This is a genomic window from Lysinibacillus sp. NPDC048646 (assembly GCF_050272295.1).
Taxonomy (GTDB): domain Bacteria; phylum Bacillota; class Bacilli; order Bacillales_A; family Planococcaceae; genus Lysinibacillus.
The window spans coordinates 1-54,420 of record NZ_JBNNLZ010000029.1; the positions used below are offsets into that span (position 1 = coordinate 1).

The 54,420-nt window shown below is 39.5% G+C and carries 52 protein-coding genes, 1 pseudogene and 2 riboswitches; of the genes and pseudogenes, 42 read left to right on the top strand and 11 right to left on the bottom strand.

Translation table 11 applies throughout. The features are described 5' to 3' along the window. The first annotated feature begins 430 nt into the window (after positions 1-430). The 10 genes and pseudogenes from ACQKII_RS21280 (at position 431) to ACQKII_RS21325 (ending at position 9,270) form a co-directional block, all read left to right on the top strand. Positions 431-754, top strand: coding sequence for an ArsR/SmtB family transcription factor (locus tag ACQKII_RS21280; RefSeq protein ID WP_427462454.1), 324 nt, complete (start codon positions 431-433; stop codon positions 752-754). Positions 755-756: 2 nt separating this feature from the next. Next, positions 757-1,812, top strand: coding sequence for an ACR3 family arsenite efflux transporter (gene arsB, locus ACQKII_RS21285; protein WP_427462455.1), 1,056 nt, complete (start codon positions 757-759; stop codon positions 1,810-1,812). Next, a pseudogene (locus ACQKII_RS21290) lies at positions 1,733-2,093 on the top strand (arsenate reductase). The gene arsB and the pseudogene ACQKII_RS21290 overlap by 80 nt, the downstream one beginning before the upstream one ends. A gap of 373 nt (positions 2,094-2,466) precedes the next feature. Next, positions 2,467-3,819, top strand: a complete 1,353-nt coding sequence (locus ACQKII_RS21295; RefSeq protein WP_427462456.1) for an FAD-dependent oxidoreductase — start codon at positions 2,467-2,469, stop codon at positions 3,817-3,819. Between the two features lie 142 nt (positions 3,820-3,961). Next, on the top strand, positions 3,962-4,183 hold the full coding sequence (locus tag ACQKII_RS21300; protein WP_427462457.1) for a hypothetical protein: 222 nt from the start codon (positions 3,962-3,964) through the stop codon (positions 4,181-4,183). 445 nt (positions 4,184-4,628) lie between these two features. Next, complete coding sequence (locus ACQKII_RS21305) at positions 4,629-5,864, top strand: DNA polymerase IV (RefSeq protein ID WP_427462458.1); 1,236 nt, start codon at positions 4,629-4,631, stop codon at positions 5,862-5,864. A gap of 453 nt (positions 5,865-6,317) precedes the next feature. After that, the gene (locus ACQKII_RS21310) at positions 6,318-6,704 is read left to right on the top strand and encodes an Rrf2 family transcriptional regulator (RefSeq protein ID WP_427462459.1); all 387 of its coding nucleotides are present in this window, start codon (positions 6,318-6,320) and stop codon (positions 6,702-6,704) included. Positions 6,705-7,004: 300 nt separating this feature from the next. Next, positions 7,005-7,901: an NAD(P)/FAD-dependent oxidoreductase gene (locus tag ACQKII_RS21315; RefSeq protein WP_427462504.1), complete on the top strand. Its 897-nt coding sequence runs from the start codon at positions 7,005-7,007 to the stop codon at positions 7,899-7,901. A gap of 126 nt (positions 7,902-8,027) precedes the next feature. Beyond that, positions 8,028-8,345 (top strand): thioredoxin family protein, encoded by a 318-nt coding sequence (locus tag ACQKII_RS21320; RefSeq protein ID WP_427462460.1) that lies wholly within the window; start codon positions 8,028-8,030, stop codon positions 8,343-8,345. 28 nt (positions 8,346-8,373) lie between these two features. Continuing rightward, positions 8,374-9,270: an NAD(P)/FAD-dependent oxidoreductase gene (locus ACQKII_RS21325; RefSeq protein ID WP_427462461.1), complete on the top strand. Its 897-nt coding sequence runs from the start codon at positions 8,374-8,376 to the stop codon at positions 9,268-9,270. 195 nt (positions 9,271-9,465) lie between these two features. On the opposite strand, the gene ACQKII_RS21330 is transcribed toward ACQKII_RS21325, so the two are convergent. The 3 genes from ACQKII_RS21330 to ACQKII_RS21340 are packed head-to-tail and all read right to left on the bottom strand — an operon-like array spanning position 9,466 to position 11,982. Beyond that, positions 9,466-10,314, bottom strand: a complete 849-nt coding sequence (locus ACQKII_RS21330) for an SDR family oxidoreductase (protein ID WP_427462462.1) — start codon at positions 10,312-10,314, stop codon at positions 9,466-9,468. Next, positions 10,311-11,339: a polysaccharide biosynthesis protein gene (locus ACQKII_RS21335; protein ID WP_427462463.1), complete on the bottom strand. Its 1,029-nt coding sequence runs from the start codon at positions 11,337-11,339 to the stop codon at positions 10,311-10,313. The genes ACQKII_RS21330 and ACQKII_RS21335 overlap by 4 nt, the downstream gene beginning before the upstream one ends. 43 nt (positions 11,340-11,382) lie before the next feature. Further along, entirely contained in the window at positions 11,383-11,982 is a 600-nt protein-coding gene (locus tag ACQKII_RS21340) for a glycosyltransferase family 2 protein (RefSeq protein ID WP_427462464.1), read from the bottom strand. A gap of 312 nt (positions 11,983-12,294) precedes the next feature. Here ACQKII_RS21340 and ACQKII_RS21345 point away from each other — a divergent pair, with 312 nt between their 5' ends. Further along, positions 12,295-13,392: a glycosyltransferase family 4 protein gene (locus tag ACQKII_RS21345; RefSeq protein WP_427462465.1), complete on the top strand. Its 1,098-nt coding sequence runs from the start codon at positions 12,295-12,297 to the stop codon at positions 13,390-13,392. Positions 13,393-13,505: 113 nt separating this feature from the next. Continuing rightward, positions 13,506-13,946, top strand: coding sequence for an N-acetyltransferase family protein (locus tag ACQKII_RS21350; protein ID WP_427462466.1), 441 nt, complete (start codon positions 13,506-13,508; stop codon positions 13,944-13,946). A 644-nt stretch (positions 13,947-14,590) separates the two neighbouring features. Here ACQKII_RS21350 and ACQKII_RS21355 read toward each other — a convergent pair. The 5 genes from ACQKII_RS21355 to ACQKII_RS21375 form a co-directional block, all read right to left on the bottom strand. Beyond that, positions 14,591-18,103, bottom strand: a complete 3,513-nt coding sequence (locus ACQKII_RS21355; RefSeq protein ID WP_427462467.1) for a S8 family peptidase — start codon at positions 18,101-18,103, stop codon at positions 14,591-14,593. Between the two features lie 538 nt (positions 18,104-18,641). Next, a complete protein-coding gene (locus ACQKII_RS21360) occupies positions 18,642-19,478 on the bottom strand; it encodes an energy-coupling factor ABC transporter ATP-binding protein (protein ID WP_427462468.1) in 837 nt (278 codons plus the stop codon). Continuing rightward, the gene (cbiQ, locus tag ACQKII_RS21365; protein WP_427462469.1) at positions 19,475-20,248 is read right to left on the bottom strand and encodes a cobalt ECF transporter T component CbiQ; all 774 of its coding nucleotides are present in this window, start codon (positions 20,246-20,248) and stop codon (positions 19,475-19,477) included. The genes ACQKII_RS21360 and cbiQ overlap by 4 nt, the downstream gene beginning before the upstream one ends. Before the next feature lie 3 nt (positions 20,249-20,251). Then, positions 20,252-20,524 (bottom strand): energy-coupling factor ABC transporter substrate-binding protein, encoded by a 273-nt coding sequence (locus tag ACQKII_RS21370; RefSeq protein WP_143995178.1) that lies wholly within the window; start codon positions 20,522-20,524, stop codon positions 20,252-20,254. A 1-nt stretch (position 20,525) separates the two neighbouring features. After that, positions 20,526-21,272, bottom strand: coding sequence for an energy-coupling factor ABC transporter permease (locus tag ACQKII_RS21375; protein WP_427462470.1), 747 nt, complete (start codon positions 21,270-21,272; stop codon positions 20,526-20,528). Positions 21,273-21,413: 141 nt separating this feature from the next. Then, positions 21,414-21,597: riboswitch (cobalamin riboswitch) on the bottom strand. Between the two features lie 246 nt (positions 21,598-21,843). Further along, positions 21,844-22,026: riboswitch (cobalamin riboswitch) on the top strand. Positions 22,027-22,164: 138 nt separating this feature from the next. Between ACQKII_RS21375 and ACQKII_RS21380 the strand changes: the two genes are divergently transcribed. The 17 genes from ACQKII_RS21380 to ACQKII_RS21460 all read left to right on the top strand — a co-directional run bounded on the left by ACQKII_RS21380 (position 22,165) and on the right by ACQKII_RS21460 (position 38,198). Next, positions 22,165-22,536 (top strand): (2Fe-2S) ferredoxin domain-containing protein, encoded by a 372-nt coding sequence (locus tag ACQKII_RS21380; protein ID WP_427462471.1) that lies wholly within the window; start codon positions 22,165-22,167, stop codon positions 22,534-22,536. 4 nt (positions 22,537-22,540) lie between these two features. Next, positions 22,541-24,211 (top strand): precorrin-3B C(17)-methyltransferase, encoded by a 1,671-nt coding sequence (gene cobJ / locus ACQKII_RS21385; protein ID WP_427462472.1) that lies wholly within the window; start codon positions 22,541-22,543, stop codon positions 24,209-24,211. A 14-nt stretch (positions 24,212-24,225) separates the two neighbouring features. Continuing rightward, positions 24,226-25,140 (top strand): sirohydrochlorin chelatase, encoded by a 915-nt coding sequence (locus tag ACQKII_RS21390; protein WP_427462473.1) that lies wholly within the window; start codon positions 24,226-24,228, stop codon positions 25,138-25,140. Then, positions 25,137-25,898 (top strand): precorrin-6A reductase, encoded by a 762-nt coding sequence (cobK, locus tag ACQKII_RS21395; protein WP_427462474.1) that lies wholly within the window; start codon positions 25,137-25,139, stop codon positions 25,896-25,898. The genes ACQKII_RS21390 and cobK overlap by 4 nt, the downstream gene beginning before the upstream one ends. A 12-nt stretch (positions 25,899-25,910) precedes the next feature. Further along, a complete protein-coding gene (locus tag ACQKII_RS21400) occupies positions 25,911-26,570 on the top strand; it encodes a precorrin-8X methylmutase (RefSeq protein ID WP_427462475.1) in 660 nt (219 codons plus the stop codon). Further along, positions 26,570-27,703 (top strand): cobalt-precorrin-5B (C(1))-methyltransferase, encoded by a 1,134-nt coding sequence (locus ACQKII_RS21405; protein WP_427462476.1) that lies wholly within the window; start codon positions 26,570-26,572, stop codon positions 27,701-27,703. Before ACQKII_RS21400 ends, ACQKII_RS21405 begins: the two co-directional genes overlap by 1 nt. Next, positions 27,660-28,880, top strand: coding sequence for a precorrin-6y C5,15-methyltransferase (decarboxylating) subunit CbiE (gene cbiE / locus ACQKII_RS21410; protein ID WP_427462477.1), 1,221 nt, complete (start codon positions 27,660-27,662; stop codon positions 28,878-28,880). The genes ACQKII_RS21405 and cbiE overlap by 44 nt, the downstream gene beginning before the upstream one ends. Continuing rightward, positions 28,873-29,580 carry a precorrin-2 C(20)-methyltransferase gene (gene cobI, locus ACQKII_RS21415; protein WP_427462478.1) on the top strand — a complete coding sequence of 236 codons (708 nt, stop codon included), beginning with the start codon at positions 28,873-28,875 and terminating at the stop codon, positions 29,578-29,580. The genes cbiE and cobI overlap by 8 nt, the downstream gene beginning before the upstream one ends. Further along, positions 29,580-30,365, top strand: a complete 786-nt coding sequence (gene cobM / locus ACQKII_RS21420; protein WP_427462479.1) for a precorrin-4 C(11)-methyltransferase — start codon at positions 29,580-29,582, stop codon at positions 30,363-30,365. Before cobI ends, cobM begins: the two co-directional genes overlap by 1 nt. After that, a complete protein-coding gene (locus ACQKII_RS21425) occupies positions 30,358-31,479 on the top strand; it encodes a cobalt-precorrin 5A hydrolase (protein ID WP_427462480.1) in 1,122 nt (373 codons plus the stop codon). The genes cobM and ACQKII_RS21425 overlap by 8 nt, the downstream gene beginning before the upstream one ends. Before the next feature lie 11 nt (positions 31,480-31,490). Next, entirely contained in the window at positions 31,491-32,858 is a 1,368-nt protein-coding gene (locus ACQKII_RS21430) for a cobyrinate a,c-diamide synthase (protein WP_427462481.1), read from the top strand. Continuing rightward, positions 32,851-33,486, top strand: a complete 636-nt coding sequence (locus ACQKII_RS21435) for a precorrin-2 dehydrogenase/sirohydrochlorin ferrochelatase family protein (RefSeq protein WP_427462482.1) — start codon at positions 32,851-32,853, stop codon at positions 33,484-33,486. Before ACQKII_RS21430 ends, ACQKII_RS21435 begins: the two co-directional genes overlap by 8 nt. Next, the gene (gene cobA / locus ACQKII_RS21440; protein ID WP_427462483.1) at positions 33,486-34,253 is read left to right on the top strand and encodes a uroporphyrinogen-III C-methyltransferase; all 768 of its coding nucleotides are present in this window, start codon (positions 33,486-33,488) and stop codon (positions 34,251-34,253) included. Before ACQKII_RS21435 ends, cobA begins: the two co-directional genes overlap by 1 nt. An 82-nt stretch (positions 34,254-34,335) precedes the next feature. Beyond that, entirely contained in the window at positions 34,336-34,896 is a 561-nt protein-coding gene (locus ACQKII_RS21445; protein WP_427462484.1) for a nitroreductase family protein, read from the top strand. Positions 34,897-34,910: 14 nt separating this feature from the next. After that, the gene (locus ACQKII_RS21450; RefSeq protein ID WP_427462485.1) at positions 34,911-35,447 is read left to right on the top strand and encodes a cob(I)yrinic acid a,c-diamide adenosyltransferase; all 537 of its coding nucleotides are present in this window, start codon (positions 34,911-34,913) and stop codon (positions 35,445-35,447) included. Between the two features lie 418 nt (positions 35,448-35,865). Beyond that, positions 35,866-37,365 (top strand): cobyric acid synthase, encoded by a 1,500-nt coding sequence (locus tag ACQKII_RS21455; RefSeq protein ID WP_427462486.1) that lies wholly within the window; start codon positions 35,866-35,868, stop codon positions 37,363-37,365. Then, the gene (locus ACQKII_RS21460; RefSeq protein WP_427462487.1) at positions 37,362-38,198 is read left to right on the top strand and encodes a class I SAM-dependent methyltransferase; all 837 of its coding nucleotides are present in this window, start codon (positions 37,362-37,364) and stop codon (positions 38,196-38,198) included. Before ACQKII_RS21455 ends, ACQKII_RS21460 begins: the two co-directional genes overlap by 4 nt. Before the next feature lie 29 nt (positions 38,199-38,227). On the opposite strand, the gene ACQKII_RS21465 is transcribed toward ACQKII_RS21460, so the two are convergent. After that, positions 38,228-38,398 carry a hypothetical protein gene (locus ACQKII_RS21465; protein ID WP_427462488.1) on the bottom strand — a complete coding sequence of 57 codons (171 nt, stop codon included), beginning with the start codon at positions 38,396-38,398 and terminating at the stop codon, positions 38,228-38,230. A gap of 252 nt (positions 38,399-38,650) precedes the next feature. Here ACQKII_RS21465 and rnz point away from each other — a divergent pair, with 252 nt between their 5' ends. The 8 genes from rnz (at position 38,651) to ACQKII_RS21505 (ending at position 46,359) form a co-directional block, all read left to right on the top strand. Further along, positions 38,651-39,583, top strand: coding sequence for a ribonuclease Z (gene rnz / locus ACQKII_RS21470; RefSeq protein WP_427462489.1), 933 nt, complete (start codon positions 38,651-38,653; stop codon positions 39,581-39,583). Between the two features lie 283 nt (positions 39,584-39,866). Beyond that, positions 39,867-41,858 carry a methyl-accepting chemotaxis protein gene (locus ACQKII_RS21475; protein WP_427462490.1) on the top strand — a complete coding sequence of 664 codons (1,992 nt, stop codon included), beginning with the start codon at positions 39,867-39,869 and terminating at the stop codon, positions 41,856-41,858. Between the two features lie 91 nt (positions 41,859-41,949). Next, on the top strand, positions 41,950-42,180 hold the full coding sequence (locus ACQKII_RS21480) for an acyl-phosphate glycerol 3-phosphate acyltransferase (protein ID WP_427462491.1): 231 nt from the start codon (positions 41,950-41,952) through the stop codon (positions 42,178-42,180). A gap of 375 nt (positions 42,181-42,555) precedes the next feature. Beyond that, entirely contained in the window at positions 42,556-43,176 is a 621-nt protein-coding gene (gene cdaS, locus ACQKII_RS21485; protein WP_427462492.1) for a sporulation-specific diadenylate cyclase CdaS, read from the top strand. Between the two features lie 94 nt (positions 43,177-43,270). After that, a complete protein-coding gene (locus ACQKII_RS21490; RefSeq protein WP_427462493.1) occupies positions 43,271-43,714 on the top strand; it encodes a MarR family winged helix-turn-helix transcriptional regulator in 444 nt (147 codons plus the stop codon). 54 nt (positions 43,715-43,768) lie between these two features. Beyond that, positions 43,769-44,710 (top strand): ring-cleaving dioxygenase, encoded by a 942-nt coding sequence (locus ACQKII_RS21495; protein WP_427462494.1) that lies wholly within the window; start codon positions 43,769-43,771, stop codon positions 44,708-44,710. A 14-nt stretch (positions 44,711-44,724) separates the two neighbouring features. Next, positions 44,725-45,780, top strand: coding sequence for an LLM class flavin-dependent oxidoreductase (locus ACQKII_RS21500; protein WP_427462495.1), 1,056 nt, complete (start codon positions 44,725-44,727; stop codon positions 45,778-45,780). Positions 45,781-45,792: 12 nt separating this feature from the next. Continuing rightward, complete coding sequence (locus ACQKII_RS21505) at positions 45,793-46,359, top strand: NADPH-dependent FMN reductase (RefSeq protein ID WP_427462496.1); 567 nt, start codon at positions 45,793-45,795, stop codon at positions 46,357-46,359. Positions 46,360-46,553: 194 nt separating this feature from the next. On the opposite strand, the gene namA is transcribed toward ACQKII_RS21505, so the two are convergent. Beyond that, complete coding sequence (namA, locus tag ACQKII_RS21510; RefSeq protein ID WP_427462497.1) at positions 46,554-47,564, bottom strand: NADPH dehydrogenase NamA; 1,011 nt, start codon at positions 47,562-47,564, stop codon at positions 46,554-46,556. A gap of 46 nt (positions 47,565-47,610) precedes the next feature. Continuing rightward, complete coding sequence (gene proC / locus ACQKII_RS21515) at positions 47,611-48,417, bottom strand: pyrroline-5-carboxylate reductase (RefSeq protein ID WP_427462498.1); 807 nt, start codon at positions 48,415-48,417, stop codon at positions 47,611-47,613. A 386-nt stretch (positions 48,418-48,803) separates the two neighbouring features. Between proC and ACQKII_RS21520 the strand changes: the two genes are divergently transcribed. The 5 genes from ACQKII_RS21520 to ACQKII_RS21540 all read left to right on the top strand — a co-directional run bounded on the left by ACQKII_RS21520 (position 48,804) and on the right by ACQKII_RS21540 (position 54,223). Then, positions 48,804-49,751 carry an MBL fold metallo-hydrolase gene (locus ACQKII_RS21520; protein WP_427462499.1) on the top strand — a complete coding sequence of 316 codons (948 nt, stop codon included), beginning with the start codon at positions 48,804-48,806 and terminating at the stop codon, positions 49,749-49,751. 8 nt (positions 49,752-49,759) lie between these two features. Continuing rightward, positions 49,760-50,515, top strand: a complete 756-nt coding sequence (locus ACQKII_RS21525; RefSeq protein ID WP_427462500.1) for an SDR family NAD(P)-dependent oxidoreductase — start codon at positions 49,760-49,762, stop codon at positions 50,513-50,515. A 305-nt stretch (positions 50,516-50,820) separates the two neighbouring features. Further along, entirely contained in the window at positions 50,821-52,014 is a 1,194-nt protein-coding gene (locus ACQKII_RS21530) for an argininosuccinate synthase (protein ID WP_427462501.1), read from the top strand. Positions 52,015-52,222: 208 nt separating this feature from the next. Continuing rightward, the gene (gene argH / locus ACQKII_RS21535; RefSeq protein WP_427462502.1) at positions 52,223-53,620 is read left to right on the top strand and encodes an argininosuccinate lyase; all 1,398 of its coding nucleotides are present in this window, start codon (positions 52,223-52,225) and stop codon (positions 53,618-53,620) included. 213 nt (positions 53,621-53,833) lie between these two features. Further along, positions 53,834-54,223 carry a carboxymuconolactone decarboxylase family protein gene (locus ACQKII_RS21540; protein WP_427462503.1) on the top strand — a complete coding sequence of 130 codons (390 nt, stop codon included), beginning with the start codon at positions 53,834-53,836 and terminating at the stop codon, positions 54,221-54,223. Positions 54,224-54,420: the final 197 nt, after the last annotated feature.

Here is a 54,420-nt window from a genome sequence, read left to right on the forward strand (position 1 = left end):
TTTTCTCTTCGGCAGTAAAGTTAGCCATAAAAAACACCCCTAAATCGTTAGATTTGGTGTCTAACAATTTAGGGGCAGTTCAAACTCGAAAAATTCAGTTTGTTTACAGTTTTTTTTCTTTTAAAATAGAAGTATCTATATGAACCCGTTGATTTCCGCTACGGCGGACGCTTTTCGCGGGGATGGCTTCAGTTTCCTCGTCGCTTACGCTCCTGTGGGGCCTTTTCGCTCATGCTATTCCCACAGGGAGCTTTGCTCTGTAGCGAAAGGCGAATGCCGTCAGCTACACTCGCCGCCTGCGCGCCAATCGGCTAGTGTACGTCTATAAATGATTGAGGTGATGATAAGTAACAAAATTTAATCCTCTTGCATTCATTAATACATAAGAGTATTCTTATATAAGTGAATGATTATATAAAGGAGCGATAATATGGAGTCCATTATAAAAATGGAAAAACAGTTAAAGGCTATTAGCGATATCAATCGATTAAAGCTTTTAGCGTGCTTAAAACAAGGAGAAGTTTGTGTCTGTGATTTAGTCGATGTTTTACAAGTTTCTCAGCCAGCAGTTAGTCAACAATTACGTAAGTTAAAAGAGGCTGGAATTATTTTAGAGAGAAAAAAGGGAACTTGGAAACATTACCGATTACACGAAGAACAGACTGTATATATTCAAGCTGTACTTGATGAATTAGAACCTATTTCATTTAAGCATTGTGGACCTTCTTGCTCTACAGAAGTAGGAGTTGATTGAACATGGAGAAATCTTTACCGAAGCAACTTTCTATTTTAGATCGTTATTTAACTGTTTGGATTTTTGTGGCGATGGGTATTGGCGTTGTGCTCAGTATTACACTGCCCAATATAGGTAAAGCATTGGAATCAATGTCTATAGGAACAACATCTATTCCTATAGCTTTAGGGTTAATTATCATGATGTATCCACCACTTGCAAAAGTTAAATATGAGGAAATGTGGAGAGTATTTAAGGATTGGAAGGTGCTCTTATTATCACTTTTTCAAAACTGGTTACTTGGTCCATTCTTAATGTTCTTTTTGGCTATTATCTTTTTACATGATTACCCAGAATATATGGCTGGGCTCATTATGATTGGATTGGCACGTTGTATTGCAATGGTTATCGTGTGGAATGATTTAGCAAGAGGTGATCGTGAATATGTAGCGGGTTTAGTTGCCTTTAACTCCATTTTTCAGATAGTAACGTATTCGATTTTTGCTTACTTTTTCTTAAATGTATTACCTGGTTGGTTTGGCTTAGAAAATTTTAATGTGTCAATCTCAATGTGGGAAATTACGAAAAGTGTCCTTATTTATTTAGGAATTCCATTTGCTACTGGCTTCTTCACACGCTGGATAGGCATCAGAACAAAAGGGAAACAATGGTACGAAGAAAAATTTTTACCGAAGATTTCGCCACTTACTTTAATTGCACTTCTTTTCACAATTGTGATGATGTTCGCTTTAAAGGGTGAGAAATTAGTGGAATTACCACTCGATGTAGTACGAATTGCCATTCCGTTATTTATTTACTTTGTTGTGATGTTTGCAGTCTCTTTCTTTTCATCTCGCAAAGCAGGAGCATCTTATCCTGTCACAGCAGCCCTTTCGTTTACAGCTGCTAGTAACAACTTTGAATTAGCTATTGCTGTTGCTGTGGGTGTTTTTGGACTTCATAGTGGGGTGGCTTTTGCCGCTGTTATAGGCCCACTGGTTGAAGTACCAGTACTCATTGGACTTGTATGGGTTGCCCTTCGTTGGCAAAAGAAATATTTTAAAACTATTAAAATATAGGGAGCATTTTTTTGTGGAAGAGGTAGGGATCGGTATTTCTGATCATACATCTGCCTTGATTGATGTTGAGATATTAAACAGTGCAACACGTTGTCACACTGTGCGGGGATGCAGCTGATAAATGTCTGATAACACCACTACATGTTCGTCGTGAGCATTGGGGATTTGAAGATCCAGCAAAAGCGTCAGGTACGGACGAAGAAAAATGGGCTGTTTTTCAAGACGTACGTGATGCTTTTGGAAAACGGATTGAACAATTCGTAGCTGAGGAGCTGAAATAAAAAAATTCAGATCTACGAGCGCGCAACGTGCTGTTCAACAAGTTAATCACTGTGACGTGGTAACAAAAGAATATTTCATCTCTTATTTGACTTTGAGTATGACTAGTAGAGAATATACAATAACTCAAGCTAATTCATTTGCTGTTGATTTTTTCGTTAAAGGAGATATTGAGCACTATGGAACTTCAACATGGTACCAATTCGACAAAGCTACAAAAGAAATTGAGAGACAAGTGGGGGAAGCTGAAGTATGTTAATTCCGTCACAATCGTCTGTTTTTATTAAATGCGTCTAGCTTAATGTTAGACGTAAAAAAATACATATTATATAAGTGAATGCTTATGTAAAATATAAAGAGAACAAGGGGTTATTTATGAAAACACTTAAAGTAAACAAACAAAACGATTCTTGTTGTACTACTGCTAAAGATATTGAGGTGCAAGAAACTTCAACTATAAATAAAAATTTACCAATTGTAATAATAGGTGCTGGTCCAATCGGGTTAGCTACAGCAGCTCATTTAGTGGAACAGAATCAGTCCTTTATTTTACTAGAGGCAGGTAAAGATATTGCTCATAATATTCGTACTTGGGGTCATGTTACACTATTTTCTCCATGGCGTTATAACATCAATAAAGCTGCTAAAGCTTTACTTGAGGGCACAGATTGGCAAGAGCCTGACTTAGAAACTATACCAACTGGGCATGAGTTAATTGATCTCTATTTAAAGCCTTTAGCAGCGGTATCACAAATAAAACCTTATATTCACCTTAATTCAAAAGTAGTCGGGATTTCACGCCAATTGAATGATAAAATGAAATCGAAAAATCGAGTAAATCAATCCTTTCAGATATATATTGAAATGGAGGACGACGTAAAGATCATTGAGGCGAAAACTGTTATTGATGCGACAGGGACATGGAGGAATCCAAACCCAGCAAACTCTACAGGTGTTTGGCTACAAACTGAAAAAGTATTAGCGGATTATATTGAGTATGGGATTCCAAATTTAAATATGAATCCTACAAGATATGCAAATAAGAAAATTGCTGTCATAGGCGGTGGTCATTCAGCAATTAATACTTTACTAGCTCTGGCTGAATTACAAAAAGAGAATACTTCAACGAAACTTGTTTGGATTATGCGTAAAAAATCTGTAGAAGAAGCATATGGTGGTGAAGAAAAAGATGCCTTGGCAGCACGTGGCGCACTAGGTATACGTATTCATGAATTAGTAGATACAGGTAAGATTGAAGTGGTGACGCCATTCTATATTTCAAAGGTGAAAAAAGATGAGAAAATAAATATTGTAGGTACTTTAAATGGAGAACAGCAAGTAATAACAGGATTCGATGAGCTCATTATAAATGCAGGAAATCGACCAGATTTTACGATTAACAACGAACTACGTCTTTCCATTGATCCAGCAACTGAGAGTGTGCAAGCATTAGCACCACTAATTGACCCTAATGAGCATAGTTGTGGAACAGTTCGTGCACATGGAGAAGAAATACTTCGGCAGCCAGAACAAGGTTTCTATATTGTAGGAGCAAAAAGCTATGGACGTGCACCAACATTTTTAATGGCAACAGGCTATGAACAAGTACGTTCAATAACTGCATATTTGTCAGGAGATGAAGAGGCTTCGCAACGGGTAGAATTAGCGTTACCACAAACAGGAGTATGCAGTATCAATGTTGTCAATCAATCAAACGCATGTAGTTAATTAATCGACTGTTAGCGAAAGCTAGCAGTCCTTTTTAAACATAACTAGGGGGAAAAGGATATGGACACATTTCTTATTCGTCAAGTGACAAAATGATTTAGCTGAGGTAGTAAAAATCTATAAAGAAGGAATTGAAACAGGGATGGCAACCTTTCAAACAGCGGTTCCAAGTGAATGTGTATGGGATGAAGGGCACCATGTAACTTTACGCTTCGTGGCAAAGATTGACAAGCGAGTGGTTGGTTGGATTGCAATTTCACCTGTCTCTGCTTGTGAGGTTTATAGTGGTTGGAGAAGTAAGTGTTTATATCTTGAACGATGGCAAAGGGAAAGGGGGTTGCCACTAAATTTTTTAGAGAATTGATTGAAGAAAGTGAAAAAGCTGGATTTTGGACGCTCCAATCATCTATATTTGCAATCAACACAGCAAGTATCAATCGCTAGGTTTTTGAGTTGTTGGAACAAGGGAAAGAATTGCTCAATTACATGGAAAATGGCATGATACAGTTATAATGGAGAGAAGTAATGGTCTTTTGTAACTTATGTTGTGTAATGTGCTCCAGTTGTTTGTAATGCTAAGCTGAAAACAGTAATTTTCACAAAATGATGAGATTTAGTCAATCAGTAATGTAAGAAAAATTTGGCCACTTTCTAATGATTATCTATTGTCTAGGTTATTGTTAAATTTTCTATTAACTAGCCGAAATATTTGAACATGAGAATTACAGACAATTAACATGCTGAAGAAATACAACACAAGAATAACTCGCAAGGTTAAAATTTTAGGTAGGTAAATGGGGTGATAGACTATGCATAAAGGAAGAATCATTTTACATATTGACCTTAATTGCTTTTATGCCTCTGTTGAACAAATTTATGATACTTCTTTAAAAGGAAAGCCAGTAGCAATCGCGGGTAATCCTAAAGAACGTAGAGGTATAATTATTACGTGTAGCTACGAAGCAAGGGCTAAAGGTGTTTATACAACGATGAATGTCGGAGAAGCACGGCGAAAATGTCCTGAGCTCATCGTAAGACCTCCTAATTTTGATCGTTATAGGACAGCTTCGAAGTCTTTTTTCAATTTATTAAAGGAATATAGCGAAATTCTCCAGCCGGTTTCAATTGATGAAGGATATTTGCAACTACCTATCATCGCGGGGCAAAATGTATTACAACATGTCCAAGATCTACAAGATAGAATATGGACCGAACTTCAATTGCCTTGTTCAATCGGCATTGCACCGAATAAATTCTTGGCGAAAATGGCAAGTGATATGAAAAAGCCGATGGGTATTACGATACTACGAAAGCGAGACGTGCCAGCAGTATTGTGGCCGATGCATGTAATTGAGATGCATGGAATTGGCAAAAGTACAGCAGAGAAGCTGAAAAAGTTAGGTATTCAAACAATTGGGGAACTTGCGGTTGCTGATGAATATGTATTAAAGCAAAATTTTGGCATCAATGGTCCACGTATGAAGCAAAAGGCGAATGGAGAAGATGACAGAGCTGTGGACCCAGAGGCAATATATGATACGAAAAGTGTAGGGAACTCAACAACGTTATCTCATGATGTGACGGACAGAGATGAATTATATGAAATAATTACGATGCTTTCTGAGAAGGTTGCTGGAAGATTAAAGGCAAAAAAACTTGCAGGCGTTACTGTAAGTGTTATGATTCGTACTGCTGATTGGGAGACCTATACACGAAGTAAGTCCATGAATAATGCCATTAATGCAAAAGAGGATATAGTTGAGCAAGCATGGAATTTATTTAATAAGCATTGGAATGAAGAGCCGGTTAGATTACTAGGTATTACCGTATCGAATGTCAGTGATATTAAAGAAACGACACAGCAGTTAACGTTCTTTAACTTTGAAGAACATGTAAAAGAGGAGCCAATCATTAAACTTGTTGATCAAATTGAGCAGAAGTTTGGAAAAGGAGCAATTATTCGTGGTTCAGATATAGCCAAGCCAGCAGGGAAACATCATGCGAATACGAGTTTTAGTAAGGATTTTTGGGATGAGCACATCTAATATGTTTGTCCCTTTAATGTAGTTTAAAGTAGAGAAAGTTTTGTGAAGAGGGAAGAATTGTTAGAAATTATTTATCCCGCATTAACGGTCAGTAAAACGCCATCTCAAGTGGAAAGATGAGAACGAGTACACTAGGTGGGCGATCAACTGACCGTAAAAGCCCGATTGGTTCAACTAACAATCAGTGGGGGATGAAGAAAACTCCCACTGATTGAAGTTTCACTTTATGAAGGAAACGAATCAGAAAATCTAGTTTCAAAGCGAAAATGTATCCAGCTAAAGGGACTCCCGACCTTATTAAAGATGTTTTAGCGATGGCTAACAGCTCGTGCAATACTAGAAAAAGAATTGATATTTATTCTTTTTTTTAGAACAAAGGCACAAATATTGAAATAACATAAATTTAATGCTATTGTAGATATGTAAAGTCTCTAATTGGAGTGAATAACAAATATGAAATATTCTAAAGCTACAAATTATGCACTACACACAATGCTTTTTCTTGCAAAGGTAACACTAAATAAACCAGTTGGTGTCCAACAATTAGCTGAAATGCAAAATGTTTCTCCTACGTATTTGTCTAAAATCTTAACTAAGTTAGTAAAAGAGGGAATGATCAACTCTGTATCGGGTGCCAATGGAGGATATACACTTAGTCAGAACTGGGAAGATATTTCATTTTTAGATATAATAAATGCAATTGAAGGCAAATCGTCTTTGTTTGATTGTTGTTTATACAATGATCCTAAGTGTGTAATAAAAGAAGTAATGCTATCTGCAGAAGAAAAACTAGAGAATGAGTTAAGAAACAAAAAAATATCGGATCTTGTGAAAAAATAGTAGTGGATTTATGGTCCACCATTATTTTTTAAGTAATTAGAGATATAAAAAGTCTTTTAAGTCTTCGAATAAATCTTAGTGACACTACGACTTTTTATACGCTGAACTTGGATTCTTCTTAATTTACTACTTCTACAAACTTCGAATGGCTATAGCTTAGAACCATTTTATTTTAAACCTTTAATTTGAGCTAGAAAGCATGTTGTCATCGTTTATAAGAAAATGTATTAGTTTTTTCATGGTGTATTTCTTATACGAAACAACATGTACACTAAACAATTTACAGAGGAGAGTTACATGATGGAATTATTTGATTGTGCCATTATAGGTGCAGGTGGTGCTGGACTAAATGCAAGTTTGATTTTAGGGAGATCTCGTAAAAAAGTCGCGTTATTTGATAATGGAACAAATCGCAATCGTGTGACACAGGAATCACATGGGTTTATTACACGTGATGGAATTAAACCAGCAGAGTTTAAAGAAATAGCTTTAAATGATGTAAAAAAATACCCATCAGTTCATTATCATCAAAACACGGTTATGAATATAACAAAACAATCTAACGGTTTGTTTAAAATTGAAACGTTAGAAGATGTAGAGTATGTTGCGGAGAGAATTATATTGGCAACAGGTGTTCAAGAGGAATTTCCATCAGTTCCAGATATTAGAAAGTATTATGGGAAAAGTTTATTCAGCTGCCCAACTTGTGATGGATGGGAATTAAGAGATCAACCGCTAATTATTATTTCAGAAAATGAAGAGCATACCCTTTTTAAAGGAAAGCTTATTTATAACTGGTCAGAGGATTTAGTGATCGCCACAAATGGTCATGAGCTTTCTGCTCCGACATTGAATGAATTTCAAAGAAAAGGTATAACCGTCATTACGGAGCCTATTAAAAATCTACATGGTGAGGATGGTTATTTAAACAAAATCAAGTTTAGTTCAGGACTTGAAATAGAAAGAGTTGGAGGTTTTGTAGTACCTAACTTTGTACGTCCAAATCAGTTTGCAGAGCAGCTTGGTTGTCAATTAAATGAAAATGGTAGCATTTTGGCAGATGAGGCAGGGCGTACGTCACAGGAAAATGTTTATGTAGCGGGGGAGACAGCTAAATTAGGCCAGTCTTCATTAATAGTTGCTGCTGCTGAAGGATATAAAGCCGCGATGGCAGTTGTTTTCGATAGTACCATTTAAAAAATTTTCGCTTAATTAGGGACATTAAAGCTCTTTAATGTTTATTGGAAGGGGGATAGTAAGGTCTAATAATAACTAAAAGCATATTATATCTTCAAGATTTTTATTTCCACGAAGGAGGAAAAAATGATGTCAATTACTCATATAACAACAAATCAAGAATTAGGAGAACACTTAAAAACTGAAAAGATTGTGTTAATAAATTTTTGGGCTGAGTGGTGTAGTCCTTGTAAAATGTTCGGAATGGTTCTTAATCAGCTCAATGAAGAATGCAGTGATAAGGTGAAAATTTTAAGGGTCAACGTTGACAATAGTCCAGAGCTTGCAGCGGAATACCAGGTACTTGGAATCCCTCATTCTCGTTTGATTATTCATAATAAATTACATGAACCAATTGTTGGATATATTCCTTTAGAAAACCTCAAACAAATTATTGGACTTTGATTCGGCATAAAAAACAGGAGGAAAAAAGATGAGAATTTATGATTGTGCAATTATTGGTGGAGGACCGGCAGGATTAAATGCAGCATTATTGTTAGGTAGAGCGAATCGATTAGTAGCATTGTTTGATACAAATAATGAGCACCTTGCATTTGAGCTTCAAGAAAGTATTTCAAGAAATGGAAATGCCGCTATTGAATTCATGCAAGCAGCAAAAGAAAAATTAAATCAATATCCTACTATTCATTCCATCGTTAATCACAATGTTAGGGTTATTAAACAATCAGACAATAAGCTTTTTAAAATTTATGCTGAAGATGGCGAGAATTTTCTTGCTGAAAAAATCCTTCTGACAGATGGTGCTAAAATACAGACGGATATTCCAAATATTGAGCTATATTATAATAAAAGTATTTTTACTTCTCCGTATGGCTATGGTTGGGAATTAAAAGGTAAAAAGTTGATTTATATTAATGAATCAGGTGATGTTGCACAAACTGTTAAAATCATTCACAACTTGTCAAATGATTTAATCGTGGCAACAAACGGTCATGAAATAAAAGAAAATGAAAAAAGAGAATTGGAAAATAAAGGAATAAATGTGATTGCTGATAAAATTAAAGAAGTGAAAGGACATAACGGGGTATTGAGTAGTATTGTCTTCCAAAATGGGTTAGAAGTAGAGAGGGAAGCAGGTTTTATTACGCCATCCACTTACACAACAAATGTAATTGGTCAAGGATTTTCTTGTGATCTTGACGAACACGGGTTAATGGTTGTTGACCATTTTGGAAGAACATCGGAAAAAAATGTTTATGCAGCTGGTGATGCTGCACAGCCTGCACCAACGGAAATCGTTCTTTCAGAAGCAACGGGTATACAAGCAGCAATGACGATTAATACAGATATTTCAATTGAAAGATATTAAAAAGTAATTACCTCTTTGCTCAAGAGAAGGAGAAGTTACCAGTTTGTTGATCCGTTTGCCAACCAAGGTCGTTTTGGTTGGCAAGATCAGCAAATTGATTTTAAGGGATAAGTTCTTATGGTATCTTGTTTCGGGCTCACAAGCTGTTGGGTATACGAGCGCTTTAGCGTATTGTTCTTTATAGAATGTATTTCATTAAAAATAGTGAGGGTATAACTCTTTATGCGTCAAAATCCAGTCCTTCATTTCAATAATCATTTCTTCATAGCTAGGCACCTCATATGAAAAATCATTTCGAGTATTGATTAAAGTTTTATCTAGGTTAACTAAAGGAGAGGGATGAATCGTAATCTGATCCCCTTTAAAGTGTTTGTTGAATAATTGTAATAAATCAAATTTATTTATACTGACAGGGTGTACGAGATGGTAGAGGCCGGTAGTCCCTTCAATTGCTGCTCGTTCCATTGCTTTTGCTAATGTTAAGGTTGTGACACCCGTCCAAATAGCACCTGTATAACCGTTAATGGGCCCTTTTTGTTTCATAAACCAATTAAAGAGTCCAATGCCATTTTCTTTTATATCAGGACCAATGATGGAGTTTCGGAACGTTAAATGCTTATTGTTGTCAATTTCTCCTAATCCCTTTGTGCGATCATAAAAGGTTTCACCGTCTCGGACACTCTTTTCACTATAAGGTGCTGCTTTGCCTGAAAACACACAATCCGTACTCATATGAAATAGCTTTGTATTGGTATTCTTCAGTAGAGCAACCATGGCATGTGGTAAATAACTATTCAAATAGACTGCTTTTGCTCGGTTATCATCACATACTTCATTTAAAATGCCTATGCAATTGATGATAACATCATAGTTATCTAGCACAAGCTGCTGTAAAAAAGCATAATCCGTAATATCTCCAGTGATGTTTTTTCCATAGGGAAAGGCTGATCTTGAATAGTTTGTGACATCATGCCCCTGCATACTTAAAAACAAGGAGATTGTGTGGCCAGCCATCCCTGTTGCGCCAAGAACTAAAAATTTCAAGGTTTTCCTCCCGTCCAATTATGTAGTTCTTCTTGAATAAGCGAGAGCTTTAATAACTTTTCCTTTATTTCTTGTAGGGAAAGTATTTTAGTATTATTCGAGTTATATTCATCTGTTAAAGTAATTTTAGGAGAGCCCTCATCAAGGTATTTACCATAATTTAAATCGCGATTGTCTGCTGGTATTCTATAAAAATCACCCATGTCAATCGCTTTAGCTGCTTCTTCCTTTGTTAAGAGGACCTCATATTTTTTTTCTCCATGCCGTGTGCCAATAATTTGAATTGTATTTTGAGCTTGAAAAAGCTCCAGTAGTGCTTGTGCTAAATCTTCAATGTAAGCTGAGGGAGATTTTTGTACCATAATGTCTCCATTTTCGGCATGTATGAAGGCATATAATACTAATTCAACTGCTTCATCTAAGCTCATCATAAAACGCGTCATTTTTGGATCAGTAATGGTTAGTGGTTTACCAGTCTTAATCTGTTCGATGAATAGGGGGATGACGGAGCCGCGTGAAGCCATAACGTTACCATATCTCGTACCGCAAATTAACGTGTTATCGGCGTGAACCATCCTTGACTTCGCAATGAATGTTTTCTCCATCATTGCTTTCGAAATGCCCATTGCATTGACAGGGTAGGCGGCTTTATCGGTGGAAAGGCAAATTATCTTTTTTACGCCTGCCTGAATAGCTGCGGTCAAAACATTCTCGGTTCCTAGAATATTCGTTTTGACGGCTTCAAGTGGGAAAAACTCGCAGGAGGGGACTTGCTTAAGCGCAGCTGCATGGAATACAAAGTCTACATTATACATGGCATTGTGAATGCTTTGGATGTCGCGAACATCACCGATATAAAATTTGATTTTGTTATTTTGATATAGAATGCGCATATCCTCTTGCTTTTTTTCATCTCTTGAAAAAATTCGAATTTCCTTTATATCAGTATTCAAAAATCGTTGTAAGACCGCATTGCCAAAAGATCCGGTGCCTCCAGTTATCAATAGTATTTTATCTTTAAACATCGTATTGTATTTTACACCTCCTTATGACATAAAGCGCAAGCATTTATTTCAAACCTCTTAGATGTAAATCGTATTCAGAATTTTCCCTTGGAAAGTTGTACCAATACGCTACTATATCTGTGTATTTACATGTAGGATTTTTATTCATGAGTGCGCAATTAAAGTCCCAATCCCCCGCAATATCTTTTCTTTTCGTAAACTGTGCTTCACCTATTAAAGTTCTGCGAATGATTTTAAATTGCCCTGGCAATGAATAACGATTTGCTTCGTTTTTAATAAATGTATAGCCAGCTTTTGTTAACATGTTGTAGTAATAGATGTCAAATTGACCGTCTACTTGTGCTAAAACATCTGTGATAGCGGGCAAGTAATGATCATCACTATCAATGATAGCTACATAATCGCCCGTTGCTGCAACGATGCATCGATTATAGGAATCACTAGCTCCTAAATTGGTTTGATTGACTAATAATTTTAACGCAGGACAGGTTTTTTGATATTCTTGTAAAATTGCTAATGTTTTGTCGGTTGATCCATCATCACAAACAATAATTTCATAAGCATATTCTTTAGGAATACTATCGAGCATGGTTATTATCCATTCTTCACTATTGTAAGCGGGTGTTAAAAAACTAATATTCATGAGAACCCTCAATTCTTTGTTCAATTCATTACAATGCATGTTAATAATCCGCATAAAGACTTCCTTTTTTACAATATGCATATAATGTATTGCTCTGTAGGCTATTGTTCATTTTGAAATAAGCGTTTTGAAATTATAGTTTAAATATTAAATGAGGCATTTTTTTAGGGGGAACATCTTATAAAACTAAACCTAGTAAGGGAACAACAATTACACAAGGATATTGTTCCTGGCATCAATGAATGATGAATTTTTCACCTTATTTTCGGAAACGGCATATGCTATATATAGAGTTTTTATAAGGGGGATACAATGTCTAAAAAAATAGCATTTATCTGTAGTGTGGAATCGTATAAGCTCTCTGACGCACATATTTTCAAAGACCTTTGTCTTGTTCCTATTTTACTAGGTGAATATTTAGGCTATGATGTAACGATTTTAACAACTGAAATGAATGAAACGCTACTCAAACAAGCATTCCCTTCAGTTACTTTTCAACCTATTCCTTTTCAAGATGATTATGTAGCGAATATGAATTCTTACTTAATCGAACATGCGCAAGATATTGATATCGCATTTGCAATTGGACCATATCCATCTTATTTATCCATACTCAAGACGTACAAGAAATTCAATCCGAGCGGTAAAATCTATATGAAGCTGGATGTTAATCGATTTTGGTTAAATCGATTAAAGACCTATCCTTATTTTGTTGAATTGCTCCAACTTTGTGATGTTCTTTCCTCTGAATCTGGAGCCATTCAAAAGTCTCTTCATCAATTTGTAAATTTAGATATTAAACATATACCAAATGGCTTTTATGAACTGTTCCATACAGAGCCTGTCTCGTTTAACGAGAAAAAAAATAGAATACTGACAGTAGGACGTTTAGATGCGCCTGAAAAACAAATTCTACTGGCTGTAAAAGCGTTTTTAGCCGCCGAGCTCACAGATTGGGAATATCGTTTAGTTGGTCCAATGTCTGAGGACTTTAGCAAAGAGTTACACACACTTTTGGAAGAGAGCCCGTACGCTGCTCAAGTAATGATATTAGGACCCATTTACGATAAATATCAATTAGAGGAAGAGTATAGGCAAGCCAAAATTTTTTGCCTTACCTCGTTAGTAGAGTGTTATGCACATGTATTTGCTGAAGCAGCTAAGAATGGCTGTTATATCGTTACGACCGATGTTGACGGTGCAGCGGATATTACCCATCATCAACGCTTCGGGATGATTCATCCAACACATGATTGGCAAAGTGTAGGAAGGACATTGCAGCAAGTAACAAAGCAGGAAGCAATACTAGCTGATACATGCGAGCACCTCCAAGCATTCGCTAGAGCGGAATTAAACTGGAAGCATATTGTGCGAAAAGTTGCACAATATTTAGATGAAAAGCCGTGCTAAAGTGTATATTTGCTTGAATTTGAGAAGTATTCTTTTCTTTATTCCATTATTTACTTTATAATGAACACTAGATTCATATAGACAACCATGGGTAGACATAAGGGGAGAATAGGATGGAAATACTTCAAGCAACAATGAATGAACTAGAGGAGCTAACAGTGCTTTTTGATGAATATCGCCAGTTTTATGGGATTGAGTCAGATAGAAGCGGCGCGAAGGCATTTTTACAATTACGAATGGCATTAAAAGAATCAGTTATTTTTATAGCTGTGAAAAATGGCAAAACAATTGGCTTTGCACAATTATATCCGACATTTTCTTCTATTGCTTTACAGCGTGCGTATATTTTAAATGATATTTATGTAACGGAATATGCTAGGGGCCTAGGGGTGGGCAAGGCATTGATGGAAAAGGTATTTCAATATTGTGAGCAGCAGTATGCTCGCTATGTGACGCTGCAAACGGCAACAGATAATGTAAATGCACGTACGCTATATGAAAAGCTTGAAATGATGCAAGATCAATATAGTAACTATGTTAAATATTTCAATTAAGAAAAAGTATCTCATCCATCTCGGATGAAGATGCTTTTTTAGTGCGCCCAGCATAGACGTAATCAGGATAGGGTGCAAGTCCCGAACTACGGAAGACAAAGTAGTGGCTAGCCAAGTGCAAGGGTGTCCATGGTGATGTGAAATCTGAGGGAAGCAAGCAGCAAATCTTAGCACTAAGGAACTCGAACTTTATGGAAGGCTCGGTAGGGTTGGATGAATGTGCTAAATAACATAAAGTCCTTTCTGTCGAAGGTCATATCAAGTAAATGATGCAGACAATCCAAGCTAACTTCCATGTTAATTTATATATATATAGCATGTAAAGTGATTGTCTGTTGGAGTCAGTTCATTTGTTTCTTTGAGCATGAACCACCATGATGGTTCATGAAGCATTTTTTCCTATTTTTAATAATATCAAATAGCTTAAAACATAAAAATACCCCCTAGATTTTCTAGGGGGCATTCCTTCACTTATTCATTGTGAGGAAGATTATTGTGCGCATTTAGTGTTGGCTTAGAAGCGAATAGAGCATGCTTCACTTTTTTGAAAAGATAGAGCTAAAAAAATGCCTCTACTACACTACCTTCAACCGAAATTTTTGACCTTCTACTAAGTTCATTTTTCAGTGTAGGGGATTTATAGCTTATTTTATCTCAAGTGTATATGGCTGTGTGCTAGCTTTGCCATATAATTCACTTACTTCAATATAGTATGTTCCTTTATCGAGTTCGACCGTACCTACTTCAGCATCTTCAGCACCGTAAAGATCTAAGGTTTCTACTGTTTTTCCTTTTGCATCAATAATGCGGATGACGCCATCCAGTGCTTTTTCTGTTTGTAGAGAGAAGAACACATCACGTTTGCTGTCATTGGTAAATTCAAAATAGTCCTTATCACCAAATGGAACTCCTGCATTCAGATATTGAGTAGCTACCCATTTGTCGTCTTTTTTTGTAAGCTGAGATGGTTTTGTTGGTACACCATTGACTAACTCAGAATCTGCATCTTCATCTACTCTATTATGATCAAACATAGTTAAAGTATATGGTTCAATCGATACTTGTCCAAGGTTCGCTCCATTAACAACAATAAAATAACCGCGATCCTTTTTCGCTTTAAATGAAGTATTTACATCTATTGTGCCAGAAATGCCGAGTAATATTTCAATTAAGTTTTCACCTTGCCCAAATGGAATTTCTGTTTCCATTTCTTTTGGATCGATTTCCATATTACCATTTGTGTCTTCAATAATGGAGCCTGAAAATTTAAATTCTTTTTGAAGCTCTTTAGGTAATTGATTTAGCTGTTCATTCGTCAATGGTACGGAAGAAACAAGAAGACTCATAACTTCATCTTTGTCTCGTTGCTTATAATAGTAGAAATCAGTATCATCTTTATAAATGAGATGATTTTTATAGGTAATACCAGGTTGAATCGTTTGAGCATTTATTGGTGTATTATTATCTTTATTATGATCTGTTGGAATATCTGCCATTTTACTTGTTTTAAGTGTGTATGGTTCAGAAGAACGGTTACCATAATTGACTACACTTACAACATAGGTTTTGTCCTTTTTCAAGGCAATTGTCTTTGCCTCGTTTTCATCACTTGTTGTTCCCAGAAGTAGACCGATTAGTCCCATATCATTAGTTAATGAAGAAACTGGTAATAATTCATTTGTATCCTTATCATATTCAAATATGGTTCCAGCTGGTGTTTGGTTCATGCCTTTATTAATATGGAAACCATATACGGCATCTTCTTTAGCTTCAAATAAGAAGTAATCTTCATCATATTCTGTTTGGAAGTATGCTTTTTGATCTGCTCCAATATCAAAACGAATCGCATTCTCCATAATTGCATCCACATTTTCCAGACTTCCCATACCATCTGGACTCATGAACATACTCATTAAATCATTGGCTTGATTATTTTTTTTAGCTTTATACGGAGTTACAGGTAATTGATCATTTTGTACGTTGTCTGGTAGTATTTCCTCATTTAATGGAAGTCCGTCTTCATCTTCAGGAAGGCTAACGACTTCTCCTTTTAATGTGTAAGGAATCATTGATTCACTTATACTCTCTTGCACTTCAATGCCTCCGCTAAAGAACATGTCAAGTGAAAAATCGATATCGCTTTCATTTGATACGCTTAGTACATACTCCTCATCAGGAATAGCATCGACGATAAGGCTTACTTCGTCTCCTTTATCCGTGCCGTAGGATGTTTGAATTGGATACGCCTCATCCAATTCCTCATCATTAAGTTCTTCTGTCGGTACATTATTTAAGTCTTCTTTTAGATAAAGTTCCATGGATGCTGTAACACCTGGGATACCCGATAAATCAAATTTTAGCGTTGTTGGTTCTTTTACTGTAAAAGTAAAATAATCTTTGTCTCTTTGTTGATCTTTAGAAAGTAGGGTATAGTTTTTCCCTGCTGTACTGTATGGGAACTTTTGGATTTTCTCCATATTGTCCATATCTAATGAATCAACTGGTAATTCCTTTGTAGTTTGAGCTGTAAAGATGTAGTTAGATTCGCCCTTTAAACTATAGCTGCCATTATGATCTTTTACGCCAATTAGCAGCGTTCCTTCTTGTTCTGCTTTAAATAGGTATCCTTCTTGCTTTCCTACGCGGACATCATTCACGTTGATTGGTTCTACTTCATCTTTATGACCTTTAGGGTAGAAATACAAATCAAATGCATAATCGAATTTGTTGGCACCTTTTAATGTCAGTTGAGCATATTCATCTGATGCTAAATCAACCTTGTACCATTTTTTTTCATCTGGCTGTTTGAATTCACCTTTTTCTGTATTCAATACAGTTTTTTGAAGGTCTTTTGCGTTTTTCATTCGCTCATCTTTTGTTTCTGTGTACTGTTTAGGTAGATTTTTTATATCAAACTGTAATGCTTTTAAAGGATCGATAAGACCATGTCCATATGTAAGATCATAGCCTTTCTCGCCTAAATCCTTCGCGGTCATTTCGAGAATAGCTTCAATTTCATGAGGCTTTAAATTTGGATATTTTGATTTTAGTAGGGACGCCACACCTGCAACAACAGGAGATGCCATTGATGTCCCGCTAAATTTTACAAAGGATGATCCTTTTTTCTCATCATGAACTGTACTGTATACATCTTCACCTGGAGCTACCACGTCAACCGATGGACCGTAGTTTGAATAGCTTGATAGTTTATTTCTATCATTCGTAGAACCTACGCTAATGACACCTTCGAAAGAAGCAGGGAAGGAGTAATTATCTGTCGATTCATTTCCAGCAGCTGCTACAACGGTAATGCCATTATCAATCGCTTTCTGTACGGCTTCCTTCATTAATGGAGATTCGCCATAGCCGCCAAGGCTCATGTTAATAACATCAGCGCCTTGCTCAATGGCATAAAGGATTCCTTGTGCAATGACGAAATCATTGGCGCCATCTTTTCCGTTGAATACATCAATAGGAAGAAGCTTGGCTTTTGGATTAACCCCATGTCCACCAATAGCATTATCTTTTGCTGCGCCAATAATTCCAGCTACATGTGTTCCATGGTCGCCAGGATAAGTAGTATTGGCAGGTGCTGCTGCATTATAGGGTGGTAGCACTTGAGATTTTAGTTCGGGATGTTTAAAATCCACACCAGAATCGATAACAGCTACTTTTACGTCGTGATTGCCTGCTAATTCAAGGGCCTTATCAATTTGAAGCAGATTTAAATGATACATATCCTTTTTCTTTGGATCTTCCCCGGTACCAAAGGCATGATACACGTAACTTGGAGATACACTTTTAACTCCTTGTTGCTTTACATAATAGGAAACTGCTTTTTCTAACGTTACTCCTTTGTTAAGTTGGATAACATCGTAACCTAATGAAGGGATAGACCGGATTACTTTTGAGCCAATTTTTTGATGTGCATTCTTAGCAAGACCGGAATGCTTGACGATAATTGTATCCTGACTAATCCATTCTTTTTGATTGTTGAATTGCTTTAATGTTTGTTCCTGTTTGCTAGCGATAGCAATCTTCACTAACTCTGAGTTCTTCGCTGTGTTTTGTGGTGCTTCTGCAAAGGCGGAAGCAGCAGGAACTATTAGTGCTGTAGATGCTACTACAGCCATTGAGTTCTTAATCCATTTCTTCAATTGTTTTCTCTCCTTGCGTGTTTTATTTTAAGTCACATCTATAGTGATACGAATGAAAGATCAAAAAGTTTCGTAATATAAGGATATAGGTGAATATTTTTCCAAAGTTTTCGCGGTCATAGCAGATGAATGATGAGAAAGAGTACGTTCATCTAGGTAAGTCTGAAGGAAACATAACGTACACGTTGAAACTTACTTAGCGAAAAGTAGCTGAACCATGAAGGAATATGGCGTAAACTCGAATTCGAATTTCACTTGTTTGATGAGCAGACAATCCAAAGACAAACTTTCTCAGTAGAAGAAATCGTAATCCCATAGGAGACACTAAGTGGTCAGGTATTCAAATGGTAAGAATAGACATAAAAGTATAACGGACAGCGAGATACAAACTCACTGTCCTTCTGTCTTCATGGAACCGTACGTAAGGTGGGGGTGTCAACCTCTCTTACTCGATTTGTAAAATAGCAGTCGAGGAGAGTGGATGCTAGCACCAGTGAAAAGCATGCAATTATTATCCAAGAAATGTTAAAAAAATATCTTAAAGTTGTTCAATAAGTCTTTGTAAATCTTCCTTCGAACGAGGGATTGTAATGTTTTGTTCAAATAGCTTTTTGTTTTGTAACGCAATAGCCATTTCAAATATCCACGGGCGTTCGAGATGGGCACGTTCAAGTACATCTTGTTGATAGAACAATGCAATAGGATCACCATTATAGATGATTTGCCCAGCTTCCATAACAATAATTTGATCTGCCCATTCATAAGCAAGTGGAATGTCGTGCGTAGCAAGTAAGATTGTTCGTTCACCGTTTTCCAACTTTGCAAGGGTCTGTAATACTTGTGCAGCATAATAATTATCCAGTCCTGCAGTTGGTTCATCTAATAGTAAAACAGACGGTTCCATCGCTAAAACACCCGCCATTGCTACACGTTTTTTCTGTCCAACACTTAAAAAGTGAATGGGTTTTTCGAGCAATGTTGCCACCTCAGTTTGAGCAACTGCCCAGGCGATTTTTTCTTCAATTTTTTCACTTGTCCAACCAAGATTGAGTGGTCCGAAGGCAATGTCTTGCTTAACCGTACCAGAAAAAAGTTGATGGTCCGCACCTTGAAATACAATGCCAACTTGTTGACGCAAAGATTTTAAAGCTTTTCGATTATAGCTCATTGCTACATCGCAAAAGAAAATATTACCTGTAGTTGGTCGTAAAATGCCGTTTAAATGCTGAAATAATGTTGATTTTCCGGCCCCATTATGTCCAAGTATTGCGATTTTTTGACCCTTTGGAATTTGTAGCGTAATATCCTTTAAAGCATAGGTACCATCTGCGTAGCTATAAGATAAATTTTGGAGATCAAAGTAAAGATCTGTCATGAGAAAAACCCTCCATAAATGATGAGGAATACAAAAACACTCGTAATACCTAGCCAGTTTTTCTGACTATAGCTAACATTCTCTGGCCAGTAGACAGGTTCACCACCGCGTGCCTGCATCGCATTATTGAGTTCACGACTGCGCTGGAACATTTCTGCAAATAATGCAGCGATTAGCATAGATACTGAACGGAGCCATTGCATCGGAGAACGATAGCCGAGCCTTGCTTGCTGTGCTAAATGTATTTTTTGCATACTGTCTAAAAAAATGAAAATAAAGCGATATGTTAGTTCCACAAGCTCGACAAATAATACTGGCAGATGCCACTGTCGCAGCACATGGCAGATAGACTGCACGGATGTCGTTAATATTAAAAAGTATAAACAACTAATACTGCCAAGTACGATGAAAAAGAGTTCTTGCGCTGTCAGCAAGCTTGCAGTGCCCACAAAAATAGTCCATGTTTTCAGCTGGAATGCCCAAATATGGAGAGGTATGACACTTGATGTTGGCGCAATAGCAATTAGTATCGAAACTAAGCTCGACAATAGAAAAAAACCTGGTAACAGTAATAACTTTGCATAATACATAAAGGGAATTTGTGCACCTAAAATGATAAAAGCACTCATTACAATAAATGTAATGAGTGATATAAGTTCATCTCTCATGATAAGTGACAGTAGTAGCAGACCAAGGGAAAACGTCATTTTTTCTAGCGGATGAACAGACGCTAGTTTATTTATATAAGCATACTTATCAATGAGTAACATCGCTTAACCTTCTTTATGTTTGCCACGCATGAAGCCGATAAAATAGCCAATAAAACCAGCACCGATTGCGGCTTGAAGTACGAATAACAAGCTCTCAATTTCACCACTTGGCGGCTCCCAGAAACTTTCAAACCATGGCTCATACTCTGCGTTAATTTCACCAATTGCTGCTTCCGCTTCTCCATCAGCGCCACCGAATTCTGCACCTTTTTGTACAAATAGCGGAATGATGGCCAACAGCACTACAATTGCTAATAACAGTAAATTTTTTTTCATTTTAGTGTGCCTCCTTTGCTGAGAAAACACGTAAAGCTTTTAATTCACTAACATTATATTTTTTCAGGAAATTCATGACGATGACTGTTAAAATTCCTTCGCTAATTGCAAGCGGAATTTGTGTTAATGCAAAAATCCCAGCAAATTTCGTAAAGGAAGCCATAAAGCCACCTACTTCTGATGGGAAGGCAAGTGCAAGTTGAACAGACGTCACAACATATGTACCTAAATCACCAAGCATTGCTGCAAAAAATACGGCCAGTGAGAACGATAGACCGATTTTTTTAGATCCTTTAAAAATAAAGTAAGCGATGAATGGTCCCACAATAGCCATCGAAAAGGCATTTGCGCCTAATGTTGTAATGCCGCCATGTGCTAAAAGTAAAGATTGGAATAATAATACGATTGTTCCAATCACGCTCATTGCTAATGGACCGAATAAGACAGTTCCTAGGCCAACACCAGTTGGATGTGAGCAACTTCCTGTTACAGATGGGATTTTAAGTGCGGATAACACGAATGCAAAAGCACCTGAAAGACCGAGTATCATTTTTGTTTCAGGGTTTTCATCGATTGTTTTACGGATTGAACGTAATCCTAAAATAATAAATGGAATCGAAACGACCCACCAGAAAATGGCCCATTCAATCGGCAAAAAACCTTCCATAATGTGCATGGCAAATGCCCGATTTGGCACGAGTAAAAATGCCAGTAAGAAATAACTAAGCTTCCAACAAGAAAATTTCAAAACGGCTCCTCCTTCAATTAAATTTTACAATGTAGCGTGCGCAAAAAAAAAAGCACTTCTCCAATTTAGGAAAAGTGCATAGCTAAAAAAGCAAATAGAATAATAATCTGCCAAGCCGCACACCTATCCTCGTAGGTTGAAACGATCACGTATTTTTCGGCAGGTCTCCTGGCTTTAGTTCTCCATTTTATAGGCCTTCCCATCCTTTGGACAGTGACATACTCTATAAAACTCCCTATTACAGTGGCGGGACCGCGCCGGACTTGAACCGGCTTCCCTTTTAAGCGAAATGACTACACTTCGCACCGAAAAAAGATGAAGTTGTGAGATTTCACGACAAAGTGTAACATGATTTTCCATAAATAAGCTATCTCTTTTTTATAAAAAAAATTTTAATTGAGCTTCAATCAAGAAAATTCTGATAAATGAAAGGGGAAAACAACATTTTCATAGGGATTATTTATAGAAATTTTACTAAAAATTTCACAAATTAAAAAAGAATTGTTGAAATTTATAAATAATAAGCTATGATAGAAACAGTTTTCAATTACGTTTTATACAATCTAAATTTCATATAGATACATCTATAAGTGCTCGATATTATTCGAGATAATAGGGAAATCGGTGCGAATCCGATACAGCCCCCGCTACTGTAATAGCTGATGAAATCGCAAATGCCACTGTGTAACTTGGGAAGGCGCGAAAGTAAAAAGAAGCTTAAGTCAGGAAACCTGCTTAGTTGATGGCATGCAAACTTTTCGGAGGGAGAAGTTGAAGCGAGAGCGAGTACCTGATTTTATTCGTTTTTATTTGGCTTCTACAAGACCTTTACTCTTCGTCTAGAGTGAAGGTCTTTTCTTTTTCCTAAAAGCATAATGAGGGGAGAAATACAATGACAACTTGGAACTTAGAAGGCATGAAAACGCATCTTTTTATCTGCAATGGCAGTAGCTGTATGAAAAAAGATGGCGAGGAAATTACCCAAGCAATACGTGATGAAATACAGATACAAGCACTTGATAAGGAGATACATACGACAAGAACACGCTGCAACGGCAGATGTAAGGATGCATGTGTTGTGATCGCTTATCCGCAAGGAAACTGGTATCGCGTGCCAACGACAGAGCATGCGAGGGTGCTCGTGCAAGACGTACACCACGAGTCTTTACATAGTGAACACGTGTTTACACTTCGTGAAGGACTGTTACAGCGTACAGCACAAACAACAGCGATTAAAGGCATCGAAAAGGTGAAAGAGGGGTAACAAAATGGCGCAAAAAGGTAAGATTTTCGTTGTGGGCTTTGGACCCGGTGATTTTAAACATATTACAACACGAGCTGTCGAGGCACTACAACAGAGTGATTTTATCATCGGCTATAAAACGTATGTCGAGCTCATTCAAGATTTAGTGACGGCAAAGTCGATTGTTAGTACAGGAATGACCGAAGAAGTTTCAAGGGCACAGGAAGCTGTGCGTCAGGCAGAGGCAGGCAATATCGTGTCTGTTATTTCTAGTGGAGACTCTGGTGTATACGGAATGGCTGGACTTGTCTATGAGGTGTTAATCGAACTTGGATGGACAGAAGCAACTGGTGTGGAAGTCGAGATTGTACCTGGAATTTCTGCTATTAACTCGTGTGCAAGTTTACTAGGTGCACCGATTATGCATGACTCGTGCACAATTAGTTTAAGTGACCATTTAACACCGTGGAATTTAATCGCTAAACGTGTGGAAGCTGCAGCAATGGCGGATTTTGTTATTGCCCTTTACAACCCTAAAAGTGGTCGTCGCACACGTCAAATCGTAGAAGCACAACGCATTCTACTAGAATATAGATCGCCAGATACACCAGTAGGTCTCGTGAAAAGTGCCTATCGTGATCGCCAGGAAGTTACGATGACAACATTAGCAGAAATGCTTGAACATGATATTGGAATGCTCACAACAGTTGTGATCGGAAATTCATCCACATTTTTCTATGACAATAAAATGATTACACCGCGAGGCTATCAACGTAAATATACGCTTGGGGAAGAAAAACAGCCATTACGTCCACATCAGCGTCTGAAAGAAGAAAATGAACCATGGGCGATGAATCAAGAAACAGGAACAGCGCGTGCCGATTTTGCGGCAGACCCGAATGCAGGGCGCAGTAAGCCCAGTATAGCAATTACACCTGTGTCAACACCTAAAAGATCATCACTTGAAATGGCTGCAACGGCACTTGCGATGGTAAAGGGGACAAGCGCTGGCCATGTAACACCAAAGCTAGTTCAACAAAAAATTGAATCCATTTTTGAACTAGCTGTAAGTCCTGGGGTGGCAAATAAATTTTTTACGCCGCAGCAAATGACGGCTTTAGCACAAGTTGTCGGCGAACAAGGAACGATGGAATATACACCTGATCATCAAATTCATTTGAAAATTCCAACGTCGAAACCCGATGAAATTACAGCAAAACTACGGGAAGTGGGGTTTTTGCTAGCACCAATCGGTGATGTACTGTCATTAAAAGCATGTGACTTCTGTTATGGTGAAAAAGCTGACTCTATTCCATATGCCGAGGAAATTCAAGCAAAACTTGGTGGTTTAGCTTTACCCAAAACGCTGAATATCGGCTTTAACGGCTGTGGTATGGCATGCTATCGTGCAGTGTTTGACGATATTGGTATCGTCTATCGTAAAAGTAAATTTGATGTCTTTATCGGGGCAAAACCAGTGGGGCGTACAGCGCATGCTGCACAACCTGTTGTAGAAGGCTTAGAACCTGAACAACTTATGCCACTTGTTACAAACATTATTGAAGAGTACAAAGCTAACGCGCATCCAAATGAACGCTTGTTTAAATATTTCAAACGTGTGAAAAAAATATTGCATTTTACGTATCAAGATATGTCTTCAAAAATAAAAGTAGAGCCAGCTCCGTGCGGCGACTAGTGAGGAGAAAAGAGATGAAAGCTATTTTATTTGTCGGCCATGGCAGCCGTTTAGCAGCAGGAAATGATGAGGTGCGTACATTTATTGAACAAATGACTCCTCGGATCGATGCCAGCTTTTTAGTTGAAACGTGCTTCCTTGAGTTTGCTTCGCCAAACATTGAAGAAGGCATTACGAATTGCGTGAAGAAGGGCGCAACAGAGGTACATGTTATTCCGATTATTTTACTGCACGCTGGACATTCTAAGATGCATATCCCGGCAGAAATTGAGCACGCGCGTGAACATTATCCAAACATTACATTCACCTATGCACAAACGATTGGCATTCATGATGAAATTTTTGCAATACTGGAAGATCGTCTTGCAGAAACTGGCTTCAATGCAGAAGAAGAGCATAAAGATACAGCCATTCTATTAATTGCGCGTGGCGGAAGTGATCCTTATGCCAACGGTGATTTTTATAAAATCACACGTTTATTATGGGAAAAATTACCTGTTCCGATTGTGGAAAGTGCCTTTATGGGCGTAACAGACCCACGTGTTGAAGAAGGCATTGAACGCTGCGTGAAGCTTGGCGCGAAAAAGATTATTATGCTGCCATACTTTTTATTTACAGGCATCCTCATGGAACGTATGCATGGCATGCGCCAGCAATTTAACGAAAAATACCCAGACTGTGATATTGAAATTGCTAATTATTTTGGCTATCATGAGCGCCTACAAAATGTGCTGTTAGAGCGTATTGAGCAAGCTGTAAATGGGACTTCGACAGGTATGCAAGATTTAGAAAACTACCGTGCTTATGCTGCGGTGCATGGTCATGCGCATCATCACCACCACGATCACGATCATGATCACCACGACCACAATCACGATCATCATGACCACGATCACCACCATCATCCTGAAGAGGAGCCGGTGAAATGATTTTCATGTTAGCGGGGACGAGTGATGCAAGGAATCTAGCACTGGAATTGCAATCTGCTGGTCAGCAGGTGACAGCAACGGTAGTTACGGATTCAGCCGCTACGAGTCTGACAGAAGTTGGTCTCCCTCATTTAGTTGGTCGCTTGACAGCTGAAGAAATGGCCGCGATTTTAACACATCAAGGCTATCAACTTGTTGTAGACGCCTCCCATCCGTTTGCCGAGGAGGCTTCTAAAAATGCGATGGCAGCAGCGGAAAAGGCGGGTGTACCCTATATTCGCTATGAACGCGCCCATGAGCATTACGCACATCCTCTCATTACGGTTGTGAAAGATTATGAGGAAGCGGCTAACCTAGCAGCAGAAAAACGCGGTGTCATTATGTTGACAACAGGCAGTAAAACATTAGCGACGTTTACAAAAGTATTACAAGGTCTGGAAAATACGCGTGTTATTGCGCGTATGCTTCCTCGTCTCGATAATATGGAAAAATGTGAGGCACTAGGTGTGGCCCAAAGAGATATTGTGGCGATCCAAGGACCATTCTCAAAAGAATTAAACGAGGCACTTTTCCGCCAATATGACGTAACACTGATGATTACAAAAGAAAGCGGCAAAGTTGGTTCAGTTGATGAAAAGCTTGAGGCGGCACTTGCTTGTGGCATTGAAACGATTTTAATTGCTCGACCAAATATACACTACGGCCAACAGTATTCCACTTTCGAGGATTTGCTACAGGCTGTTCACAACACACTTTAGGAGGCAGGACAAATGGATTTTAAAACAGATTTCAAACCATTAACAGTAGACCCAGATAAGATTTATGATTACAGTTTCGCAATTATTGCAGAGGAAATGGGTGAACATAACTTCACAGAAGACGAGTGGAAAGTTGTTCGTCGTATTATTCATGCATCTGCTGACTTTGAGTTAGGTCGTAGTGTCATCATTACACCAGGAGCGTTAGAAGCTGGGGTTAAGTCTATCCTTGCAGGTCGTCACGTAATTGCTGACGTACAAATGATTGAAAGTGGCTCAGGGAAGAAACGTTTCCAAAAACATGGCGGGGATTTACACTGCTATATCGCAGATGAAGATGTTTCCATTGAAGCAAAAAAACAAAATACAACGCGTGCCATTATTTCGATGCAAAAGGCTACAACATTACACGAAGGTGGGATTTATGCAATCGGCAATGCACCGACAGCATTACTTGAGTTGATTCGCTTGATTAAAGAAGGTTTAGCTAAGCCGGATTTGATTATCGGTATGCCAGTTGGCTTCGTATCAGCGGCTGAGTCGAAAGAGGAGCTATTAAAGATAGAAGGTATTCCATATATTACGAATGTTGGCCGTAAAGGCGGTAGTACAGTGACGGTTGCCGCATTGAATGCCATTTCTATTCTAGCGGACGAACAGGCGAAAAAATAATGGAGCGGAAGCCAAAAAAGGATCCCAAGGACATGCGTCACGGTTATACAACGGGAGCCTGTGCAACTGCTGTAACAAAAGCTGCATTACTAGCACTGATTACAAATGAAGAACAGGAAACGACTACCATTCATTTGCCAATCGGGCGTGATGCAACGTTTACAATTGAAAAATGTACATTTGATAGCAACGCAGTAAGCTGTGAAACGATAAAGGATGCTGGTGATGATCCAGATGCAACACATAAGGCGCTCATTATCGGCACAGTAAGCTGGGCCGATACACCAGGCATACATTTAGACGGAGGAATTGGAGTCGGGCGAGTAACGAAGCCCGGCTTACCAGTTGCAGTCGGGGAAGCTGCTATTAATCCTGTACCACGCAAAATGATACATAGTACTGTACAAAGCGTGCTTGACGACTTTCAAATTGAACGTGGTGTGAAGGTCGTAATTTCCGTACCGGAGGGTGAGGAAATTGCTAAAAAAACATTAAATGGAAGGTTAGGCATTATCGGGGGCATTTCCATTTTAGGCACAAGGGGAACCGTCGTGCCTTTTTCGAGTTCCGCCTATATGGCGAGTATTGTCCAAGCCATTAGTGTGGCAAAGGCCGCCGGTTGTGACCATTTAGTGGTAACAACCGGTGGACGCAGTGAAAAGTTTGCCATGGCACAGTACCCTGAATTGTCAGAGGAAGCATTTATTGAGATGGGCGATTTTGTCGGCTTTACATTGAAACATTGTAAACGGCTCGGCATAAAGCAAGTATCGCTCGTTGGTATGATGGGGAAATTTTCAAAGGTTGCTCAGGGTGTCATGATGGTGCATTCAAAAAGTGCAGCTATTGATTTTAATTTTTTGGCTCAATTGGCAGTGGATATTGGTGCAGATGAAGACACAGTGTCCGAAGTTAGAGAGGCCAATACGGCTTCACAAGTCGGTGAAATCATGGCGGACAAGGGCTATCAGGCCTTTTTTGATCATTTATGTGAGGCATGCTGTTATTCTTCATTGCACCACACAAGGGGCGGTTTGACGCTCTCCACATCGATATACTCGATGCAGGGACAATTATTAGGAAGGGCTGATGATATTGCATCGATCGATGAAATTAATTGGGATAGGGGATAACGGACAGGAAAGCTTATTGCCACAGTATGTACAGTGGATTGAAGACTGTGAGGTTCTTGTTGGTGGTGAGCGTGTTCTTGATTTTTTTCCGAGCTTTACAGGCGAAAAAGTTGTCATTAAGGGTGGTCTTTCAGCACTTGTTGAAAGGTTATCGACCGAAACACGAAAAACCGTTATTTTAGCGACGGGTGATCCATTATTTTATGGCATCGGTGGTTATTTAGCGAAAAAGCTAGACATCGAGGTTTATCCATATATGAGCTCTGTGCAGCTAGCATTTTCGAAAATGGGTGAGAGCTGGCAAGATGCCTATGTAACAAGTATTCATGGGCGACCAATGAAGGGCTTAGCACAGCGCATTGACGGTAAAGAGAAAATAGCGCTTCTTACAGACGTTGAAAATAATCCAAATGCACTGGCACAATATCTAAAGCATTTTGGGATGACGGAATATCGCGCATTTGTTGCAGAAAATTTACAAGGCAATGATGAAAAATATGGTTGGTATTCCCTAGATGAATTACAAACGGCTATATTTTCACCACTGAATGTAGTTATTTTACAGCAAACATCCGCACCAAAACGCTATCCACTAGGCATTGATGATGAAGAATTTTCACAGCGTAAGCCAGATAAAGGGCTTATTACCAAGAAGGAAATTCGTGTGTTAAGTCTACAGGCAATGCAGTTACAAAAGGATAGCATCATTTGGGATGTAGGCACTTGTACAGGATCAATGGCTATTGAGGCTGGCAAACTATCACCAGAAGGGCAAATATTCGCGGTGGAAAAAAATGCACCTGATTTAGAAAACTGCATGCAAAATCAGCAGAAATTCCGTGTGGATATAACCGCGATTCATAGTAAAGCACCGACAGGACTTGAAAATTTCCCTGATCCAGATGCGATTTTTATCGGTGGTACAGGTGGAGAAATGGTGGAGCTATTACAGTTGTGCTGTACACGATTGAAACCGAATGGACGCATTGTCTTAAATGCAGCAACAATAGAAAATTTATATAAGGCGGTTGAAGCGTTTAAAGCATGTGGCTTTGCTGTCGATATTTTGCAGGCGCAGCTTGCACGTAGTAAACCGATTCTAGATATGACCCGTTTTGTCCCATTAAATCCGATTTTTATTATTTCGGCACATCGAAAGGAAGAGAATCATGAGTAATCTTGGTATTTTATATGGCTTAGGCGTAGGCCCTGGCGATCCAGAGTTAATTACAGTTAAGGCATTCCGTGTCATTCAGGAGTCGCCAGTTATTGCGTATCCGAAAAAATTGAAGGGCAGTAAAAGTTATGCGCATCGTATCGTAGATGTGTATATAAACCCAGAAGAGAAAGATATGCTCGGTCTCGTGTTCCCTATGACAAAGGATGAGGCTGTGTTAGAACGTGAATGGACAAAATCCGTGGAGCTTGTATATGGCAAACTGCAAGAGGGTAAGGACGTAGCGTTCGTGACGGAAGGGGACCCACTATTATATAGTACGTTCATCCATATGATGAAGCTTATGCAGGATATGCATCCAGAAGTAGAAATTCGTACAGTGCCTGGTATTTCATCATTCAATGGCTCAGCTTCGCGACTAGGTATTGCGCTTGCGGACGGCGATGATCGTGTAGCAATTATTCCTGCTCATGACGATTATGATGCTATGCGAGAAGCAATTGAAAGTCATGATGCGGTTGTTTTCATTAAAGTTGCAAAAGTTATTGACTTAATGCTGGAAGTACTGCGCGATTTAGATTTACTGGATAAGGCATCGGTTGTGACAAAGGTAACGTCAGACGAGGAAATTATTTGGGATGTTCAAGAATTAGATGGTGTCGATTTAGAATATTTAACGTTAATGGTGGTGCGTAAATAATGAAGAAAATATATATTGTCGGTGCTGGCCCTGGGGATCCAGATTTAATTACGGTGAAGGGTTTACATATGTTACAAACAGCAGACGTTGTTATGTATACAGATTCTTTGGTAAATGAAGATCTCATTGCCAAAGCAAAACCTGATGCAGAGGTTATTCGTACAGCGGGTATGCACTTAGAGGAAATGGTTGCGGTGATGGTAGATCGTGTCAATGCGGGCAAAGTAGTAGCACGTATGCACACAGGCGACCCTGCTATGTATGGTGCAATCATGGAACAAGTTGCACTATTGAAAAAAGAAGGCATTGGCTATGAGGTTATTCCTGGTGTTAGCTCAGTATTTGCAGCTGCGGCGGCAATCGGAGCAGAACTGACAATCCCTGATTTAACGCAAACGCTTATTTTAACACGTGCTGAAGGGCGTACACCTGTACCGGAGTTTGAAAAGTTACGTGATTTAGCGAGCCATCATTGTACGATTGCGCTATTCTTAAGTGCCACATTAACAAAGAAAATCGTCAAAGAATTGCAAAATGCAGGATGGGCTGATGATACACCGGTGGCAGTGATTCAACGTGCTTCTTGGCCAGATCAAAAAATTGTGCGCACGACATTAGTTGAATTAGATGAAGCAATGCGTGTCAATGGCATTCGTAAACATGCGATGATTTTAGCAGGCTGGGCATTAGATCCGAACATTCATGATAAAGATGAATACCGTTCGAAATTATATGATGCGACCTTTACGCATGGTTTCCGAAAAGGTGTGAAGACAAGTGATTGAATTGCAAGAGGGCGTTTTGCCAGAAGTTGATCAACGTAATGCTTATGCAGTTGTAGCCATTACAAAGCATGGCGTACAAATTGGACGTAGACTGCAACAAACATTTGCGGCGAGTGATTTATATTATATGAGTAAATTTGAGCAGGGCGACGAAGCGGAAAAACATATTCAGCTTTTTACTGGCACAGTGCGCCTGTTATTGCCCACATTATTTAAGCAATATAAAGGCTTAATTTTAATCATTTCACTCGGTGCGGTTGTGCGTATGATTGCGCCAATTTTACAGGATAAGAAGACAGACCCTGGTGTGGTGGTCATTGATGACCGTGGGGAAAATGTGATAAGTGTACTATCAGGTCATTTAGGTGGTGCCAATGAGCTTACACATGAAGTCGCTGCTGCGCTTGGTGCAAACCCAATAATAACAACGGCTTCGGATGTACAAAAAACAATTCCAGTTGATTTATTTGGCGCCCGCTTTGGTTGGGTATGGGATAGTGCAGACAAGCTTACGCCTGTAAGTGCCTCTGTTGTCAACGAGGAACATGTTGCGATTGTGCAAGAAACGGGTGAACGTGATTGGTGGATGCGTGAGACACCGATGCCGGAGCAAATCAAACTATATCCATCGACGCAAGCTGCGATGGAGGCGAAACCCCATGCAACATTATTGATTACGGACCGTATCATTGAGCCAGCGGAAGAAGTACTTCTTGAGAATGGTGTGATCTATCGTCCGAAATCGGTTGTGCTTGGGATGGGCTGTAATCGTGGTACGTCACTTGAAGAAATTGAACAAGTCATTGATGAGACACTTGCTGAATTAAAATTATCGAAAAAAAGTGTCAAAGCGCTGTGTACGATTGATTTGAAAAAAGACGAGCAGTGCTTCCTTGCTGTCACAAAGAAATATGATTGGGCGTTCATCACATATACACCAGCAGAGTTAAATGAAATTGATTTCCCGTCATCGTCTGACACGGTCTATAAATATACTGGCGCATATGGTGTTAGTGAGCCGGCTGCTATGCGCTATGCACAAGTGGAGTCGCTTGTGCTGCCAAAGAAAAAATCAGGGAATGCGACGATTTCTGTAGCAACATTAACATTTTAAGGAGGTAGCCTATGCAAACAAATCGTTTTGTACTTGCAGGAACTGGTAGTGGTGTTGGAAAGACGACGTTTACCATTGGTCTGATGAAAGCGTTGCAGGAACAAGGTAAAGTCGTACAAGGCTTTAAATGCGGTCCTGATTATATAGACCCTAGCTACCATACAGCTGTGACTGGCCGTGTGTCTCGTAATATCGATAGTTGGATGTTTTCGCATGATGCTGTGCGTGATATTGTCGCACGTGCAAGTATGGATGCAGATGTTTCGATTATCGAGGGTGTTATGGGTTTCTATGATGGTAAAAGCCCCTTATCTGATGCGGGATCTGCTGCTGATGTTAGTGTCATTACAGAAAGCCCTGTTATTTTAATCGTCAATTGCGCAAGTATGGCACGAAGTGTGGCAGCGGTGGTAAAGGGCTTCCAAATGCTATCTGACAAACCGCAAATTGTTGGCGTCATTGCCAATCAAGTAGGAAGTATCGGTCACTATGAGATTGCCAAAGCAGCGATTGAACAGGAGTGTGGTATTCCTGTCATTGGTTATTTAAAACGTGAAGCAGGAATTGATATGCCCAGTCGACATTTAGGGTTAATTCCTGCTATAGAACGTGGTGAGCTTGATTCGTTTTTTGACAAACTAGGGGCTTTAATGACAGAAACGATAGATTTAGAGAAATTGCTAGATTTAACAAAGGCACCAGTTCTTGAGGAAACCGGTGATTTATTTGACCAGCAGGAAGATCAGCATATTCATATTGCTGTGGCAAAGGATGCTGCATTCAACTTCTATTACGAAGAAAATCTGGCCCTCCTTCGAGCAAAAGGGGCTACGTTGCAATTCTTCTCACCTTTGGCCAATGAACCTGTGCCGATGGACGCAGACGGTCTATATATTGGTGGGGGCTTCCCAGAGGAATTTGCCGATACACTTGCTGGCAACATAGTGTCAAAGAAATCAATCTGTGAGGCCATTAACAAGGGGTTACCAACCTTAGCTGAATGCGGTGGTTTTATGTATTTGACTGAAGCCATAACGAATAGTGATGGGCAACGCTTTGACATGCTTGGTGTTATTCCAGGTGAGATAGCGATGCAAACAAAGCTTGCAGCACTTGGCTACCGTGAAATTTCCGGCACGAAAGCAAACTTTTTAATCGGTGTGGATGAAGCGGCGAAGGGACATGAATTCCACTATTCAAAGTATAGTGGTGTACATGAAACGCCAGCCTACGAAACAAAAGGACGCTTTGGCAAAAAACAAGAGGGTTATCAGGCGGGCAATTTAGTTGCTGGCTATACGCATTTTCATTTTGTATCCAATCCAAAGCTTGTCGATAACTGGTTGGCAGCTTGTAAGAGGGTGAAAAATTTTGACTAATTATTTTCCAATTCATTTAAATATCGAATATAAAACTGTAGTGATTGTTGGTGGAGGACATGTCGCATCGCAAAAGGTGGCATCCCTCTTACCAGCTAAAGCACATATAGTTATTGTGAGTCCAACATTGCACGAAACACTACAACCCCTTGTAGAAACTGGGCAAATTACATGGCGTGAAAAGGCATTTGAGCCACGTGATCTAGATGATGCATCGCTGATCATTGCGGCCACAAATAATACGACAGTGAATGAAGCGGTACAGGAATCGGCCCAGCATTGGCAACTATTAAATCGGGCAGATGCACAAGGTGAGAGTGATTTTATTACACCCGCTACTGTTCGCCGTGGTCCTCTTGTTTTGACCGTTTCAACATCAGGTGCCAGTCCAGCTTTAGCACGTAAAATTAAGGAAGATTTAGCTGAGCAATTTGATGCAGTCTATGAAGACTATGTATGTTTTTTACAGCAGGCACGTTTAATGGTTGCTACTAAGTTTGAAAAGGGCGATAAACGACGTGCAGCGCTACAAGCATTGCTTGAACCAAGTTTACTAGAGTGGACACGTAGTGGAGAGATTGATAGACGGGAAGCTTTTTTACAACACTTATTGACGGGAGAATCGTGATGAAGGACGGAATAGTGTATTTAGTAGGAGCTGGTCCGGGAGATCCAAAGCTCATTACGGTGTATGGACTTGAATGTATCCAAAAAGCTGATGTCATTGCATACGATCGTCTTGTGAACCCGAAATTGTTAGAATCAGCAAAGCAAGATGCTGAACTTGTGTACTGTGGTAAATTGCCTGGTAGACATCACCTTATTCAAGATGAAATCAATGCGCTACTTGTCGAAAGGGCACAAGAAGGCAAAGTTGTCACACGGTTAAAAGGTGGCGATCCGTTCGTTTTTGGTCGTGGTGCAGAGGAAGCCGAAATCTTAAAAAATCATGGCATTGCTTATGAAATCGTGCCAGGTATTACGGCGGGTATTGCAGCACCAGCTTACGCAGGAATCCCTGTCACACACCGCGATTTTGCCACAAGCTTTGCACTTGTCACAGGACATGGACGTGAGGAAAAAGGGCAAGATTTTTTAAACTGGCCGGCACTGGCAACAGGAATCGATACAGTTGCTTTTTATATGAGTGTTGGCAATATCTCCTACATCTCAAAAAAATTAATAGAGAATGGGCGTAAAGCAACTACGCCAGTGGCAGTGATTGAGTGGGGAACAACCGATAAACAGCGCACAATTACAGGCCAACTTGACGATATCGCTGCAATAATTGAACGTGAAGGCTATCATAATCCTTCTATGATAGTTGTAGGAGATGTTGTCAATGTTCGCGACAGAATTCAATGGTTTAAAGAGCAAGGTCTCACTATAACATGATGCAGCACAAGTCACTTGCAGCAAGATGGTATATGAAGAACGGTATGGCGCCGGAGCGAATGGAAAAGAAGGAGGAACAATCATGACAGTCATTGAAGCGTTAAGAAATCGACGAGCAATTCGAAATTACACAACACAGCCTGTTGAACAAGAGAAAATTGCACAAATTTTGCAGGCAGCTACTTTTGCGCCTAATGACCGTATGCGTGAGCCTTGGCATTTTTATGTGATGCAAGACGAAGCCATGAAGCGTTATGAAGAAATGGCTAGTGCTTATTTGCAAGAACGTTTTCCAACAAAGCCAAATCTAGTGGAAAGTTCTTTAAAAGTGGTACAAACAACGCCTGTTGCCATTGTGGTGACAGCAGATATTGTAGAAGATGATGCCGATGCAACAGCAGACAATGTCTTTGCAGTTTGCAGTGCTATTATGTCTATGTGGTTAGTAGCTGAAGAACAAGGGCTAGGTTTTGTATGGCGTACGCGAGGTGTTGGGCTTGTCCATGATGCACGTATGCATACATTTATCGGTGCGAATGAAGGTCAAAAGGTAGTCGGTACAATTTTCCTTGGCTATCCAGAAGAGCAGGAGCTAAAAGACAAGAAGCGTACGCCATTTGAAGAAAAAACAACGTGGCTTTAAGGGAGGCATGAAGAATGGCTAGAAAAGGCTTGTTATTAGTATACACTGGTGAGGGTAAGGGAAAAACGACTGCTTCACTAGGTGTAACCTTACGTGCAGTAGGTCGTGGTTTAAATGTGAGATATATGCAATACATTAAATCACCAGAACGTACGTATGGCGAGCAAATCGCCCTGCGAAAGCTCGGTGTAGAAATGGAGCAAATGGGCATAGGCTTCACTTGGACAAAAACGCCAGAGGAGCATCGCGCAGCCCTTGCAAAAGCTTGGAAAAAAACAAAGGTAGCTTTGCAAGATGACAGCATTGATTTACTTGTACTAGACGAGTTAAATAATGCTTTAGCAATCACAAAGTTTCCAATTGATGATGTGCTTCCATTAGCTGAAGTGATTGAAGCCATTCAACAGCGTCCTACAACGATGCACCTTGTGGTAACAGGGCGTAGTGCAAATCCAGCGCTGATGGCAATGGCGGATTTAGTATCAACAATTGATGCGACAAAGCATTATTATGATGAGGGAATTCCGGCTGTTAAAGGACTAGAATTCTAAGCAGTAAAAAGTTGAATTCCCGCTGCGTAATCTGCGGGAAGGATGAGAAAACCTGCGGAACTGTGCAGAATACCCGCGTTTCAGTAGGAAAAACCCGCGGAACTGTGCAGAATACCCGCGTTTCAATAGGAAACCCGCGGAACTGTGCAGAATACCCGCATTTCAGTAGGAAAAACCCGCGGAACTGTGCAGAATACCCGCGTTTCAGTAGGAAACCCGCGGAACTGTGCAGAATACCCGCGTTTCAGTAGGAAAAACCCGCGGAACTGTGCAGAATACCCGCGTTTCAGTAGGAAAAACCCGCGGAACTGTGCAGAATACCCGCGTTTCAGTAGGAAACCCGCGGAAAGGATGAGAATACCCGCGGAACGGAACAGAACCCCCTCGCTTCAACTATAAAAACGGAGGAAAAAAGACTATGCCAGCAAAATCTATCATGATTCAAGGAACGTCTTCTGATGTTGGGAAAAGTATGATTTGTACAGCACTGTGTCGTATATTTTCGGACGATGGACTAAAGGTAGTACCGTTTAAATCGCAGAATATGGCGCTTAATTCATTTGTCACACAGGATGGCGGAGAAATTGGTCGTGCACAAGGTGTACAAGCGGAGGCAGCACGTGTTGTCGCGACGACAGATATGAATCCTATTTTGCTTAAGCCAAAGCAAGACATGATTTCTGAAGTCATAGTACATGGCAAACATTTTTTGAACATGGACGCCAAAAGTTATCGCAATAATTTCGTACAGGAAGCAATGCCAATCGTTGAAAAGTCTGTACGGACTTTACAGAATACATATGACGTCATTGTGCTTGAAGGAGCGGGAAGTCCAGCAGAAATCAATTTAAAGGACCGTGATATCGCGAATATGCGCATGGCTCATTTAGCAGATGCAGCGGTTGTTCTAGTTGCTGATATCGATAGAGGCGGCGTGTTTGCGTCGATTGTTGGCACGCTTGCCTTGCTAGACGATGCAGAACGTGCACGTGTCAAAGGGCTGATCATTAATAAATTCAGAGGGATGCGTGAATTACTTGATGATGGCATTGACTGGGTAGAGCGTGAAACGGGCATTCCTGTACTTGGTGTTGTGCCGTATGTAGAAGTCAATATTGAGGCTGAGGATTCGCTTGCACTATCTTCATTGCGCTTTAAAAAGCCAAAAGCAGGGGAGTTTGCAGTGGATGTGGCAATGATACGCTTGCCGCGCATCTCGAACTTTACGGATGTTGATCCATTTTTCGATGAGCCGGAGGTTGGTGTACGTTTAATTGGCAATGTCAATGAGCTTGGTACGCCCGACTTACTTATACTACCTGGAACAAAAAGTACAATAGATGATTTAGCATGGTTAAAGGCACAGGGCTTTGATCAAGCGATCGCTAATTTACGCGAACGGGGCACAAAAATTATTGGCATTTGTGGTGGCTTCCAAATGCTTGGCGAAACGTTACTAGACCCTGATGCAGTAGAAGGCAATGGCGACTCAGCCGAAGGTCTAGGGCTATTACCTATGGAAACCGTTTTTGTTGGCGATAAAAAAACGGTTCAAATGACAGGAACAAGAGGACAGGATACGCTTACAGGCTATGAAATTCATCTTGGACGTACAAAGATTTTGCGTGATGAAGTAGCACCATTTTTACAACTTACAGATGGGCGAGAGGACGGGGCAGTAAGTGCTGATGAACAAGTAATCGGCACATATTTCCACGGTTTATTCCATAATCGCTCCTTTACACGACAACTTGTCAATGACATTCGCATGAAAAAAGGGCTCGCTGCATTACCAAGTGATGTAAAGAGTGACGCAGAACGTAGAGAGGACGCTTACAATATGCTGGCAAAGCATGTGCGTGCTAATCTCGATATAAAAAAAATATACGAAATCATGAAATTAGAGGTACCTGTATGACAAGAAAGGGACCGTTAGCCATTAATTACGAGGCATTATGGCAGGAAGGTATGAAGGACTGGCATGGGCATATGCCTGAAAGAATGGTCAATGATCAATTAGAGGAGCAATTTTGGGCGCAGTCGATTGCCCGTAAAAATGCTGGACAAACGGATCCTTATGCTGCGTGTATTTTTGAAGAAATTAAAGGAACTATTCAGCCAGAACATTCAGTCCTTGAAATCGGACCTGGCTGGGGTAATTATACATTTCCACTTGCTGATCATGTTCACGAGCTGACATGTGTCGATAGCTCAGAAAGTATACTGACGTATTTACAAAGTTGCTTACAAGATCAGGAACATGTTTCTTATGTTTACGCAAAATGGGAAGCGCTTGGTGAAAATGACTTGAAAGCGCATGATATTGTCATTGGTGTCAATTGTTTTTACCGCATGTATGAAATCAAATCGGCCCTTTACCATATGAATCGTCTTGCTAAAAAACGTGCGATTATCGGGATGACGACAGGCCCGATCCAACCGCATTATGAAATATTGCATGCAAAGTATGGCTATGATATCAAGTTTCCACGAAGAGATTATATTGAATTTTTAAATTTGCTGTATGAGATGGACATTTATGCAGAATGCAAAATACTTCCGTTGAAACGTGTATATGAATACGAAACGTATGAGCAACTTGTTACGACACAGAGTAAAAAAATACTGAATTCGGATTTTAGTAGAGCTCATATTGAAGAGTCGCTCGCACCGTTTATAGAAGAAAAGGATGGACGTTTTTATTACCGTCATGATTTCCATGCTGCACTTGTGTCTTGGGAACCGAAATAAAGTGAAACTTCAATCCGTGGGGGTTATCTTCATCCCCCACGATAAATAGAGGAACACAAGCTAAAACCTTCATATCCTGTGAAAAAGCTTGTGTGACCAACATCCTGTTGCTGACGCTTCGCTTTCGCACAAAAAACATCTGTCGCTGCCGCTTCGCTTTCGCACATAAAACATCTGCCGCCGCCGCTTCGCTTTCGCACATAAAACATCCTGTTGCCCCGAACCAATCGGGCTTTTACGGTCAGTTGATCGCCACCTAGTTGACTCGTTGTCATCTTTCAACTTGAGGTGGGCGTCTTGTACCTGACGCTTCGCTTTCGGAACAGATAAATTACTGACCGTTAATGCGGGATAAAGAAAAAACCTTTGGAGAAAGCTTGCCACCAAAGGTTTTTCTTATTTTCAGCAATAGGGTACAATAGAACGACAGAAAAAGAATTGAGGTGGCATATGTGCAACTACATTTTTTAGGGACAGGCGCAGGCATGCCTTCAAAAGAGCGTAATACGAGTGCTCTAATGGTAAAGCTTCTAGATGAAATTGGTGAAATGTGGCTTTTTGATTGTGGCGAAGCGACACAACACCAAATATTGCAAACTTCCTTAAAACCACGTAAAGTAACGAAAATATTTATCACACATTTGCATGGCGATCATATTTTTGGTCTGCCAGGATTTCTTAGCTCTCGTTCCTTTCAAGGAGGAGATGAGCCATTAACAATTTTTGGACCAGTAGGATTACAGCAATGGGTTGAGCAAACATTGGCATTGTCGAAAACCCATTTAACGTATCCACTGCAGTTTGTAGAAGTACAAGAAGGCGTTATTTACGAAGATGTACAATTTACTGTACGAGCAAGTGAATTACGTCATGTTATACCATGTTTTGGTTACCGAATTGAGCAAAAGGAATTACCGGGAGAATTGCTCATGGAGAAAGTCCAAGCTTTCGGCGTGCCAAAGGGTCCACTGCTCGGCCAGTTAAAGAGAGGGAGCAATGTTGAACTTGAAAATGGCACAATTATCAAAGCTACTGATGTTGTAACACCTCCGAAAAAAGGCTTCACGCTTACTATTTTAGGCGATACAAAATTCTGTGAAGAGGCGATAACGCTTGCAGAGCAGGCAGATATTGTGATTCATGAAGCGACGTTCGATGGCGATACAACGCAATTGGCTGCAAACTATGGACATTCCACAAATGTGGAAGCCGCTAGGGTTGCAAGTCGAGCAGATGCAAAATATTTACTCCTCAATCATTTAAGTGCCCGATTTTTGCCACATGATCTGCCAATTTTCCTAGCGCAAGCTCAAGAAATTTTCCCACATACATTCCTAACGTATGATCAAGCAGTGTTCACTTGGAATAGTAATAAATTATTTTAAAATAATTGTATAGAAGTATTGAATCAAGCCATATAGAAAAGGCACCTTTTTTGATGATAATTCATTAGAAAAGGTGTTTTTTCATCACTTCAACAGGGACTAAAGTGCTAAATATAAGAAAAATATAATAGTGTAATTCATTAAATGAAGGCTAATTTCTAACAAAAACGTGCTAAATTGACCTTGGAATTGTAATTTTATAGCGATTTTATGGGGATTATCTATACAAAATGGATTTATATTGTATGATGAAATGAAAAAACCGTATTCGGGGGGATAGGCAATGGAGAAATCTATGAAATGGAAAATGATGTTGGTAATTATGGGCATGGTGGTGATAGTAATTGGCGCATTTTCTATTTATATTTTTCAAGCAACTAATAAAAGTGTAAAGAATAATGGCGAAGCTCTTGCCAACTCGATTGTTATGGGAATGGAAGGGGCTATTCAAGCGAGGGCAAAAGCAGAAGAAATTATGGAAAAAGAAATGATTGCCGAATCAGTGATGGCTTCGTACATTATTGACAAAGGTGCTACATATGAAGACTTAAAGGCTATTGCTGAACGCGGTGGTATTGATGAAATTTGGAGTACCGATGATCAGGGGAATACGACCGTCACATCAGTAGCACCATCAATTGACTTTAACTTTGGCTCGGATCCTAACGGACAAGCGGCAGAATATATGCAGCTATTAGATGGACGTGCCACAGAAATTGTCCAAAAAGCACAAAATCGAGATATAGATGATAAGTTTTTTAAGTTTGTTGGTGTTAGTAGCTGGAATCCAGCTACACCGAAGATTGTACAAGTAGCTCGACATGGACTACAGCTATTAGATTTAGAAGCAAGTATTGGTAGTGAATATTATATAAAGGAACTAAACAAATATTTGTCTTCAACTGTGCTATTTGCCGCGGTTGTAAATGACGCAGGAAATTCCATGGTTGCAACAGCGGACAAAGATTTAGCGGATATTGGGTTTACAAAGGAGAAATTTAGCACGAATGCACCTGAGTTTTCTGGAAGATATGAAGGAATACGCGTGACACAATATGTGAAGCCACTATCAAATGGTACATATTTGGCGATTGTTGTTTCAAACGCAATTCTCTCAAATATTTTAATAGGTACAATTATTGCTGCTGTAATTGTAGTCTGTGTGATTTTCTTTACAACGAGTCTAACAATTTCTAGACAAGTTTCACGTATTTTAAGTGTACGTAATTCATTAGAGGAGATTAGCAGAGGAGAGGCTGATTTGACGAAGCGAATTAATGTAACGTCAAAAGATGAGATTGGTCAATTGGTGAAATCTTTTAATGGAATGATGGAAAACTTCCAGCAAATTATGTGTGGCTTGAAACAGGAGGCTTTGCAAATTAAAGAAGCCACCTACAGTATATATGAGAATGCCCATCATACATTTGATTCATCCGAAGTTATTCAAAAAGAATCAAGACAGGTTGCTCAAGCTTCATTTGCCCAACAAAAAAATACTGAAGATAGTGCTCATTCCATGGAAGAATTGGCAAGAGGTATTCAACATATTTCACAATCAATTGCAGAAATTTCTTCGATTTCTCGTAATACAGAGGAAAATTCGAATGATGGTCTTCAAACGATGAATCGTTTACTAAAACAATTAGTAGAGGTATATGAAAAAACAAATATATCAGTTTCACGTACAGAGAATTTAGAAAAACTATCAGAAAAGATAGGCGAATTTACAAATGTTATTACAGGCATTTCCGATCAAACAAATTTACTCGCATTGAATGCGTCTATTGAAGCAGCACGAGCTGGTGAATCAGGGAAAGGTTTCGCCGTTGTAGCGGAAGAAGTCCGAAAATTAGCTGAAGAATCGAAAGAGGCTGCTGAACGTATTTCACAAGTTGTAGTGAATGTACAAAATGAAACGACTGGAATCGTAAAAGCTATTCATTCAACAGCGAATGTATTAAATACTAGCCGTGCCATTGCAAACGAGGCACAGCATTCTTTTCAAGGTATTTGCAATGACGTTCAGGTTTTAGCAGATCAAGTGGATATCGTATCGAGTGCAACTGAAGAAATCGCCGCAAGTACAGAGCAAGTAACGGCTACGATGGAGGATGTTTCTAATTTGACAAAACAGACGTCCGCAAGTGTAGATGCCGTTGCACAAATGGCCCAAGATCAAGCTACAAGCATGAATGAAATGACCACTATCATCGAAATATTAAATACAACCGCAACTAACTTACAGCACTCGGCAGGTAAATATAAAGTTTAAATTATACGATGATAGAGTGCGCGTGAAATATAGAAATATAGTGCGTTTAATAGATGATTTACGTATAATTGAGTAAAAGGGGAGTGGTTATATGAGTCAACAAAAAATGCCACCAGCTGTTTTACGTTTACTTGTTATTTTTCCAAACGTGCTGAGCTATGTACTATTAGGCGGGCTTATTATTTATGTCACAACAAACTATGAAGTACTTAAGTCAACAGAAAGCTTGAAAGTATGGCTTATCTTTATTGCAGTCCTTGCACCAGCAGCTGCTTTTACTACATACAGTATTGTCAAGAAAATTCGTGCTGGTCTTATGTAACTACCAGATGAATTCAACACACGCCATTGGTAGATATTCTACGAATGGCGTGTGCTTTTTTAGGCAGAGGCTATTTCCCTGCAAAATTATACCAAGCTGTTCACAATCAGGGCAACAGCAGGTACCTTAGACAAGTTATTGAAACTTCCTTTGGTAGTTATTTTGCGTTAGGCTATATTTAACATGGTGCACGACTTATATCTTTTGAGACAAAAAATAGGCGACTATTTGTTTAATTTTGAATAGGTAGTCGCCTTTATTTTTTGAAAATAAAGGAAATTATTGCTGAAGTGCATCCAAGGCGAATAAAAAAAATTTAGATAGAGAAACTAAAAAAAGTGATTTATCACTATATTAGAAAAGAGGTGTGTTTCTATGAATCAATCAAATTGTGATTTTTCACCAATGAAACAAACAGTAAAAGAGGAACTTAGTCAAGTCATCATGTCGTTACAGCAAAGTATAGAGGCAATGGATACAGAAGCAAATTGTCTTCTTGGAAATTTTGAGAAAATCAAAGAGAAATTTATAACGATTGAAATGCGGGCTGCAACATTTTATTTAAATTGTTATTTGTCTCCGTTTACTGAAAAATATCCAGAGCTATCAAATTGCGTCCAGAATATGTCGATGAGAAGGCATGGTGGATTAATTGTGATACAGAGAGAAGATTCACTTGATCCTTTCTTAAAACCTGGTATTCATATTGGAGCAGAAATAACGCATTCGTTATTAGAATCTATTTTTTTCCCAGGAAGTCCACTGCATGATGGAGCTGTATTAGTTAATCATAATAAAATTGTTTCAGCAGCAAATGTTCTGCCTCTTTCAGATATCTATACGGGCGAAAAAAAACTAGGTACAAGACATCGAGCTGCAATAGGCTTAAGTGAACGGAGCGATGCGCTGATAATGGTTGTGTCTGAGGAAACGGGAAGAATTTCATTTGCTTTTAAAGGGAATCTACATCCAATTACGACGCATGGTATTCTATAGACTGAAAATATCTCAAATTCGAGATATTTTTCTTGCGAACTTATCACTTGCGTGGTAAAGTGATGGTACAGTCCAAAGAGGGGAGGACAAAGTGATGCAAAAACACACACTAGGATCACTTACCTGGTTGCGTATGATGCGCTTTACAAATCAAAGTAACCAGCTATCGAATGACTTTTTAAAGCGTTTTGATTTAACAACCGCCCAATTCGATGTGTTAATACAAATCAAGACATATGCACCATTAACGCAATCACAGTTAGCTGAGAAAGTTACGGTCACACAAGGTGGGATGTCTCGTATGCTTGCTCGACTTGAAAAGGATGGTCTGATTGAGCGTAAGCAAAATTGGAAGACAAAAACGATTTCGCTAACGGTCAAAGGTGAGCAGATGATTGATGCAGCGACACCAAGTCAGCTTCACTTTCAATCCTCATTTTTCGAAGATGTATTATCAGAAGAAGAAATAAAATCATTGTATTCACTCATGTCCAAACTAGAAAAACACAGTCGAGAAAAAAAATTACCACGTGTGTGATTTTTTTTACGCTATCACTTGCTTAATCAAGTGAAGAAAATGGAGGAAGTAAAAATGCGCAAATTAAGCGGGCATCATCATATATCTATGCTAACAAAAAACGGCAAACGTAATAATGATTTTTATACAAAAATCCTTGGCTTACGTCGTGTGAAAAAAACAGTCAACCAGGATTCACCGTCTATGTACCACTTATTTTATGGAGATTTAACAGGAGCCGCTGGTACTGAATTAACCTTTTTTGAGATGCCTGTTGCTGGACGTACAGTACGTGGTACGAATGCGATTACGCGCATTGGTCTTTTGGTGCCAAGCTATGACAGTCTCGTGTTTTGGAAAAATCGTTTTGAGCTTTTAGAGGTTCAACATAGTGAGATTATGACCTATGCGGGCAAAGATGCGTTGTATTTTGAGGATCATGAAGGCTTGCGAATGGTGCTATTAAATCATCACAATCAAGAAACGCCAGCTGATTGGCAAGTATGGGAAAGTTCAGAAATTCCTGTGGAACACCGTATTTTAGGAATGGGCACAGTAGAAATTACAGTCCGTTATTTAAGTCGTACCGTGAAGTTATTACAAGAACTTTTTCACTATACAGTTGTCACGGAAAATGACAAAGAAGCTCGCCTGCAGTCCATTGAAGGAGAAACACTAGGCGAGGTTATTGTGAAGGAACTGGAGGGACCAAGTGAAAAACCTGGTCGTGGAAGTATTCACCACTTAGCTTTACGTGTAGAGACAGTGGAGGAACTTCAACAATGGGATGTATTAATTAAAGCTCGTGGATTAGAGAGCACAGGCGTTGTGGACCGTTATTATTTCCAAAGTCTTTATTTTAGAGATCGGAACGGCATTCTATTTGAAATGGCTACAGATGGCCCTGGGTTTACCGTGGATTCTCCTGTAGAAGATCTTGGAAAAGGGCTTGATTTGCCGCCATTTTTGGAAGAAAAACGAGCTGAAATTGAAGCAATTTTAGAACCATTAGAGTAAAGGGGAGAACAATAATGGAAAAATATCGTATAAACCAATCAAAAGGAATTGAATTTGGATTGTATTCGTTAGGGGATCACATACCAAATCCTTTAACAGGTGAACGAATATCTGCACAGCAACGTCTTCAAGAGCTAATCGAAGCAAGTCAGTTAGCAGAGCAAGCAGGTATTGATGTATTTGGCGTTGGTGAAAGTCACCAATCGTATTTTACAACACAGGCACATACTGTCGTTTTAGGTGCGATTGCACATGCAACGACGACAATTAAATTAGCAAGCTCGGCTACGGTGCTGAGTGTATCTGACCCTGTACGGGTATATGAGGATTTTGCGACGCTTGATTTAATTTCTAATGGACGTGCAGAAATTGTTGCTGGGCGAGGTTCTCGTGTGGGTGCCTACCATTTACTTGGCGTCGATCTCCAGGCTTATGAAGAAATTTTTGAGGAAAAGTTGGAATTACTGAAAAAAATTAATGACGAAGAGCTTGTCACTTGGGAAGGGCAATACCGAGCTCCACTTCGTAATGCTCAAATTTTGCCACAGCCGAAAGATGGCTCGCTACCAATTTGGCGTGCGGTAGGCGGACCACCTGCCAGTGCCATTAAAGCAGGCTATATGGGTATTCCGATGATGTTAACGACATTAGGGGGACCCGCAGCTAACTTTAAGCCTTCTGTGGATGCCTATCGTGAGGCAGCTGAGAGAAGCGGTTTTGATGCAAAGGAATTACCAATCGCTACAACAAGCTTATTTTATGTAGCTGAAACAACAAAAGATGCCTTACAAGGGATGTATCCACATCTAAATGGAGGCTTCCAGGCAATTCGTGGCAGTGGGTATCCAAAGCAGCAATTTGCCCAGGCGCCAGATACACGTGATGCACTTATGGTTGGTAGTAAGGAGCAAATTATTGAAAAAATACTCTATCAATATGAGTTATATGGCATGCAACGTTTTATGGCCCAAATTGATTTTGGTGGTGTACCTTATGATAAAATTATGAAAAACATCGAAATCATTGGCAATGATATATTACCAGAAATTAAAAAATATACAGCGAAATAAGGAGCGAGAAACATGAAAATCGTAGCACTAGCTGGTTCAATTGTTGGCTCTAAAACAAAAATTGCCATCAGTAAAATGGTTGAAATGCTTCAAGAAAAATACCCAAAGCATGAGGTTATCGTACTCGATCTCGCTGAATATAAAATAGAATTTAGTGATGGTCGCAATTACTTTGAATACGAGGGTGATACAAAGCATGTGGCAGAAACCATTATGGCTGCTGATGCACTGATTATCGGCACACCAACTTTCCAAGCTTCTATTCCAGCAACATTAAAAAATATTTTCGACTTACTACCTGTAAATGCCTTTCGTGATAAAGTTGTGAGTACGGTCGTGACAGCTGGCACGTCCAAGCATTATTTAATGGTAGAACAGCAATTAAAACCGATTCTCGCTTATATGAAAGCCCATATCGTACCGACATACGTCTTTATAGAAGAAAAGGATTTTTTACGGAAAGAAATTGTCAATGATGACGTTCTTTTCCGTTTAGAGCGTTTAGCTGAGGATACTGTTATGGTAGCCGAAGCTTTCGCGGAAATTCGTGCGAAAAAAGATGTGGAGTATGACTTCTAGAGATGAAAAGGTATGAGAAAAGAAGGTCGAATAAGAGAAAATATTTTATTACAAGATGGTTGGCGTGACTCTCTTATTTACAGTATTTTAGAACAAGAATGGATTGGTAAATAAAGTGAAAAGACGGTCACATGTAGTGAAAAAATCACATGTGACCGTCTCGTACGTTTTTAAATAAAAAAATGGCTATTGAATTACCAACCTCTTACATACTGCACGGGTGGTGTCGCTTCTTCACCTAACTCTTTCGCAGCATGTAGTGGCCAATAGGGTTCTCGTAAGAGTACTCGACCTAAGAAAATCAAGTCAGCACGATTATTTTGTAAAATTTCTTCTGCTTGAATAGCGGTTGTAATTAGACCAACTGCACTTGTTGGCATATCAGCGCCTTGCTTAATCCGTTCAGCATGTGACACTTGATAACCGGGGAAGACGTGGATGCGGGCCTGGACAACGCCACCTGTAGAGACATCGACTAAATCGACATTCTGTGATTTCATCCAGCGACTGAATACGATAAAATCTTCCATTGTCGTGCCGTCTTCTGCATAGTCTTCAGCAGAAACACGAACGAGCAACGGGCCATCCCAAACACTACGAATGGCATCGATGACTTGGCGCAGTAAACGATAGCGATTCTCCTGTGAGCCTCCGTATGCATCGCTGCGTTTATTTGCTGCTGGGGATAAAAATTCACTAATTAAATAGCCGTGCGCCCCATGAATCTCAAGTGCATCAAAACCGGCTTTACTCGCACGAATGGCTGCTTGTTTAAAGGCTTCTATTACATATTCGATATCCTCTATCGTCATTTCAGTCGGTGTTTTATAAGCATCACTATACGCAACGGCAGATGGTGCAAATATTTCTCCTTCAACTGTTGCTTTACGTCCAGCATGAGCAAGCTGTATGGCAGTCTTTGCCCCGTATGCCTTCATGCCGTCTACAAGCTGTGTTAAGCCTGCGATATGTGAATCATCCCAAATGCCAAGATCTTTGTTTGAAATACGCCCTTCTGGTACTACACCAGTAGCTTCCACGACGATTAAGCCTACTTGGCCAGCTGCGCGTGTGGCGTAATGCACAACATGGAACGGTGTCACTAAACCATCGTCCTGAGCAGAATACATACACATCGGTGCCATGACGATACGATTTTTTAAAGAAATAGTTTGTAATTGATATGGTTCGAATAATTTAGTCAATGTAAATCCCTCCCAATTCCTAGTCGTTAACTCTATTTTGCATGGATTACGTGCTTTTTGCAAGTGCGCGAGATCGGGCTTCCGCTTCTTTAATACATGCTGTGATCGCTTCATTAAATTGGTATTGTTCAAGAGCTTTTATGCCGGCTTCAGTTGTACCACCTGGGCTTGTTACTTTTCTTCGAAGTACGTCAGGCTCATCAACAGATTGCTTTAACATTTCAGCAGTACCAGCAAGCGTTTGCGTCATAAGTAATCTTACTGTATCTTTGGTAAGTCCAACCTCTGTACCAACACGTTCAAAGGCCTCCATTAAGTAATAAATATAAGCAGGCCCACTACCAGAAAGTGCAGTAACGGCATGAAGCTGGTCTTCTTCGACTTCAATGACGGAACCGACTGCCTCTAATAATTGTAGGAACATGGTGCGATGCTCAATAGAAACTTTACCATTAAACGCAATGCCGCTTGCTGACATCCCAATCGTTGCAGAAGTATTAGGCATGACACGTGCTACTGGTCGCAATCCTAAATTTTCTGTTATAGTGTTTATGGCAATACCAGCTAAAATGGACAGAATAGCGGTGTGTTTGGAAATTTTAGGTAGCAGCTCTTGCATGGCAGCGATAGCATCCTTTGGTTTCATCGCTAAAATGATTAAATCCGCTTGCCTATAAATGGCGTCATCCATCCTATAGTTCACACCGTATGTGCTGTGTAAAAATTGTAGACGTTCTTTATCTGAGCGATTGGTGACGTAAATTTCTTGCGCTGTGAATACCTTCTGCTTAATCCAGCCTTGCATTAATGCTTCTGCCATCGAGCCTGCACCAATAAATAGTATTTTTTTCATAAGAAAAACCTCCAGTTCAAAATAAAAAGCGCTCTCGTCCTTACATAGAAGGACGAAAACGCTGTCGTTTCCGCGGTACCACCTTTGTTTGCCAATTGGCACAACTCTTAGCCCTTTTATCGCAAGGGGGACGGTTATGTTGTCATAACTGCTCAGAAGTAGGTTCGGTAATGGGAGTGGGTGATGTTACTTGCAGCGAATGTAACACTCTCTAAAACTCCTTCACCAATTACGTACTTGGTTTCCTCAATGCATATATATAATTAGATTATTCAAAATTATATTGATAATACGTCAACCTGTCAACAGAAGGGTGACGAAAGGAAGAAAAACTTGTAAAATAGAATGAATTGGTATTCATTAGTAGCATTAAAGGGGGAACAGCTTTGTCTATATACAAAATTGAAATACCAACACCCTATGAAGTAGGCGATGTTAATGCATTTGTTGTCAAAGGGGATGCACTAACGATTTTTGATGTTGGACCAAAAACAATGGAAGCATATGATGCTCTAAAATGGGGGGTTCGGGCAGCCGGTTTTCAGTTGCAGGATATCGAACAGGTTGTGTTAACCCACCACCATCCGGATCATGCAGGTTGGGTGGATGCGTTTCCATATGCAGAGATTTTAGGGCATGCATATAACGATAAATGGCTACGTCATGATGAAGAATTTTTACAGTATCATGAACAGTTTTATAGTGAGTGTTTGTTTGAACATGGCGTCCCTCACGAATATATTCAGCCTAGTGTCCATGTACGTCGTGAATTAGAACTAGTAGGCGAACGACCATTGACACAAATTTTAAATGACGGTGATGAAGTTCCTGGACATCCTGGTTTACAGGCGTTTGAAACATTAGGTCATGCACAAAGTCATTTAATTTTTTGGGATGAAAAATCACATCATGTCATAGGTGGGGATCTTTTGCTTGAAAAGATTACACCCAATCCACTAATTGAACCACCATTAGATCGTTCTTTAGGTCGCACGAAATCGTTACTACAATATAATGCTTCACTTGAAATTTTACGCCAATTGCCCGTGAAAACAATGTATACAGGGCATGGTGCGGATTTAGAAGATATTCCACATCTAATCGATAAGCGACTTGAACGCCAACATCAGCAATCGATGAAGGTTTGTGAGTTGCTCGGTGATGATCAGTTAACAGTGGTACAAATGACACAACGATTATATCCATCGATTTTTCAGCGTATGCTTGGTCTAACGCTTTCTAAAACGCTTGGTCATTTAGACTACTTAGAGGCAATAAACCTTGTGACGTCTATGAAAAATGATGAAGGTGTCTATCTGTTTAAGCGAAAGTAGGTTTATACATGAAAATGAATAAAAAGACAATCTTTGTTACGGGGGCGACTAGTGGCGTAGGTTTGAAAATTACTGAATTATTAGTTGCTCAAGGTCACGTGGTCTATGCCACAGGTCGCAATGCAGTAGCGTTAAAAGCGCTGGAAAGATTAGGCGCACATGTTATTCAGGCTGACTTAACAACACTAACAGCAATTGACAAAGTATGTGCTCAGTTACCTACTCTTGATGTAGCCATACTTTCTGCGGGGGTTGGCAAGTTTGGCATTGCGCCAGCATTATCGGATGAAGCGATTACGCAAATGGTTGAGCTCAATGTCAGTGTACCGATTTACTTAGCAAAACGTTTAGCAGCGCCTATGATAGATCGTGAGCAGGGCCAGCTTATTTTTATCGGTTCACAGGCAGGAAAGGTAGCAACACCAAAGGCAAGTGTTTACGCAGCAACAAAGCATGCTATTGTTGGTTTTACAAACGGCCTACGTATGGAACTGGCACCATTTAATGTCAAGATTACTGCGATTCACCCTGGTCCGATTGATACACCCTTTTTGGATAAGGTAAATGATGAAAGTGGTTATCGAGCGTCTTTAGGTAGATTTTTACTAACACCTGAAGAAGTTGCACAAGCTACGATCAAAACAATTGAGCGTCCAGTACGTGAAGTTAATTTACCGCGTATTATGGGGTTATCGAGTAAGTTATATGCTTTAGCGCCTGCTACGATTGAATTTTTAGGTAAGCCATTTTTTAATAAGAAATAACCTTTATAGAGAAGCCATTTCAAATGATTTTTTGAAACGGCTTCTCTTTTTTAGCAGGAGGTTTTTTTATATTGTATACATTCGTCTTGTTAGGAATTAATCGTTTTTTCGAGTGAAAATATTTACTGTACGAATAGTAGCTAAAAATAAGTAATAACTGACTTTTATGATTAAACGTAAAAGTCTATTTTTTTATAAAAATACACTTGTTTTTATTTTTATAACATGATACTATTCGTGTATAAACTTTTAAGTGGATGTATAAACATACATATCCTATAGAGCAATTGGAGGCGCATTTTTTCATGGTAAATAAAAAAGTAGTATTAGCATACTCAGGCGGTCTTGATACTTCAGTAGCAATTCCGTGGTTAAAAGAGCAAGGTTGGGACGTTATCGCAGTTTGTCTTGACGTTGGTGAGGGAAAAGATCTTGAATTCATTAAAAACAAAGCGCTTCAAGTAGGCGCAGTTGAATCATATATGGTAGATGCAAAGGACGAATTCGCTGAAAATTATGCACTAGTATCTTTACAAGCGCATACTTGGTATGAACAAAAATATCCACTAGTATCAGCTCTTTCTCGTCCACTTATTTCTAAAAAATTAGTGGAAATCGCAAACCAAGTGGGCGCGGATGCAGTTGCTCACGGTTGCACAGGTAAAGGGAATGACCAAGTTCGTTTCGAAGTTTCAATTAAAGCTTTAGATCCAGATTTAGAGGTTTTAGCACCTGTTCGTGAATGGGGATGGAGCCGTGACGAGGAAATCGAATATGCAGCGAAACACAATGTACCTATTCCTGCTACACTAGATTCACCATTCTCAATCGACCAAAACCTATGGGGCCGTGCAAATGAAGCGGGCGTAATGGAAGATCCTTGGGTAGCACCACCAGAAGAGGCTTATGGTTTAACAGTTCCTGTAGAAAAAGCACCAGACGAAGCAGAATACGTAGAAATCGAATTCGTAGCTGGTAAACCTGTTGCTCTAAACGGCAAAGAAATGAAACTTGCTGATTTAATTCAAGAATTAAATGCAGTAGCTGGCGCACACGGTGTTGGTCGTATCGATCACGTAGAAAACCGTTTAGTTGGTATTAAATCTCGTGAAGTTTACGAAATTCCAGGTGCAAAAGTACTGTTAACTGCTCATAAAGAGCTTGAAGATTTAACACTTGTAAAAGAATTAGCACATTTTAAACCAGTAATTGAGAAAAAATTATCTGAATTAATCTATGATGGTCTATGGTTCTCTCCATTACGTGATGCACTTGAAGCATTCTTAAAAGAGTCACAACAATATGTCAATGGTACTGTTCGAGTGAAACTTTATAAAGGTCACGCAATCGTTGAGGGACGTAAATCTCCAAACTCTTTATACAATGAAAAGCTTGCAACTTACTCAAAAGAAGATGCATTCAACCATGCTTCAGCAGTTGGTTTCATCGAATTATGGGGCTTACCAACAGTTGTAAACTCTTCAGTAAATAAAAAATAGTCAAGAAGAGCACAAGCACCTGTTTGGTCCCATACGCTGCTTGCGGCCCGAAGCGAATAGTAACGTTTCACCACTGTTGCTTGAGGGAGCAGATCGTGACGCGAGGGGATGGGTGCTGGAGCTAGGCACAAAGAAAACCTAGGTGTAGTGTAGCATTCGCGCTGTACTGCACCTTTTCGATAAGTAATTAAGGAAAAGGTGAGCTGTTATGACAAAACTTTGGGGCGGACGTTTCCAAAAATCAGCAGAAGCATGGGTTGATGAGTTCGGCGCATCTATCGGCTTTGACCAACAACTTGTAATGGAAGATTTAGAAGGTAGTGTGGCACACGTGACAATGCTTGGTGCAACTGGAATTTTACCGGCAGCTGACGTTGAGGTCATTCTTGGTGGCCTTGCACAATTACAAGAGAAGGCAATCGCTGGTGAGCTTGAATTTAGCGTTGCGAATGAAGACATCCATTTAAACTTGGAGAAAATGCTGATTGATTTAATCGGCCCTGTTGGTGGGAAACTGCATACAGGTCGTAGCCGTAATGACCAAGTGGCAACAGATATGCATATTTTCTTAAAGAAACGTGTACAGGAAGCAATTGGCTTAATCGAAACGTTCCAAAAAACGCTACTAGAAAAGGCACAAGAGCATGTTGAAACAATTGCGCCTGGCTACACGCACTTACAGCGTGCACAACCCATTTCGTTTGCCCATCATTTAATGGCCTACTTTTGGATGCTTGAGCGCGATAAACAACGCTTTACTGAATCTGTAAAACGCATTGATATTCTACCTTTAGGTGCTGGAGCGATGGCTGGGACAACTTTCCCAATCGATCGTCTTAAATCAGCGGAACTACTTGGCTTTTCGCAAGTTTATGCAAATTCAATGGATGCAGTAAGCGATCGTGATTTTATCGTTGAATTTTTAAGTAATTCTTCATTACTCATGGCACATTTATCGCGTTTTGCTGAAGAGATTATTCTTTGGTCAACAGATGAATTCAAATTTATCGAGCTAGATGATGCATTTTCAACAGGCTCATCGATTATGCCACAAAAGAAAAATCCTGATATGGCGGAGTTAATTCGTGGAAAAACAGGTCGTGTTTACGGTAACTTAATGGGCTTATTAACAGTTTTAAAAGGTACACCGTTAACGTACAACAAAGATATGCAGGAAGACAAAGAAGGTATGTTCGATACCGTACATACAATTCTTGGCTCATTGAAAATTTTTGAAGGTATGGTACGCACGATGACTGTCAACACAGAGCGTCTGCACAAGGCAGTGCACGCTGACTTCTCCAATGCAACGGAACTTGCAGATTACCTGGCAACAAAAGGAATGCCATTCCGTGAAGCACATGAAGTAACTGGCAAACTAGTCTTTACTTGTATTCAAAAGGGCATCTATTTATTAGATTTACCGATTGAAGACATGAAAAAAGAAAGCGAGCTCATCGAAGCGGATATTTATGATGTATTAGCACCTGAAGCGGCTGTTCGCCGTCGACATTCATTAGGTGGTACAGGCTTTGAGCAAGTAAAAATCCAAATTGAAAAAGCCAAAGAGTGCCTGGCACACACACAATTTACACACAATTCATAATGCGTGCATGTCTTCGTGACTTTTGCATAGAACTTCATTAAAGCTGTCCAGTGAGGCACTATGAACAAACCATTTCCTTTTTCGCAGGAACCAGAGGGTGAAACGAAAAAGAGCACCTTACATATGTGAAGGACAATCCCCAATTCTGGAGACGCGGAATTGGGGTTTTTGTATAAAAATATAGGATATTTTTAAAAATGGGAGGGATTTTAATTGACTGAACGTTTTACAAAGGGGTTAGAAACGATTAAACACTATGTCACTGAAGAGGAAGCTACGCGCATGGTAGAATCAGATGCACTCGCTGATATAGCGCCGGATTTACGTAAGATGATCATTGAGTTTGCCTATGGTGACGTCTATTCACGACCAGGACTAGATGCAAAAAGTCGCGCGCTTGTCGTGATAACAACGGTTGTAACACAAGGCGCTGCACCACAAACAAAAACACATATTACACGAGGCTTGCATGCAGGTCTAACACCAAGAGAGATTGTAGAAGCTCTGTTGCAATTAGTGCCATATATTGGCTTTCCACGTGTGCAAAATGCACTAACGGTGGCACAACAAGTTTTTCAAGAAAAGCAACTCAAGGTAAAATAATGGCACGAGGCATAAAACTTCTTGCTGTTTATAATAGAGAATTTCGCAAAAAACACAGGGATAACTCGCTAAAGTTTTATGATATAAAAATTTAACAATTATTTGAATCAATTTCATAATACGTATTTTTAAAAAATCATAGACGTGCAGAATATTGAATGATTTCTTAAAAAAACGAATGAAATACCTTATGATGC

Excerpts from the sequence above, each read along its gene's own strand:
- ACQKII_RS21280 (WP_427462454.1), top strand. The coding sequence starts at position 431 with ATGGAGTCCATTATAAAAATGGAAAAACAGTTAAAGGCTATTAGCGAT.
- arsB (WP_427462455.1), top strand. The coding sequence starts at position 757 with ATGGAGAAATCTTTACCGAAGCAACTTTCTATTTTAGATCGTTATTTA.
- ACQKII_RS21295 (WP_427462456.1), top strand. The coding sequence starts at position 2,467 with ATGAAAACACTTAAAGTAAACAAACAAAACGATTCTTGTTGTACTACT.
- ACQKII_RS21300 (WP_427462457.1), top strand. The coding sequence starts at position 3,962 with ATGGCAACCTTTCAAACAGCGGTTCCAAGTGAATGTGTATGGGATGAA.
- ACQKII_RS21305 (WP_427462458.1), top strand. The coding sequence starts at position 4,629 with ATGCATAAAGGAAGAATCATTTTACATATTGACCTTAATTGCTTTTAT.
- ACQKII_RS21310 (WP_427462459.1), top strand. The coding sequence starts at position 6,318 with ATGAAATATTCTAAAGCTACAAATTATGCACTACACACAATGCTTTTT.
- ACQKII_RS21315 (WP_427462504.1), top strand. The coding sequence starts at position 7,005 with ATGGAATTATTTGATTGTGCCATTATAGGTGCAGGTGGTGCTGGACTA.
- ACQKII_RS21320 (WP_427462460.1), top strand. The coding sequence starts at position 8,028 with ATGATGTCAATTACTCATATAACAACAAATCAAGAATTAGGAGAACAC.
- ACQKII_RS21325 (WP_427462461.1), top strand. The coding sequence starts at position 8,374 with ATGAGAATTTATGATTGTGCAATTATTGGTGGAGGACCGGCAGGATTA.
- ACQKII_RS21335 (WP_427462463.1), bottom strand. The coding sequence starts at position 11,339 with ATGTTTAAAGATAAAATACTATTGATAACTGGAGGCACCGGATCTTTT.
- ACQKII_RS21340 (WP_427462464.1), bottom strand. The coding sequence starts at position 11,982 with ATGAATATTAGTTTTTTAACACCCGCTTACAATAGTGAAGAATGGATA.
- ACQKII_RS21345 (WP_427462465.1), top strand. The coding sequence starts at position 12,295 with ATGTCTAAAAAAATAGCATTTATCTGTAGTGTGGAATCGTATAAGCTC.
- ACQKII_RS21350 (WP_427462466.1), top strand. The coding sequence starts at position 13,506 with ATGGAAATACTTCAAGCAACAATGAATGAACTAGAGGAGCTAACAGTG.
- ACQKII_RS21360 (WP_427462468.1), bottom strand. The coding sequence starts at position 19,478 with ATGACAGATCTTTACTTTGATCTCCAAAATTTATCTTATAGCTACGCA.
- cbiQ (WP_427462469.1), bottom strand. The coding sequence starts at position 20,248 with ATGTTACTCATTGATAAGTATGCTTATATAAATAAACTAGCGTCTGTT.
- ACQKII_RS21370 (WP_143995178.1), bottom strand. The coding sequence starts at position 20,524 with ATGAAAAAAAATTTACTGTTATTAGCAATTGTAGTGCTGTTGGCCATC.
- ACQKII_RS21380 (WP_427462471.1), top strand. The coding sequence starts at position 22,165 with ATGACAACTTGGAACTTAGAAGGCATGAAAACGCATCTTTTTATCTGC.
- cobJ (WP_427462472.1), top strand. The coding sequence starts at position 22,541 with ATGGCGCAAAAAGGTAAGATTTTCGTTGTGGGCTTTGGACCCGGTGAT.
- ACQKII_RS21390 (WP_427462473.1), top strand. The coding sequence starts at position 24,226 with ATGAAAGCTATTTTATTTGTCGGCCATGGCAGCCGTTTAGCAGCAGGA.
- cobK (WP_427462474.1), top strand. The coding sequence starts at position 25,137 with ATGATTTTCATGTTAGCGGGGACGAGTGATGCAAGGAATCTAGCACTG.
- ACQKII_RS21400 (WP_427462475.1), top strand. The coding sequence starts at position 25,911 with ATGGATTTTAAAACAGATTTCAAACCATTAACAGTAGACCCAGATAAG.
- ACQKII_RS21405 (WP_427462476.1), top strand. The coding sequence starts at position 26,570 with ATGGAGCGGAAGCCAAAAAAGGATCCCAAGGACATGCGTCACGGTTAT.
- cbiE (WP_427462477.1), top strand. The coding sequence starts at position 27,660 with ATGATATTGCATCGATCGATGAAATTAATTGGGATAGGGGATAACGGA.
- cobI (WP_427462478.1), top strand. The coding sequence starts at position 28,873 with ATGAGTAATCTTGGTATTTTATATGGCTTAGGCGTAGGCCCTGGCGAT.
- cobM (WP_427462479.1), top strand. The coding sequence starts at position 29,580 with ATGAAGAAAATATATATTGTCGGTGCTGGCCCTGGGGATCCAGATTTA.
- ACQKII_RS21430 (WP_427462481.1), top strand. The coding sequence starts at position 31,491 with ATGCAAACAAATCGTTTTGTACTTGCAGGAACTGGTAGTGGTGTTGGA.
- cobA (WP_427462483.1), top strand. The coding sequence starts at position 33,486 with ATGAAGGACGGAATAGTGTATTTAGTAGGAGCTGGTCCGGGAGATCCA.
- ACQKII_RS21445 (WP_427462484.1), top strand. The coding sequence starts at position 34,336 with ATGACAGTCATTGAAGCGTTAAGAAATCGACGAGCAATTCGAAATTAC.
- ACQKII_RS21450 (WP_427462485.1), top strand. The coding sequence starts at position 34,911 with ATGGCTAGAAAAGGCTTGTTATTAGTATACACTGGTGAGGGTAAGGGA.
- ACQKII_RS21455 (WP_427462486.1), top strand. The coding sequence starts at position 35,866 with ATGCCAGCAAAATCTATCATGATTCAAGGAACGTCTTCTGATGTTGGG.
- ACQKII_RS21460 (WP_427462487.1), top strand. The coding sequence starts at position 37,362 with ATGACAAGAAAGGGACCGTTAGCCATTAATTACGAGGCATTATGGCAG.
- ACQKII_RS21475 (WP_427462490.1), top strand. The coding sequence starts at position 39,867 with ATGGAGAAATCTATGAAATGGAAAATGATGTTGGTAATTATGGGCATG.
- ACQKII_RS21480 (WP_427462491.1), top strand. The coding sequence starts at position 41,950 with ATGAGTCAACAAAAAATGCCACCAGCTGTTTTACGTTTACTTGTTATT.
- cdaS (WP_427462492.1), top strand. The coding sequence starts at position 42,556 with ATGAATCAATCAAATTGTGATTTTTCACCAATGAAACAAACAGTAAAA.
- ACQKII_RS21490 (WP_427462493.1), top strand. The coding sequence starts at position 43,271 with ATGCAAAAACACACACTAGGATCACTTACCTGGTTGCGTATGATGCGC.
- ACQKII_RS21495 (WP_427462494.1), top strand. The coding sequence starts at position 43,769 with ATGCGCAAATTAAGCGGGCATCATCATATATCTATGCTAACAAAAAAC.
- ACQKII_RS21500 (WP_427462495.1), top strand. The coding sequence starts at position 44,725 with ATGGAAAAATATCGTATAAACCAATCAAAAGGAATTGAATTTGGATTG.
- ACQKII_RS21505 (WP_427462496.1), top strand. The coding sequence starts at position 45,793 with ATGAAAATCGTAGCACTAGCTGGTTCAATTGTTGGCTCTAAAACAAAA.
- proC (WP_427462498.1), bottom strand. The coding sequence starts at position 48,417 with ATGAAAAAAATACTATTTATTGGTGCAGGCTCGATGGCAGAAGCATTA.
- ACQKII_RS21525 (WP_427462500.1), top strand. The coding sequence starts at position 49,760 with ATGAAAATGAATAAAAAGACAATCTTTGTTACGGGGGCGACTAGTGGC.
- ACQKII_RS21530 (WP_427462501.1), top strand. The coding sequence starts at position 50,821 with ATGGTAAATAAAAAAGTAGTATTAGCATACTCAGGCGGTCTTGATACT.
- argH (WP_427462502.1), top strand. The coding sequence starts at position 52,223 with ATGACAAAACTTTGGGGCGGACGTTTCCAAAAATCAGCAGAAGCATGG.